Genomic DNA, 51,147 nt, shown 5'->3' with positions numbered 1-51,147 from the left:
GCCGAAGTTGAGGTAGCGCTCCAGATACAGCGCCGTCATGTCGATGTTCGCAGGATTGTCGAACCACGCCCGGCTGCGCAGCGCCGGCGGTGTAGTGCTCTCAGTCATCGCTCGCTCCGGGTCAGCGCGCCGTCGAGACGCGGAAGACCATGATATGATGGTAGGGCTTGCCCGGATCGACGCGCGCCGAGCCGAACGCCGGCTGGTTGGGGGTGTCCGGGAATTTCTGCGGCTCCAGCGCGATGCCGTCGCCCATGCGATAGACGTGGCCCGACTTGCCGATCAGCGAGCCGTCGAGGAAGTTGCCCGAGTAGAATTGCACGCCCGGCTCGGTGGTGAGCACCTCGAGCACGCGGCCGGACACCGGATCCTCCAGCCGCGCGGCGAGCTGCGGCTCCTTGGTGGCGCCCTTGTCGAGCGCGAAATTATGGTCGTAGCCGCGGCCGATCACGATCTGCGGGTCGCGCCCGTCGCGCACGCCCTCGCCGACGATACGCCCTTGGGTGAAGTCGAACACCGTGCCCGCCACCGGCTTGAGCTCGCCGGTCGGGATCAGCGTGGGGTCGACCGGCGTGTAGCGCTTCGCCGGGATCGTCAGCTTCTGCGCGTAGATGCCGCCGACCGAGCCCTCGCCCGCCATGTCGAAGAGCGCGTGGTTGGTGAGGTTCACGATCGTCGGCGCGTCGGTCTTGGCGCCGAGGTCGATCGTCAGCGAACCGGCGTCGTCGAGGCTGTAGGTCGCGGTGACCTGGAGCGTGCCGGGATAGCCCTGGTCGCCCGCCGGGCTGGTCATCACCATGGTGACGCTCGCCCTGGGTCCGGACTTCACCTCGGTGATCTTCCAGATCACCTTGTCGAAGCCCTTGGTGCCGCCGTGGAGCGAGTTGGTCTTGTCGTTCAGCGGCAGCTGGTAGTTCTTGCCGTCGAGCGCGAACTTGCCGCCGCGGATGCGGTTGGCATAGCGTCCGACGGTCTGGCCCCAGAAATTGGGCTTGGTCACGTAGCTGGCGGCGTCGTCGTAGCCGAGCGTGATGTCGGCCACCTTGCCGTCGCGCCCGGGCACGTTGAGCGACTGGAGCGTCGCGCCGAGCGTCATCACGCGCGCGCTGACGCCGTTGCTGCCGCTGAGCACCACCGCCTCGATCGCGGTGCCGTCGGGCAATTGGCCGAACGCCTCGCGCTTCGCGGTCGCGGCGTCAGCGCCCACTGCCGCCAACAGGCTGCCGGCCGCCATCGTCCACCCGCTCCACGCAGCCCATCTCACCATTGCCGACCTCTCCCGAACGTCCTAGCGCACGCGCCTCAACACCGCCGTTCTGCGGCGTTTCCGCATTGACCCGGCGACCACCCGGAATATAGTCAGACATATCGAGCACGCGCAACCCAGTTCCGCGCGTCACAAGGAGAGGATGATGGCCGGACCACCGATTTCCAGCGGCGCTGTCGCGACGGGGGGCGGAGGGGCCGTCTCGTATCGCCCCGCGCTCGCGCTGCTGGCCTCGCTGTTCTTCATGTGGGGTTTCATCACCGTCCTCAACGACATCCTGATCCCGCACCTGAAAGCGGTGTTCGACCTCAACTACACCCAGTCGCTGCTGATCCAGTTCGTCTGGTTCATCGCCTACGGTGTGGCCTCCTTTCCCGCCGCCAAGCTGATCGAGCGGATCGGCTACAAGAAGTCGATGGTCGTCGGCCTGCTGATCATGGCGGTGGGTGCGCTGGGCTTCGTGCCGGCGTCGCAGCTCGCCTCCTACGGCTTCTTCCTCACCGCCCTGTTCGTGCTCGCCACCGGCATCACGCTGCTCCAGGTCGCCGCCAACCCCTATGTTGCGGTGATCGGCCCGCCCGAGAGCGCCTCCTTCCGGCTCAACCTGGTGCAGGCGTTCAACTCGCTTGGCACCTTCGTGGCGCCCACCTTCGGCGCCATGCTGATCCTGTCACGCTCCGCCTCGGGCACGAGCGAGGGCGGCACGACGCAGCTGAGCGCGGCGCAGCGGCTCGCCGACGCGCAGTCGGTGCAGATGCCCTATATCCTGATCGCCGGCGTACTGGTGGTGATCGCGGTGACGATCGCGCTGTTCAAGCTGCCCCAGCTCGGCTCGGCCACCAACCGCATCGCCGCCGACGAGCGCCGCCGCCACTCGCTGTTCCAGCACCGCAACCTGGTGTTCGGCGTGCCCGCGATCGGCCTGTACGTACTGGCCGAGATCTGCGTCGGCTCGCTGCTGATCAGCTTCATCCAGCAGCCGCAGATCGCCAACCTCAGCGCCGCCGATGCCAGCGGCTATCTCACCCTCCTGTGGGGCGGGATGATGGTGGGTCGCTTCGTCGGCGCCGCGATCATGCGTTATATCGCGCCGGAGAAGCTGCTGGCGTTCAACGCTTTGGTCGCCTTCGTGCTGGTGATGACCGCGGTGCTGTTCACCGGCCATATCGCGATGTGGGCGCTGGTGCTGGTCGGGCTGTTCCACTCGATCATGTTCCCGACGATCTTCACGCTGGGGATCAAGGGCTTGGGTCCGCTCACCGAGGAGGGCTCGGGCCTGCTGATCATGGCGATCGCGGGCGGCGCGCTGGCGACGGTGCAGGCGTGGATCGCCGACCATCACGGGCTGAGCATCTCGTTCCTCGTTCCCGCGGCGTGCGAGTTGTACGTACTGTTCTATGCGGTGTGGGGCTCGCGCCCGACCAACGCCTTCCCGGACAGCGCGGCACAGGAGACCGCCGCCTGAGGGTGGCGGCACGACACCGATGGTTTCGTGGGCGGCCGGCGTTCCCTCGGGGGAGCGCCGGCCGTTCGATTTGGGTCACGCACGAGGATGCGTCACCATCTGTCTGTGCTGAGGAGAGGCCGAGCGTGTCGAAGCCTTGTCTCGAAGCGGCGCCGCGCCGGACGGTGCTTCGAGACGCCGCTTCGGCGGGCTCAGCGGCTCCTCGGCGCGAACGGGGCGCCCCTTAGCACGAGCGGGGTGACATAGCGGACGCACGTTATCGCGCCCCGTTCACCCGTTCGCGCGCGCTGGTGGCAGCGGCTGGCCCGGCACCTCGACCGCGAAGCTGAACAGCCCGCCTGCCTCGGGCTGCGCGGCACGCTGGGCGTCGTCGAGGCCGATGCTCGCGGTCGTGACATAGGCCGTGCGCAGGTCAGGCCCGCCCAGCGCGACCTTGGTCACGTTGGACGCCGGGATCCGCACCTCGCGCAGGATCGCGCCCGCAGGCGAATAGAGCCGCGCGCGCCACCCGCCCCACAGGCCGACCCAGACGTTGCCCAACGAATCGACCGTGACGCCGTCGGGGTGGCCGTCGATCGGGTCGATCCGCGCGAAGTCGCGCATCGTGCCCGTCGTGCCGTCGGGCGCCAGCTCGACCGCGTGGATCACCCCGCCGACCGTGTCGACGTGATACAGCGTCCGCCCGTCGGGCGCGATGCCGGGGCCGTTGGTGATCGCCACCGCGGGGATCGCGGTCGCCACCGCCGCGCTGCCGTCCCAGCGGTGGACGCGCCCGGTCGGGCCGCTCTCGCTGTCGTCCATCGAGCCGAAATAGATCGAGCCGTCGGGCGCCACCGTGGCGTCGTTGAGGCGGTTGCCGGGCAGTTCGGGCTCGACCTCGGCGAGATGCGTGAAGTCGCCGGTGTCGGGATCGAAGCGCGCCAGTCCGGTCTGCAATCCCGCGATCAGCGCGCCGTCGTCGGCGGGCAGCACCCAGCCGACCTGCGCCGGCGCGTCCCACTGTGTCACGTCGCCGCTCGCGGGATCGTAGCGATGGACCCGGCGCCGCTTGATGTCGGTGAACCACAATACGCCCCTCGCGGGATCCCACGCCGGCCCCTCGCCCAGCAGTGCGCCGCCGCGCCACAGCGTCGTCACCTCGTCCGCCATCGTCCGCTCTCCTTCTGTTCTGTCGCCGGTCAGCACCGGCACCGGCTTGACCTGATCGCACAGCGGTTTATGTCTTACAAATAGATTAGGAGGGATGCGTGGCGGGCGACTATATCGCCATCGACTGGGGCACGACCAACCGCCGCGCGTGGCGCGTGGCGGCGGACGGGACGTTCGGCGAGGCGCTGCGCGACTCGCGCGGGGTGCTCGCGCTCACCGCCGACGATTATCCCGCGGAATTGGCGACGCTGCGCGCGCGGCTCGGCGACCTGCCCGTGATCGCCGCCGGCATGGTCGGCTCGAACCGCGGCTGGCGCGAGGTGCCCTATGTCGACGCCCCCGCCGACCTCACCGCGCTCGCCGCTGGCGCGCTGCACCTCCCTGACGCCGGCGCCTTGCTGCTGCCCGGCGTCGCGCTGCGCGGCGGCGAGCGCGCCGACGTGATGCGCGGCGAGGAGGTGCAGGTGCTCGGCGCGCTCGCCGCCGGTCTCGCCCCCGCCGACGCGCTGTTCTGCCAGCCCGGCACACACAACAAGTGGATCGCCACCACCGCCGGTCAGATCACCGACGTCGCCACCGCCCTGACCGGCGAGCTGTTCGCGCTGCTGCGCGGCCACGGTATCCTCAGCGCGATGCTCGACGGGCCGGTCGCCGACGGCGCTGCCTTCCGCGCCGGCGTGGCGCGCGGTGCGGGCGCGCGCGACCTCACCGTCGCGCTGTTCGAGGTGCGCGCGCGCGTGCTGCTCGACCGGCTCGACGCGGTCGACGCTGCCAGCTTCGCCAGCGGCGTGCTGATCGGCGCCGACGTCGGCGCGCGCAGCGACCTCAAGGGCCGCCCGGTTCAGCTGCTCGCCAGCGGCGACCTCGCCACGCTCTACGCCGCCGCGATCGACTCGTGCGGCGGCACCGCTCTGGCGCTCGACAACGAGCGCGCCTTCGCCGCCGGGATCCACCGGCTGTGGGAGATGACCCGATGACCGACCCTCTCGCGGCCTTCGACGCCGCCTTCCGTCAGGCGCCGCTGGTGGCGATCCTGCGCGGCCTTACCCCGGCCGAGGCGCCCGCGGTGGGCGACGCGCTGGTCGAGGCGGGCTTCACCCTGCTGGAGGTACCGCTCAACTCGCCCGAGCCGATCGAGAGCATCCGACTGCTCGCCGAGCGGCTCGCCGGGCGCGCGATGGTCGGTGCCGGCACCGTGCTCACCACCGACGACGTCGCGCGCGTGCAGGATGCGGGCGGCACGCTGATCGTCTCGCCCAACACCAACCCCGAGGTGATCCGCGCCAGCGTCGCCGCCGGGCTGGTGTCGCTGCCCGGCTATTTCACGCCGAGCGAGGGCTTCGCCGCGCTCGCCGCCGGCGCCACCGCGCTCAAGCTCTTCCCCGCGGACGGCACCACCCCCGCCTTCCTCAAGGCGCAGCGCGCGGTGCTGCCCAAGACGACGCGGATGCTCGCGGTCGGCGGCATCACCCCGCAGAACATGGCCGAGTGGCGCGCCGCGGGCGCCGACGGCTTCGGGCTCGGCTCCAACCTCTACCGCCCCGGCAAGTCGGCCGAGGCGGTGAGCGAGGACGCACGCCAGTATATTACCGCGCTCAAGGACCTCGCATGAGCTTCACCCGCCTGCTCCAGCACCGCGGCGACGACGGTCGCCGTCGCGTCATCCTCGCCGAGGGCGACGCCGCCTACTTCCTCGACGGCGTCGCCACGACGCGTGAGCTGGCGCTGGACGCGATCGCGCGTGGCACCACGCTCGCCGCGGCCGCGGCGGCGCGCCGCACCGACGAGGCGGTCGATCTCGCCGCCGAGCTCGACGCCAGGCGCCTGCTCCCCGCGATCGACCATGAGGACGGCGCGCGGCTGCTGCTCGCGGGCACCGGGCTGACCCATCTCGGTTCGGCCGAGGGGCGCGACAAGATGCACAAGGCGGCGGCCGACGCCGCGCACCAGACCGACTCGATGCGGATGTTCCTGGAAGGTGTCGAGGGCGGCAAGCCCGCCGCGGGCGCGGTCGGGCAGCAGCCCGAGTGGTTCTACAAGGGCGACGGCCAGTCGCTGGTGGCACCCGAGGCGCCGCTCGCCTCGCCCGCCTTCGCGCAGGACGGCGGCGAGGAGCCCGAGCTCGCCGGCATCTACCTGATCGGTGACGACGGCACGCCCTATCGCCTCGGCGTCGCGCTCGCCAACGAGTTCAGCGACCATGTCACCGAGAGGCACAACTACCTGTGGCTCGCGCATTCCAAGCTGCGCCAGGCCGCGCTCGGCCCCGAGCTGCTGCTCGGCACGCCGCCTGCGGACATCCGCGGCACCAGCCGCATCGTCCGCGATGGCGCGACTTTGTGGGAGAAGCCGTTCCTAACGGGCGAGGACAATATGTCGCACCACCTCGCCAACCTCGAGCACCACCACTTCAAATATGCCGGCTTCCGCCGCCCCGGCGACGTCCACGTCCACTTCTTCGGCACCGCGACCTTGTCGGTGGCGGATGGCGTAAAGACCCAGCCCGGCGACGTGTTCGAGATCAGCGCCGCGCCCTTCGCGCTGCCGCTGCGCAACCCGCTGACCGACGCGCCCGACGCGCCGGTGCAGGTGCGCGCGCTGTGAGCGCCCGCATCCGCCTCGCGCTGGTCGGCATGGGCAAGATCGCGCACGACCAGCACCTGCCCGCGATCGCGGGCAACGACGACATCGAGTTGGTCGCGACGGTCAGCCGCCACGGCGAACCGGTGGGTGGCCTGCCCTTCTTCCCCAACGTCGAGGCGCTCGCCGCGAGCGGCGTCGCGGTCGACGCGGTCGCGCTCTGCACCCCGCCGCAGGTGCGCCGCGCCATCGCGCAGTTCGCGATCGAGCAGGGCTGGCACGTCTTCCTGGAGAAGCCGCCCGGCGCGACGCTGGCCGAGGTCACCGCGCTGCGCGACGCGGCGACGACGCGCGGCGTCAGCCTGTTCGCCAGCTGGCACTCGCGCTACGCCGACGGGGTCGAGCCCGCGCGCAGCTGGCTATCCGGTCGCGAGGTGAAGCGTGCGACGATCACCTGGCGCGAGGACGTGCGCGTCTGGCATCCGGGACAGGACTGGATCTGGGAGCCCGGCGGCTTCGGCGTGTTCGATCCCGGCATCAACGCGCTGTCGATCGCTACACGGATCCTGCCACGCCCCTTCTTCGTCGAGACCGCCGAGCTGGACGTGCCGTCGAACCGCGCCGCACCGATCGCCGCGCGAGTCGCCTTCCGCGACACCGCGGGCAGCGCGATCGCGATGGATCTCGACTTCCGCCAGGAAGGTCCGCAGCACTGGGACATCGAGGTCGAGACCGACGCGGGCACGCTGCTGCTCGCCAAGGGCGGTTCGGTGCTGACGATCGACGGCAAGGAGGCGGTGGCGCACGACGCCGAGCTGCACGGCGAATATCCGGGCCTGTACCGCCGTTTCGCCGAGATCGTCCGCGCCGGCGAGTCCGACGTCGACGTCGCGCCGCTGCGGTTGGTCGCGGACGCGTTCCTGCGCGGGCGCCATATCGCCGTCGAGCCCTTCGTGGAGTGAAGGGCGGCGCGGACTGCCCGCGGACTGCCTCGCCCTGTTCTCCCGCACAGGCGGGAGCGCGGGGGCCGAGGGCGGCGCGGGCCTTTTTCCGTTTGCCTCCGGGTTCCCGCGTTCGTGGGTAAGCAGGGGAGTTCCAGCCTCTCCCTTGGTTCACGCGGCAACGCGTGCCTGATCCCGTCACCCCACCAGCTGCGCCACGTCGATGGGTATGCCGCGACGCCGCAGCTCGACCGTGACGCGCGCCTCGCCGCGCTCGGGTGCATGACCGAGCGCGGCGCCGGCAGCGACCGTCGCACCACGCCGCACCGACGGCACCGCGATACCGGTGACCAGCGTCTGCCAGCCCGCGCCGTGATCGATGATCACGATCGTGCCGTAGCTGCGGAAGGCGCCGACGTAGCGTACCACGCCGCCCGCGGGCGCGATCACCTCTGCGCCACGCGGCACCGCCAGCGTCAGCCCACGCGAGCGCACGCCGTTGTCCGACAGCTCGCCCAGCCCGGTGACGAGCCGACCGCCCGCGGGCAGACGATAGGCCGGCGGGAGCGAGCGACGCGCGGTGATGCCCCCAGGTGGACCCGGCAGCGCGATGAGGTCGCCCAGCACCGCCTGCGCGCCGCCCAGCGCGGCGATGCGGTCGGCGGTGTCCCGTGCGGTTTCCTCCAGCGCGAGGGCGCGCTCGTCGTCGTCGCTCAGCGCGGCGAGCCGCTCGCGCGCCTCGATCAGCCGCGCCCGCTCGGCGGCGAGCGCGCGTTCGGTCGCCGCCGCACTCGTCGCGAGCGCGCGCGTCCGCGCCAGTGCGCCGCGCAGTGCGGCGGTGCGGCGTCGCAGCCGCGGCGTCGCGGCGGCGAGTACCGCCTCGACGTGGACGAGATCGGCGACGCTGCCGGGGCGCACCAGCAGCGCGGCGCGCGGCCGTCGCGCCACCGCCGCCACCGCGGCGACGAGCCGCACGATCGGTCCCTGCTCGGCGGCGAGCGCGGCGCGCTGCCGCGCCAGCTGCGCCGCGATCGCGTCGGCGCGGGTGCGCTCGGCGGCGATCTCGGCCTCGGCACCGGCGAGCTGCACGCCCGCGCGCCGCGCCGGCACGTCGGGCAGTGCCGCGGCGGACGGCGCCAGCAGCGCGAGCGCGAGCGCCGCGCCGGCGCGGGACACGCGCACCGGCTCAGCCCTCGCGATGATAGGGGTGGTTGGCGAGGATGCTGGTGGCGCGGAACAATTGCTCCGCCAGCATCGCGCGCGCGAGCAGGTGCGGCCAGGTGGCGCGGCCGAAGGAGAGCAGCAGGTCGGCTTCCGCCCGCTCGGCATCGCCGAAACCGTCCGCCGCGCCGATCAGGAAGCGCGCCTCGCGCACGCCGTCGTCGCGCCAGCGCCCGAGCGTCGCGGCGAAGGCGGCGGACCCGAGCGTCTCGCCCTTCTCGTCGAGCAGCACGCGGCGGCCCTGCGCCGGCCGGTCGGGCTCGCGCCCGCCGCGGTCGGGCAGCTCGCTCAGCCGCGTCGGCCAGGCGATCCGCTTGAGGTACCGGTCGACCAGCTCGGCCTCGGGCGAGCGCCCGATCCGTCCGCGCGCGACGATGTGGAGCAGCATGGCGCGAGGTTAGCCGCTATGCGTCGCGGCGTCATCCGATGTGTGTGGCGAAGGATCGATCCTTCCCTCGCAGGGGAGGACGAAGGGCAGTCCTATGCCATTCCGGCAGCGGGCGGCGCGTCGCCGAACGACCACATCCGCTCGAGATTGTAGAAGCTGCGCACCTCGGGGCGGAAGAGGTGGACGATCACGTCACCGGCGTCGATCAGCACCCAGTCGGCGCTGGGCAGCCCCTCGATCCGCGCCGAGCGGCCGGTCTCGCCCTTGATCTTCTCGGCCAGCTTCGACGCCATCGAGGCGACCTGGCGGGTCGAGCGCCCGCTGGCGATCACCATATGGTCCGCGATCGACGACTTGCCCGCGAGCGGGATCGAGATCGTGTCCACCGCCTGGTCGTCGTCGAGCGATTGCAGGACGAGCTGGTGCAGCGCCGCGGCCTGGTCGGCGTCGGCGGTGCGATGAACGGGGTCAGTGGCGGACAAGGTGGCTCCTCAAGATGCCGCGGACGCTGCGGCGGGCGTGTCGACTGTGGATATGGGATCGGCGAAACGAACGTGCCAGGCAGGGTCGGCGGCGCGAAGCTGCGTCGCGGACGTCGGGTCAGGGCGGAAACGTAGCAGCACCAGGGCTGGCACACTCCACTCGGTCCACTTCCTCGCCTGGCGTGCGGGCCGCCGAAAGCGCCGCAGCCAACCCATCGCGGGGGCCGCGAGGGCGGGCGCATCATAACCCGGACGCGCCACGACCGCAATCGGCATCGTCCGCGCGATCGTGCGCCAGCGCTGCCACTCGTGGAACTGCGCGAGATTGTCCGATCCCATGATCCACACGAAGCGGGTCCGCGGGTAGCGGCGTGACAGCTTGGACAAAGTGTCGGCGGTGTAGCGCGTGCGCAGTCGCGCCTCGATGTCGGTGGCGCGGATCGGGGCACGCCGCGCCATCGCGCGGGCCGAGGCGAGCCGCGCCGCCAGCGGTGCCATGCCGCGGCGCGGCTTGAGCGGATTGCCCGGCGACACCAGCCACCACATCTCGTCGAGCTCGAGCGCGCGGATCGCCGCCAACGTGAGGTGGCGGTGGCCGCGGTGCGCCGGGTTGAACGAGCCGCCGAGCAGCCCGATGCGGCGGCTCACGTCAGCCCCGCCTGGTCGCCGCGCGCCGGCGCGGAGCGAGCGCCCGCGTCGTCCTCGCGCCAATCCTCGCGCTCATGGTACACGCGCAGCACCTCGCAGCGCTGCGCGGCCAGTCGGTAGTGGATCAGATACGGCGTCCCGAGCACGCGCAGCACGCGTGTGTCGCGGCGGTGGCGCCGGCCACCGTGAGGGAAGTCGCGCAGGAAGTCGGCACGCCGTCGGATCGCGGTCACCATCGCCAGCGCGGTGGCGGGGGAGACATGCTCGTCGAGCCAGGCGTCGATCGCGATCAGATCGTCGAGAGCGACGCGCGCCCACACCACGGGCACCGTACTCGGGGCGAGCGCACTGGCGCGGCGACGGGCAGGCGGTCCGCTCCACCAGTTCCTCACGCGGCCGACGTCGTCGCGCGCGGCGTGGCCGCGACCGGCGCTAGCCGCATCGCGCGCGATGCCGCGCGATCATCGCCTCCAGCGCGCGCATCACCTCGTCGTGGTTGACCGTCTCGCCGCGCTCGACCTGATCGATCCCGAGCTGGACGAAACCGTCGACCGCCGCCTCACGCGCCACCGCGTCGCGGATCGCCGAGGCAGCGAAGGCCGCGCTGGTGATCCCGCGCGCTGCCGCGATCGAGTCGACCAGCGCCACGGTCACGTCGTCGAGCTCGGCGGTGATCGCGCGCGAGTTCACCCGCGCACCTGGCCGGTGCCGCGCCCCAGCCACTTGTAGGTCGTCAGCCCTTCGAGCGCGACCGGGCCGCGCGCGTGCAGCCGACCCGTGGCGATACCGATCTCGGCGCCGAGCCCGAACTCCGCGCCGTCGGCGAACTGGGTCGAGGCGTTCCACAGCACGATCGCGGAATCGACTGCGGCGAGGAACCGCTCCGCCACGCGCTCGTCCGCGGCGACGATCGCGTCGGTATGATGCGAGCCATGTCGCGCGATATGCGCGAGCGCACCGTCGAGCCCGTCGACCACCGCCACCGCGGCGATGGCGTCGAGATATTCGGCGTCCCAGTCGCTCGCCTCGGCGGGCGCTACCGCCGGCAGCAGCGCCCTCGCCGCCGCATCGCCGCGCAGCGCGCAACCGGCGTCCGCCAGCGCGGCGAGCAGCGCGGCGGCGTGCGGCCAGGCGCGATCGATCAGCAGCGTCTCCATCGCGCCGCACACGCCGGTGCGGCGCAGCTTGGCGTCGATCACCACCGCGCGCGCCATGGCGGGATCGGCCGAGGCATGGACGAAGACGTGGTTGACCCCGTCGAGATGCGCCAGCACCGGCACGCGCGCCTCGGCCTGGACGCGCGCGACCAGGCTCTTGCCGCCGCGCGGGATGATCAGGTCGATCGCCCCCTCGGCCGCGAGCATCGCGCCGACCGCCGCACGGTCGGTAGTGGGGACGAGCTGGACCGCGTCGGCGGGCAGACCGCCCGCCACCAGCCCCTCGACCAAAGCGGCGTGGAGCGCGCGGTTGCTCGCCACCGCCTCGGAGCCGCCGCGCAGGATCACCGCGTTGCCCGAGCGGACGCATAGCGCCGCGGCGTCGGCGGTCACATTGGGGCGGCTCTCATAGACGATGCCGATCACGCCGATCGGCACCCGGACGCGGCTGAGCGCGAGGCCGTTGGGGCGCGTGGTGCGGTCGATCACCTGCCCGACCGGGTCGGTCAGCGCGGCGACGGCGGCGACCCCCGCCGCGGTCGCCTCGAGCCGCGCGGGATCGAGACGGAGCCGATCGATCAGCGCGGGCGAGAGCGCGTTGTCGCGCGCGCGCGCCACGTCCTCGGCGTTAGCGTCGAGGATCACCGACGCCTGGTCGCGCAGCGCGGTCGAGGCGGCGTGCAGCGCGCGTGCCTTGACCGCGTCCTCGGCCGCGGCCAGCGCGTGCGCGGTGGCGCGGGCGCGCGCCGTCATCGTGTTGATCAGGACGGGGATGGACTGCGGATCGAGCATCGCACGCGGCGTAGCACGAGGGCGCCGCCGCGCCCAGCCGGTGCGTCGAACTACAAGGCGGCCGCGGTGAGCGGCACCTCGGGGACACAGGCACCGTCGCGCGCCGCGGCGACGGCGGGGGGCTTGGCACGACCCATCGTCCAGTTCGCCTGCAGGCGGACGCGCGGGTTGGGCGCGCACCAGATCTCACCCGTCTCGTTGAGAGCGGTGACCCAGATGAGGTTATGTTCCTGGCCGTAGTCGATCACCGCGAAGGCGTAGCCGGCGCCGCGATCGAGCACATGGACCGGGAGCGGCGGATCGAGTTGCTGGAAAGACATGGGAAAAAGCGCTCCGTTGCCGCATCTTAACCCATGCAAGCTTTTCCTGGTTCCGCACCCTGGCGGCCCGCCCGCGCGATCTTATATCGCGCGGCATGGCCGACATCCCGCTCCACCGCCGCCGCTTTCTCGCGCTCGCCTCGCTCGGCACCGCCGGCGTCGCGCTGGTAGGATGCGGGCGCCAGGCCGAGGCCGCCCCCGAACGCTTCGCGGTGAGCAAGACCGACGCGCAGTGGCGCCAGCAGCTCGGCCCCGCTGCCTATGACGTGCTGCGCCACGAGGGCACCGAGCGGCCGTTCACCAGCCCGCTCAACGACGAGCATCGCGCCGGCACGTTCGCGTGCAAGGGCTGCACCGCGCCCCTGTTCTCGTCCAAGACGAAGTTCGACAGCGGCACCGGCTGGCCCAGCTTCTACGCGCCGCTGCGTGACGCGGTGGCGACGCGGACCGATCGCAGCCTCGGCATGGCGCGTGTCGAGGTGCATTGCCGGCGCTGCGGCGGCCATCTCGGCCACGTCTTCGACGACGGCCCGCCACCGACGGGCAAGCGCTATTGCATGAACGGCGTGGCGATGACCTTTCGGGCGGCCTGAACCGAGCGCGTCGCGCTGCCGGCCGCCGACCGCGCGATCCGCTCAGTCCCCGACGACCGGCAACGCGCCCGCGACCGGCGCGGCGGCGGTGGTCGCGATCGTCATCGGCGCGAGCGGTGCCTCAGTGTCGGGCACCGGCGCCTTGTCCGGATAGATGAAGCCGGCGAGCGGGTAGCTGCTCGTGCCGAGATCGCCGTTGCCGGCATACCAGACGCGCACCGCACTCCAGTCACCCGCCGGCGAGACGTCGATCGCGCGGACGTCGCGTTCGATCCCGCCGCGGCGCGACCAATTGGCGTGGGTGAGCAGCACCTCGCGGTCGCTCACGACCCGGCTCACCATGGCGACGTGGCCGATCGGCATACCGCGGGTCGCCTTGAAGGCCATGACCGCGCCTTCGACCGGCACGTGGCCGCGCTCGTAGCGGCCGGCGGCCTGGCCCCACCAGGTGTTGGCGTTACCGCGGATCTCGATGCCCGAGACCTCGCGCGCGAAGGGGACGCACTGCAGGTAGCGTGCCTGCGCCGGCGCCACCGTCATCAGTGCGCACGATACCACCAGCGCGAATCGCGCCGTCAGAGCCTTTGATTTCACGGGTGACCCCCCGGTCTCTCGAAACTGATGAGTTTCTGCTAGGCGGCCAATCCCGACCGAACAAACGCTGCCGGAACCTTTCCGGACGAGTCGAGTTGCCGCGGCGGTGAGCCGAACGCGACCGTCCCGAAAAGGACAGCAGCGCTGTCCCGCAGTGTGAATCGACGGTTAAAATCACCCTCTTACTGCCGCCGAATCGCCGCATTCGCCGATCGTCGCAAGCGCGCGAATGCCTCTGAGCCTCACGTCTGCACCATATTCCTCGGGACAGTATGTGCCGTCATCGGTCTCGGCACGGCATTTTAGAAGATCGGGTCTGCCGCGCCGCTTGTGGGATGCCGAAGGCCTGCGTAGGATCAGCGTACCCGCAACAGTCGATTGCCTCCTCATGGCCCTGGATCCCGATACCGTCGCCGCGCTGATCGACACCGTTCGCCGCTACGTCGCGGAGCGGCTCCGCCCGCTCGAGGCGCAGGTCGAGGCCGACGACGCCGTGCCCGACGCCGTCGTCGCGGAGATGCGCGACATGGGCCTGTTCGGCCTGTCGATCGCCGAGGATTATGGCGGCCTCGGCCTCACGATGGCGGAGGAGGCGCGCGTCGCGATCGAGATGGGGCGCACCACGCCGGCGTTCCGCTCCACCTTCGGGACCAACGTCGGGATCGGGAGCCAGGGACTGGTGCTCGCCGGCACGCCCGAGCAGAAGGCCGAGTGGTTGCCGCGCATCGCCACGGGCGAGATCGTCACCAGCTTCGCGCTGACCGAGCCCGGCGTCGGCAGCGACTCCGGCGCGGTAGCGACGCGCGCGGTGCGCGACGGCGACGTCTACCGGCTCTCGGGCACCAAGCGCTACATCACCAACGCCGACCGTGCCGACCTCTTCACCGTGATGGCGCGCACCGGCGACGCCCCCGGCGGCCGCGGCGTCTCGGCCTTCCTTGTCCCGCGCACGCTGCCGGGCGTCTCGGTCGGCGAGCCAGAGAAGAAGATGGGCCAGAAGGGCGCCAAGGTCGCGGACCTCCACCTCGACGACGTCGCCGCGCCCGTCGCCAACCGGCTCGGTTCGGAGGGAGAAGGCTTCAAGATCGCGATGCGCGTGCTCGACCGCGGGCGGCTCCATATCGCCGCGGTATGCGTCGGCGTCGCCGAGCGGCTGATCGCCGACTGCGTCGCTTATGCCAGCGAGCGGCGCCAGTTCGGCAAGGCCATCGCCGAGCACCAGCTGATCCAGGCGATGATCGCCGACAGCAAGACCGAGGCGCTCGCCGCGCGCGCGCTGGTGCTCGAGACCGCCGCGTCGAAGGACGCCGGCATCGACGTGGTGCTGGAGAGCGCGGCCGCGAAATATTACGCCAGCGAGATGGTCGGCCGTGTCGCCGACCGTGCGGTGCAGATCTACGGCGGCGCGGGCTATATCGCCGACTACGGGATCGAGCGGCTGTACCGCGACGTGCGGCTGTTCCGGATCTACGAGGGGACCAGCCAGATTCAGCAGCTGATCATCGCGCGCGAGACGCTGAAGCGCGGCGGGTGAAGAGGGTTTTCTACGTAGAACGTCGGCGGCGAGAGGATATCGTAAGCGTCCGCCCCCTCTCTCCGTCATTCCCGCGAAGGCGGGAATCCAGACGCGCAGGTTCCCGATGGAGCCGCGACGTTAGCGCGTCTGGATCCCCGCCTCCGCGGGGCTGACGATGGTGGGACGCGGCACGGCGGACGACCGTGGCCGAAGCTCGGCGACGACCAAAGAGGAAGAACTCCCTATCCCCTACGAAGGAGAGGCACATGAACACCGACCATCTGTTCCGGCTCGACGGCCGGGTCGCGCTCGTCACGGGAGGGAGTCGCGGTATCGGGCGCATGATCGCCGCGGGCTTCGTGGCGCAGGGCGCGACCGTCTATGTCTCGAGCCGCAAGGCCGAGGCGTGCGAGGAGACCGCCGCCGCGCTCGGCGAGCGCTGCCATGCGCTGCCGATGGACGTGTCGACCGTGGCGGGCTGCCGCGCGCTCGCCGCGGCGCTGGGTGAGCGCGAGCAGCGGCTCGACATCCTCGTCAACAACGCGGGCGCGGCCTGGGGCGTGCCCTTCACCGACTTTCCCGAGAGCGGCTGGGACAAGGTGATGGACCTCAACGTCAAGTCGCCCTTCTTCCTGACCCAGGCGCTGCACGCGCTGCTCCGCGCCGGCGCGGCGGCGCACCCGCCGGCCAAGGTGATCAACATCACGTCGGTCGACGGGCTGCGGCTCAACCCGTGGGAGACGTACAGCTACCAGGCGTCGAAGGCGGCGCTGATCCATCTCACCCGCCGCCTCGCGGCGCGGCTGGTCGAGGACGGCATCCACGTCAGCTCGATCGCGCCAGGCGCGTTCGCCAGCGAGATGAACCGCGCCGCGCGCGACCACGGCGACGCGGTGGCGAAGCGTATCCCGGCGCGGCGCATCGGCGAGGCCGAGGACATGGCGGGCACCGCGATCTTCCTCGCCTCGCGCGCGGGCGACTATGTGGTGGGCGAGACGATCGCGGTCGACGGCGGGCTGGTCAACGCCTCGCTGGGGGGCGGCATCGACGCCTGAGCGGGGCAGCGCGGAGCACGACCTCGCGCACTAACCCATCCGTCCGGCTCGCGAAGCGATCGAGCCTGTCGAGATCGCGTCTGGAGAACGCGCCGCTCGGGGCGCCTTCTCGATCGGCCGTCTCGACAGGCTCGACGGCTGTTCGAAGCGAACGGGAAAGTGGAGGCGGCGGGCAGAGACGTTGTCACGGCAGACCGTCCGGAACGCGCCCGCCCCCCCACCCGTTTTCGCGACGAAGGAGACGGTGCATGGACGAGGACGACACAAAGCCGACCGAGCTGACCGAACGGCCCAATCTCTCCACCGAGCACCAGCGCGAGGGCGACGCGCGTCGCCCCAGCGACACGCTCGACAAGGGCCAAGCGGAAGGCGAGACGATCCCGCGAAAGTCGTCGCTCCTGGGCGACAACTGATCCGACGAGGATCGATCGCCATGGCAAGCCGCGAAGGAACGTCCTTCCGCTGCGTGGCAGCTAGGCGGAGGGTAGAGGCGAGCCGCGGGCGCGAGCTCCTGCCGACCCTCCCAGCGTTCTGATCCCTGCACACGTGCTCCGTCGAAGGCCGGAGCGCAGGGACATCATCACCACCGCCAGCCGCTCCGGGCGCCTGGATGCGGGGGTGCTCGGATAGGCGAAGGGGGCAGGCGCTAGCGCCAGCCATCACAAACGTCGCCGATGTCGTGAGTGGGAGGCTTCTGTTGCCCGGTGCCTCCCGTACCGCTGGAATCCCCTTCTGTTGCCCGGTGGGGTCCGACCGCGCTTTCTTGGTGTAACGTCAGGCCGTTAGGCCGTCAGTTACGCCGCAATCGCGAGTGCTTCGTTGTCGTTGGCACTTGTGTAATGGGCCGTTGCGGTGGTCCCATTCCGAGCGAAAACAGCGCTTTTCAACACACGTCGATCCTGGTTCGGCCCCGTCAGCGCGGCTGCGTGCAGCCGCGGTGGTGGAGCCGCCGGGTACTGCCCCCGGGTCCGCTGCGCCTATTGTACGCCGCAGTTTATCGCCATAGCCGGGTAGAACCCGACACGAGTCATATAGGCGGACGCGGATCGCGGGAAAAGCCCCGGATGGCCATTTGCCCGCCACAATATCCCTGTATATACTGCGTTATGCTCACCCAGCGGTCCCGTTACGCCCTTCGCTCCATGCTGTTCCTGGCGGGCGCGCCGGCCGGATCGCCGCCGATCCCGATGACCCGGATCGCCGCCGAGGCCAACGTCCCGCGCAAGTTCCTCGAGCTGATCCTCGCCGACCTGCGCGACGCCGGGCTGCTTCACAGCCATCGCGGCAAGATGGGCGGCTACGTGCTGTCGCGGCCGGCGCATCTGATCTCGCTCGGCGAGGTGATCCGCGTGATCGAGGGGCCGCTCGCGCTGGTGCCCTGCGTCAGCCGCACCGCCTATCGCTCGTGCAAGGACTGCAAGAGCGAGGCCGAGTGCGCGATCCGCCACGCGATGATGCGCGTGCGCGACGAGACCGCGCGCATTCTCGACGGCACCAGCCTGGCGGACGCCACCGCGAACCAGCTCGCCGCGGCCTGAGGCCGGCGCGCGCGCGTGCCCCTATTCCGTCATCCCCGCGCAGGCGGAAATCCAGAAGCGCTGACGTCGCTCCTCTTGCCGCATCGTCCGCGAGTCTAGATTCCCGCCTGCGCGGGCATGACGAAGTGTGGGTAACCGGGCTGCGGTGCGGCGCCGCCCGCCTCCCCACTAGACCCACCGCCACACCCCGCTTACCCAATCGGTCATGACCGACGCGCCGCTGCCCAGCACCGAGACCGACGCCGCCGCCGAGCTGGAACGGCTCGCGCGCGAGATCGCGCACCACAACGTTCGCTACCATACCGACGACGCCCCCGAGATCAGCGACGCCGCCTATGATGCGCTGGTCCGCCGCAACGCCGCGATCGAGGCGGCCTTCCCCGCGCTGGTCCGCGCCGACTCGCCCAGCCGCCAAATCGGCGCCGCGCCCGCCGCGCACCTCGCCAAGGTCGCGCACGCGCGGCCGATGATGAGCCTCGACAACGCCTTCGCCGACGAGGAGGTGGAGGAGTTCGTCCGCCGCGTGCGCCGCTTCCTGCGCCTCGGCGACGATGAGCCGGTCGCGCTCACCGCCGAGCCCAAGATCGACGGCCTGTCCTGCTCGCTGCGCTACGAGGAGCGCCGGCTGGTCCAGGCGCTGACCCGCGGTGACGGCACCACCGGCGAGGACGTGACCGCCAACGTGCTGACGATCGACGACATTCCGCGCACGCTCCCCGACGGTGCGCCCGCCGTCTTCGAAGTGCGCGGCGAGGTCTATATGGAGAAAGCCGCCTTCGCCGCGCTCAACCAGCGGCTCGCCGCCGAGGCCGAGGCGAGCGGCAAGGAGGCGCGGCGCTTCGCCAACCCGCGCAACGCCGCCGCGGGCTCGCTGCGCCAGAAGGACGCCGCGGTCACCCAGGCGCGACCGCTGCGATTCCTCGCGCACGGCTGGGGCGAGGCCAGCGCGGTGCCCTGCGACACGCAGGAGGCGATCGTCGCCGCGCTGCGCGCCTGGGGCTTCCCCATCGCCGGCGCCTTCGCGCGCTGCGACGACGCCGCGGCCGCGCTCGCGGTGTATCGCGCGATCGAGCACCAGCGCGCCGACCTCCCGTTCGACATCGACGGCGTGGTCTACAAGGTCGACCGGCTCGACTATCAGCAGCGGCTCGGCAGCGTCGGGCGCGCGCCGCGCTGGGCGATCGCGCACAAATTCCCTGCCGAGCGCGCCGAGACCGTGCTCGAGGCGATCGACATCCAGGTCGGCCGCACCGGCAAGCTCACTCCCGTCGCGCGGCTTACCCCCGTGACGGTCGGCGGCGTGGTCGTCACCAACGCCACGCTGCACAACCGCGACGAGATCGCGCGGCTCGACGCGCGTGTCGGCGACCGCGTGCTCCTCCAGCGCGCCGGCGACGTGATCCCGCAGGTGGTCGAGGTGCTGCCGCGCGACGCCGAGCGCGCGCCCTATGTCTTTCCCGACCATTGCCCAATTTGCCACAGCGAGGCGGTCGCCGAGGAGGGCGAGGTCGACGTGCGCTGCACCGGCGGGCTGATCTGCCCGGCGCAGCGGCTCGAACGGCTCAAGCATTTCGTCGGCCGCGGCGCGCTCGACATCGACGGGTTGGGCGAGAAGACGCTGGTGGAGTTCGTCGACCTCGGCTGGATCGCCGAGCCCGCCGACATCTTCCGCCTCGCCGCGCATCGCGAGGAGCTGGTCGGGCGCGAGGGTTGGCAGGCCAAGTCGGTCGACGCCCTGCTCGCCGCGATCGAGGCGCGGCGCCAGCCCGACGCGGCGCGGCTGCTGTTCGGGCTGGGCATCCGCCATATCGGGATCGTCACCGCTCGCGACCTGCTCAAACATTACGTCACGCTGCCCAAGGTCGCCGCGCTGGCGGACGAGCTGATCGCGCTGCGCGAGCGCACGACGGCCGCGCTCGGCGAAGAGGAGGGCCGGCTCCGGACCCGGCTCGACAAGGCGATCGCCGAGCTGATCGGGGTGGACAATATCGGCGCCGCGGTCGGCCATGCACTCGCCGACTTCTTCCACGAGCCGCACAATCGCGCGGTGTGGGACGACCTGCTCGCCGAAGTGGCGCCGCCCGACTTCCGCGTCGAGACCGTCGCCTCTGAGGTGTCGGGCAAGACCGTGGTGTTCACCGGCACGCTGGAGACGCTCAGCCGCGACGAGGCCAAGGCGCAGGCGGAGTCGCTGGGCGCACACGTCTCGGGCTCGGTGTCGAAGAAGACCGACCTGTTGGTGGCGGGGCCGGGCGCGGGATCGAAGGCGAAGAAGGCGGCCGAGCTCGGCATTCGCGTCGTCGACGAGGCGGGATGGATCGCGATCGTCGCCGCCTCGGGGTGAGGGATCAAGGGCGCGGGGGCGGGTCACCGCTGTCGTGCTCCTGCGGACCCAGGAGCCGAGGGCCACGGACGCTATCACTCGGCGCTATGGGCTCCCGCGTGCGCAGGAGCACGGTGAGAAGCGGCGGTCGCGACAGACCCGACCCATCGCCCGACCACCGTTTTGCCGCTTGCCCTATCCCCTACCCCCTGCCGTCATCCCGGACTTGGTCCGGGATCCACTCGTCCGCGTGCCCGCCGGCCGGAGAGTATGCGGCCCGGTGAATCCCGGACCAAGTCCGGGATGAAGAATTGTGGGGAACGCAGGGCCCACTCAACCCAAGAAAAAAGGGCGACCCGCAGGCCGCCCCTCCCTCATCTCATCCCATCGTTCGACACCTCACGCCCCGGCGGGCGACGCGCTCCCGAACGGGCCCGACGGACGCTTGGTCTTCGGGATCGACGTCCCCGCCGCCGGCACCGCGGGCGCCTTGGGCCCCTGGTCGGCGCGGCCGATGTCGTCGCCGGCGATCAGGCGCTTGATCTCCTCGCCCGTCAGCGTCTCATATTCGAGCAGCGCGCCGGCGAGCGAGTGGAGCTGGTCGAGATGGTCGGTCAGCACCTGCTTGGCGCGGTGCAGACCACCCTCGACGATCGCCTTGATCTCGTCGTCGATCAGCTGCGCGGTGGAGTTGGACATCCGCACCGGCTGGCTCGACGAATAGCCGAGGAAGCTCTCGCCCTCCGGCTGGGCATATTCGACCGGCCCGACCTTGTCGGACATGCCCCACTTCGTGACCATGTCGCGCGCCAGGCCGGTGGCATATTGGATGTCGCCGCTCGCGCCGCTCGACACCTTGTCGTAGCCGAAGATCACTTCCTCGGCGACGCGGCCGCCCATCGCCACCGCCAGGTTCGCGTACATCTTGTCGCGATGGTAGCTGTAGCTGTCGCGCTCGGGCAGGCGCATCACCATGCCCAAGGCGCGGCCGCGCGGGATGATCGTCGCCTTGTGGATCGGATCGGACGCCGGCTCGTGCAGCGCGACGATCGCGTGGCCCGCCTCGTGATAGGCGGTCATGCGCTTCTCGTCCTCGGTCATGACCATCGAGCGGCGCTCGGCGCCCATCATGACCTTGTCCTTGGCCTCCTCGAACTCGGCCATCGCGACCAGGCGCTTGCCCTTGCGCGCCGCCATCAGCGCGGCCTCGTTGACGAGATTGGCGAGGTCGGCGCCCGAGAAGCCCGGCGTACCGCGCGCGATCACCCGCGCGTCGACGTCGGGCGCCAGCGGCACCTTCTTCATATGGACCTCGAGGATCTTCACGCGGCCGTCGATATCGGGGCGCGGCACCACCACCTGGCGATCGAACCGACCCGGGCGCAGCAGCGCAGGGTCGAGCACGTCGGGGCGGTTGGTGGCCGCGACGATGATGATCCCCTCGTTGGCCTCGAAACCGTCCATCTCGACCAGCAGCTGGTTGAGCGTCTGCTCGCGCTCGTCGTTGCCGTTGCCCAGACCCGCGCCGCGGTGGCGACCCACCGCGTCGATCTCGTCGATGAAGACGATGCACGGGGCCGACTTCTTGGCCTGCTCGAACATGTCGCGGACGCGGCTGGCGCCGACGCCGACGAACATCTCGACGAAGTCCGAGCCCGAGATGGTGAAGAAGGGCACGCCCGCCTCGCCCGCGATCGCGCGCGCCAGCAACGTCTTGCCGGTGCCCGGCGAGCCGACCAGCAGCGCCCCCTTGGGGATCTTGCCGCCGAGGCGCGCGAACTTGGTGGGATCCTTGAGGAAGTCGACGATCTCGGTGAGTTCGGCGCGCGCCTCGTCGATGCCGGCGACATCGTCGAAGGTGACCTTGCCTTCCTTCTGCGTCAGCATGCGCGCGCGGCTCTTGCCGAAGCCCATCGCGCCGCCCGCGCCGCCGCCCTTCTGCATCTGACGCAGCACGAAGAAGGCGATGCCCAGGAACAGCAGGAACGGCAGCGACTGGTAGAGCAGCACCATCCAGATCGACGGGCCCTCCTCCGGCTTGCCCGCCACCTCGACGCCCGCCTTGCGCAACCGCTCGATCAACCCCGAGTCCTGCACCGGATAGGTGCGGAACTTGTCGCCGTTCGAGAAGCTGCCGGTGATGATGTCGCGGCTGACGTTGACGTCCTTCACCGTGCCCTCGTCGACCTTGTCGAGGAAGGTGGAGTAGGCCACGGTATTGCCCTGCGCCGTGGTCGTGCGACCGTCGAACAGCGTCACCACCACCGCCAGCGAGAGCAGCACGCCGACCCAGATCAGCAGGCTCTTCATCCAGGGGTTAGGGTTGCCGCCGCCGCCATTGTCGCCGCCGCCGTTCCCGCGCTGCCTGTCGTTGTCGTTCATCGGGTACCTTTCCAACGACAGCAATGTAAGCCACGACGGGTTAATGGCAATGGAACAGCGTCGGTCAGAGTGATCGGCGCGGCGGTGCTACGCGAAAAATCCAGCCTTCCTCGTGCACTTCTACCTTCACGCCGGCGTGGGTCGCGCCGCGCCGTGCCGCCAGCGCGTCGAGCAGTGGCTCGATATTGGACGAATCGGTGAAGGCGGGCAGACCGATCGCGTGCTGCGCCCGAGTCGCGTGGAGCGCGCGGCGGAGGAGCCGACGGCGCAGCTCGCGCGGCTCGCCGGCGACCGCGAAGGGGCGGTCAGGCCCGCGCCAAAGCTCACTCCACAGCCGCTCGGTCAGCCGCGCGATCGCCTCCTCCGCCTCGGCGAGAAAGCCGACCGAGGCGGCGAGCGCGGCCGGATCGAGCGCGGGCATGGCGGCGAGCGCGGCGCGGACGCGGGTGCGATCGTGCCGCGGGTCCGCGTTGGACGGGTCGTCGACGAAGGGCGCCCCGGCCGCCTCCACCAGCGCGCGCAGCTCAGCGCGGCGCCACGCCAGCAGCGGGCGCAGCAGCAGCGTCCCGCCCTCCCGACGCGCCGCGCGGATCGCGCTCAGCCCGGCCAGCCCCGAGGCACGGTTGAGCCGCATCAACAACGTCTCGGCCTGGTCGTCGGCATGGTGCGCGGTGAGCAATGCGTCGACCCGCTGGCGCGCGGCCCAGTCGGTCAGCAGCGCGTAGCGCGCCTCGCGCGCGCGGCGCTGGAGCGAGCTGCCGGTGATCGGCGTCGCGGGGGCGAGCGTGGCGTGCGGCACGCCGAGCCGCTCGCACAGGCCTGCGACCATCGCCGCCTCATCGGCGCCCGCAGCGCGAAGCCGATGGTCGACCGTCGCCGCGACCACCTCGCCTGGCAAGGCCGCGGCGGCGAGCAGCAGCAGCGCGACCGAGTCCGGCCCGCCCGACACCGCCACGCCGACCCGATCGACCGCCGCCACGTCGTGCGCGCGCGCGAACCCGCGGCGCAGATCGTCGATGAAGCGCGCCACCGCCGCCGCGGGCAGCGGCGCCACGCTCAGCTCACTTGCACTTGGCCGCGGCGCGCGCCTTGGCGACGTCGGCCTTGAGCCCGGGCGAGATCTTGCTGCCGTAGACGTCGGTCAGCTCGCCGTAGACCTTGCAGGCGTCCGCCGGCTTGTCGAGCTTGAGCAGCGCGGTGCCGAGGTAATAGAGGCTGTCGGGCGCGCGCTCGCCGTCGGGAAACTTCTTGTAATTGTCGTAGAAGGCGATCGACGCCAAGCTCGGCTTGCCCTCGTCGAGATAGGAGCGGCCCAGCAGGTTCTGCGCGAAGCTGGCGCGACGGTGCTTGGGATAGGTGGCGACCACCTTCTTCAGCTGCGCCTCGGCGGCGGGATAGTCGCGCGCCTGCCACAGGCGGTAGCCGGCGAGATAGGCGTCCTCGGCGGGATCGCCGCTGCTGGGCGCCGCGATCGCGTCCGACGCGCCGCTCACCGGCTCCGGTGCCTGCGGCACGGTCACACCGGAGCCGCCGACCGCGTCGCCCCCCGCCGCCGGCGCGGGCGCGACCGGCTGCGTCAGCTTGGCGTCGGTCGCCTTGCGATAGTCTTCGAACTGCTGCTCGAGCTGGCGCAGCTTATATTGGGTCTGCTCGATCTGCCCGGTCATGCTCGCCATCTGCTGCTCGAGCGAGGTGACCCGCGCGGTGATGTCGGTCAGCGCGCTGGTGGCCGGCACGCCAGCGGCGTCGACCGGGGCGGTCGAGGGCGCGATCTGCGGCTCCACCATCGCGCCGGCGCCGCCGGGGAACACCTTGCGCTGCACCGCGCGCATCTCCGCCTCGAGCTTGCCGACGCGGCCCTCGATCTGCGCCGCCGCCGGCGTCGCGGCCGATCCCGCCATCACCAGCGCCAGCGCGCTGCCCGCCATCCACTTCGTCATCATGTTCCGTCCCCGGTGCGCACCTGTCGCACCCCTCTATAGAAGCGAGCTGTCGCCACGGTGAAGCGCGGCGTGGTCGACGCCTGCCTGACGTCGGGCCGATCTACCTTATCGCGTTCACCGCCCGCGCATCACCCTACCCGTCATCCCGGACTCGATCCGGGATCCATCCTTCCGCGCACGGAACAGTCGCGGTGTCCGCGACATCGACCCCGGATCAAGTCCGGGGTGACGAACGGACAACGGAGCTGTCACTCGACTCGCTCAGGCCACCCTGGCGCCGCACCGAGCAACCCGCCCTCACCGCGCCACGTCACGGAACGCCGCGAGCTGCCTCGCGTCCCCCGGCGGCGCCGCCGCGGTCGCCGGCGGCGTGGCACTCGCGCTCGGCGCCGGCGCCGGCAGCCCGCGTGCGGCGAGCGCCTCGGCGCTGATGCCGACGTCCCTGATTGCGCGCTTGCCGTCGCCCAGCGGTGCCACCTCGCGGCCGTCGACCGTCACGGTGAGCTGGTCGGGGCGGCCGACGTTGATCATCGGCCGGTCGGTGCCGGCAGGCACCTCGAACGACTGGCCCGGCTGCATCGTGCCCTCGAAGAGCCGCTGCTTGGCGCCGTCGTAGACGCGCATCCACACCTCGGTGCGCGCGGTCAGCACCACCTTGCCGGTGCCGGCCGGGGTCGGCGCGGGCGGTGGCACCTCCTTGCTGGAGGCGACCTGCGCGCTCGGCGTCGCCTCGGGCGCCTGCTCGGCGGTGCCGCGGAACATGCCGGTGGAGAGCCACAGCACGCCCAGCACCAGCACCGCCAGCGCGAGCCCGGCGGCGACGATCACCAGCCCGCGCGAGGGCGCGCGCGACGGGTCGGCGATCTCCTCGATATGATGCTGGCGCAGCGGCATCGCCCCGCGCGCGAGCTCGCCGCGGATGGCGCGGCCGACGTCGGCCTGGTCGATCCCGACCGCGCGAGCATAGGCACGCGCGAAGCCGGAGGCATAGGTCGGCGAGGGCAGCAGGTCGAGCCGGTCCATCTCGAGCGCCTCGAGGAAGCGCTGCGTCACGCGCGTGCGCGCCGCGACCTCGGCCAGCGACAGCCCCTGCGCCTCGCGCGCCGCGCGCAGCCGCGCGCCGACCGAGCCGGGCGTCGGTGCCTGTGCGGGTAGCTCGCCGTCGCTCATTCTTCTCTCCGCCCCACGCCCACAGCGTTCATGCGGGCGTGCGTTCGTGTTTCAAACACGAGCAACAGTGTCAACAGAGGGGCTTCACCCGATCCGACTCGGTTCGTCGCGACCTCACGCCAGCTCGACCCCGCGCTCGGTCGCCCAGGCGGCGAGCGCGCCGCGCATGTCGCGCGGCGGGCGGACCAGCAGCTCGTCCATGAAAGCGGTCAGCGCGGCGCGATCGAGCGTGCGGATCATCGCCTTCACCGGCCCCACCGCCGCCGGCGTGATCGATAGCCGGTCGAGCCCGATCCCGATCAGCGCCATCGCCTCCAGCGGCCGCCCGCCCATCTCGCCGCACACCGCCACCGGCACCCCGGCCTCGCGCGCGGGCACGATCACGCGGCGCAGGAAGCGCAGGATAGAACCCGACAGCCAGTCGTAGCGGTCCGCCAGCTTGGGATTGGCGCGGTCGGCGGCGAAGAGGAACTGGGTGAGGTCGTTGGTGCCGATCGAGAGGAAGTCGATGTTGGGCAGCAGCACGTCGAGCTGATAGGCGAGCGCGGGCACCTCCAGCATCGCACCGTAGCGCACCTCCAGCGGCAGGCGCTTGTTGCGCTGGTGAAGGAAGGCGCGCTGCGCCTCGAACAGCGCCTTGGCCTCGTCGAACTCCCACGGCTCGGACACCATCGGGAACATCACGTTGAGGGTGCGCCCCGCGCCCGCCTCCAGCAGCGCGCGCGCCTGCGCCTTCATCAGCCCGTCGCGCTCCAGCGCGAGCCGCAGCGCGCGCCAGCCCATCGCCGGATTCTCCTCCTCGCCGGTGTGGGTCAGATAGGGCAAAGCCTTGTCGCCGCCGATATCGACGGTGCGGAAGATCACCGGGCGCGATCCCGAGGCGTCGAGCACCTCGCGGTACAGCCGCTGCTGGCGCTCGCGCTGCGGCAGCGTCGCCGAGACGAGGAACTGGAACTCGGTGCGGAACAGACCGATCCCGTCCGCGCCGGTGAGGTCGAGCACAGCGACGTCGTCGCGCAGCCCGGCGTTGACCATCACGGTCACGCGGTGGCCATCACGCGTCTCGGGCGCGAGGTCGCGCAGCGCGGCATAGGCGGCCTTGCGCTTCTGCCGCGCCGCAACCTTGGCCTCGAAAGCCTCCTCCATCGCCGCGGTCGGTCGCACCGTCAGCGTGCCCTCGGTGACGTCGAGCAGCAGCGCGTCGCCCTCGGCGATCAGCCGGCGGACGTCGCGCACGCGCCCGAGCACGGGCACCCCCATCGCACGCGCCACGATCGTGACGTGCGCGGTGAGCGAGCCCTCTTCCAGCACCACGCCCTTGAGCCGGCGCCGATCATATTCGAGCAGCTCGGCCGGCCCTAGATTGCGGGCGATCAGGATCGTGTCCTGCCGCAATCCGAGCTGCGCCGCGGTCCCCATCTGCCCCGACACGATGCGCAGCAGCCGGTTGGACAGGTCCTCCAGGTCGTGCATGCGATCGGCGAGCAGCGGATCGTCGATCTCGCGCATGCGCTGGCGGGTACGCTGCTGCACCCGCTCGATCGCCGCCTCGGCGGTGAGCCCGCTGTCGATCGCCTCGTTGATGCGGCGTGCCCAGCCCTCGTCATAGGCGAACATCTTGTAGGTCTCGATGACCTCCTGATGCTCGTCGCCGACGCCGAACTCGGCCTCGCGCGCGATGCGGTCGATCTGCTCGCGCATCTTGTCGAACGCGGCATAGACGCGGTGGCGCTCGGCCTCGGTATCCTCCGCGACGGTATGCTCGATATGGATGCGCGGCTGGTGGAACACCGCGCAGCCCACCGCCATGCCGTCGACCAGTTTCTGCCCGCCGATCCGCGTCGACCCGGTCGACTGCGGGCGGTCGCTCGGGCCGCCCTGGTCGATCAGCCCGGCGTTGGCGATCAGCTCGGACAGCACCATCGCCACCGTCTGCAGCGCCTCGATCTCGACGTCCTCGTACTTGCGCGGATCGGCGTGCTGCACCGCGAGCACGCCGACCGCGCGCTCGCGGCGGATGATCGGGACGCCGGCGAAGCTGTGGTAGCGATCCTCGCCGGTCTCGGGCTTGTAGGCGAAGTCGGGGTGGCTGGCCGCCTCGTCGAGGTTGAGCACCTCGTTGTTCTTGGCGATCGTGCCGACGAGGCCCTCGCCCAGCGCCAGCTTGGTGACGTGCACCGCCTCGGGCGCGAGACCGCGCGTGGCGAACAGCTCCAGCACGCCCTCGCGTAGCAGGTAGATCGAGCACACTTCGCTATCCAGCGCCTCGCCGATGATCTCCACCACCGAGTTGAGCTTGGCCTGCGCGTTCGACCGAGCCGCCATCACATCGTGCAGGTTGACCAGGATCTCGCGGGCGGAGCGGGCGGCAGAGACGGGCATGCCGAGGGGCTAACAGACCGACGGCCTGGGTGCCACGCAGCATTTTCTTGGGTGCGGCGCAGCGCGCCCAAGCCCCGCTCGCCCGATTGAAACGGAAAGTTGCTGGCGAAGCGCGGTCAGCGATCGCACCTCGGCGCGATGAAGACTCCCTCCTTCACCGCGCAGGTGTTCGCCGGCATGGCGATCGGCGTCGCGCTCGGCTTCGCGGCGCGCGATCTGCCCGCGCTGGCGGAGGCGCTGCGCCTCACCGGCGACAGCTTCGTCCAGCTGCTCAAGGCTTTGGTCGTGCCGCTCGTGTTCACCGCCATCGTCGCCTCGATCGCGGCATTGCGCGACCTCGGCAATGCCGCCCGGCTTGCCGGGCAGACGCTGCTGTGGTTCGCGGTCACCGCGCTGATCGCGGTAACGATCGGGCTCACGCTCGGCACATTGCTCGAGCCGGGCGTGCGCAGTGGAGTCGATCCGTCCGCCGCCGCGCTGCCCGCCACCACTGGCTCGTGGCTCGACTTCCTGCGCGGGCTGATCCCCGGCAATTTCCTCGGGATCGAGGCGAGCACCAAGCTCGCCGACGGCGGCGCCACGACCAAGCTCGGGTTCAACGTCCTCCAGCTGATCGTCGTCGCCATCGCGGTCGGCGCGGCGGCGGTCAACGTCGGCGAGGCGGGGAGCGCCTTCCTCGCCGCGAACGCCTCGCTGCTCGCGATCTTCCGCCGGCTGCTGCGCTGGGTGGTGAAGCTGACCCCGATCGGTACCGCCGGACTGATCGGTACCGCGATCGTGCGCTACGGCTGGTCCTCGCTCGCGGCGCTCGGCAGCTTCGCCGGGGCGGTGTATCTCGGGCTCGCGCTGGTGTTGTTCCTCGTCTACCCCGCGCTGCTCGCGCTCAACCGGCTGTCCGTAGCGCGCTTCTTCGCCACCGCCTGGCCCGCGATCCAGCTCGGCTTCGTGTCGCGTTCGTCGATCGCGACTCTGCCCGTCACCGAGGAGGCGGCCGAGCGCGCCGGCGTGCCGCGCGACTATGCCGCCTTCGCCGTCCCCTTCGCCGCGACCACCAAGATGGACGGCTGCGCGGCAGTCTACCCCGCGGTGGCGGCGCTGTTCGTCGCGCAATATTACGGCATCGCGCTGCACGCCTCGGACTATGTGCTGGTCGCGCTGGTCTCGGTGATCGGGTCGGCCGCGACCGCGGGGCTGACCGGCGCATTGGTGATGCTGACGTTGACGCTCACCACGCTGGGGTTGCCGCTGGAGGGCGCCGGGCTGCTGCTCGCCGTCGACCCGATCATCGACATGGGCCGCACCGCGGTGAACGTCGCAGGGCAGCTGCTGGTGCCGCTGATCGTCGCCAAGCGCGAGAACTTGCTCGTGCCCGACGGCACGATGTCGCCGCTGCCCCGACACGAAACGGTACCGGCTTGATCAAAGTGAACTCCTCGCCGCCTGCGACGTTCGTGGGCGGCAGAAGGAGACACATGCCATGAACAAGGCCCTGCTCGCCGCGCTGGCGCTCGCCACCGCCACCACCCCGATGCTCGCCCCCGCCGCGCAGGCGCAGCGCAGCGACCGCAATCGCGACTATCGCTGGCATGGTGACGACCAGAACTGGGATCCGTCGCGCGACTATCGCCGCGGCAGCAGCCGGCGCGAGCGGGCGCTCGGGCGCGACGACCAGATCTACCGCGGGCGTGACGGTCGCGCTTATTGCAAGCGCAACGATGGCACGACGGGTCTGGTGATCGGCGGCGTCGGCGGCGGCGTGCTGGGTAACCTGGTCGGCGGTGGCACGCTCGGCACGCTGCTGGGCGCGGGCGGCGGCGCGCTTCTCGGCCGCTCGATCGATCGTGGCAAGGTGAAGTGCCGCTGAGGTGAGGGTGCTGCTTCGCTGAATCGACACCTTTCGCCTCTCCCCTCCCCTTTAGAGGAGGGGCCGGGGATAGGGGGTTCCACGAGCGTGTCGCCCGTGAAAAGGCCACACCCCAACCCCTCCCCTGCGGGGAGGGGTCATCTCGGGTAGGCGCGCTGTCGCACTCCGATGCTGCCCCGGCGGGGTCGCTTGCTCAGATCCCGCCCTCCTCCAGGCTCAGCAGCGTCGCATTGCCGCCCGCGCTGGTGGTGTCGACCGACACCGCCCGCTCGGCGCAGAAGCGGTAGAGGTACAGCGGCCCACCCGCCTTGGGCCCCGTCCCCGACAGCCCCTCGCCGCCGAACGGCTGCGACCCCACCACCGCGCCGATCATCGAGCGATTGATATAGAGGTTGCCCACCGCCGCCGCCGCCTCGGTCACCTCGGCCGCGCGCGCGATGCGGCTGTGCAGGCCCATCGTCAGCCCATAGCCCTTGGCGTTGACCCGCGCGATCGTCTCCTCCAGCGCGCCCGCCTTCCACGTCGCGACGTGGAGCAGCGGCCCGAACCACTCGCGGTCGAGCGCCTCGACCGAGTCGAGCCGGATCAGCGTCGGCGGCACGAACAGCCCCTCCGCTGGCGCCGCCACCGTCTTCACCCAGCGCGCGCGCGCCTGTTCGCGATAGGCCATCAGCCGGTCATAGGCGGCGCGGTCGATCACCGGGCCAACGTCGGTGCGCGGGTCGCCCGCCTCGCCGAGCGTCAGCAGGTCCATCGCGCCAGCGAGCATCTCGATCAGCCCCTCGGCGATGTCCTCCTGCACCAGCAGCAGCCGCAGCGCCGAGCAGCGCTGCCCGGCCGAGCGGAACGCGCTGGTGACGACGTCCGCCACCACCTGCTCGGGCAGAGCGGTCGAGTCGACGATCATCGCGTTGATCCCGCCGGTCTCGGCGATCAGCGGCACGATCGGGCGGTCGTCGTCCGCCAGCAGCGCGCGCGCGATCGACCGCGCGGTCGCGGTCGAGCCGGTGAAGGCGACGCCCTGGACGCGCGCGTCACCCACCAGCGCGGCGCCCACCTCGGGTCCGCCCGGCACCAGCACGAGCGCGTCGCGCGGTACGCCCGCCTCATGCGCCAGCGCCACCGCCGCGGCGGCAATGCGCGGCGTCTGCGGCGCGGGCTTGGCGACCACGGTGTTCCCCGTCACCAGCGCGGCAACGGTCTGGCCGAGGAAGATCGCGAGCGGGAAATTCCACGGCGCGATCGTCGCCCACACGCCGCGCCCCTCGAGGTGGAGCGTGTTGCGCTCGCCGGTCGGCCCGGGCAGCTCGACCGAGCCCAGCGTCGCACGCGCCCGCGCCGCATAATAGCGGCAGAAATCGGCGGCCTCGCGCACCTCGCCGATCGCGTCGGGGATGGTCTTGAATGCCTCCTGCACGCAGATCGCCATCAGCCGGTCGCGGTCGCGCTCGAGCAGGTCGGCGAGCCGGTCGAGGCAGGCGGCGCGCCCCTCGACCGAAGTCGTCTGCCACGCCGGGAAGGCCGCGCGCGCCCGCGCCACCGCGGCGGCGACGTCGACGGTCGGCGCGGGCGCCGGCTCGGTCATCGGCCGGTTCACCGCGGCGCGCGTGTCCTCCAGCACGACGCGGTCGCCCAGGTCGAGCCCGCGCGAGTTGCGCCGCTCGGCGCCGAACAGCTCGGCCGGCAGCGGGATGCTGGGGTGGCGCGTGCCGCCGGCCGACTCGATCTTGGCGACGGGATCGGCGAGGATGTCGGCCTCGCTCAGCCTTGCGTCGGCGAGCTGGTGGACGAAGCTGGAGTTGGCGCCGTTCTCGAGCAGCCGCCGGACGAGATAGGCGAGCAGGTCGCGGTGGCCGCCGACCGGCGCGTAGATGCGGCAATGGTAGCCCTGGTCGCGCACCAGCCGCTCGTACAGGCCGTCGCCCATGCCGTGGAGGCGCTGGAACTCGAAGTCGCGGCCGTTGCCCGCCCATTCGACGATCGTCGCCACCGTCAGCGCGTTGTGGCTGGCGAAGGCGGGGCGGATGTAGCGCGCGTCGAGCATGTCGCGCGCCACCGCGAGGTAACTCACGTCGGTCGCGGCCTTGCGCGTGAACAGCGGGTAATCGTCGAGCCCCTCGACCTGGGTGCGCTTGATCTCGCTGTCCCAATAGGCGCCCTTCACGAGCCGGACGTTCATCAACCGGCCGAGCGAGTCGGCCCAGGCCACCACCGGGCGCGCGCGCTTGCCATAGGCCTGCACCGCCATGCCGAACCCGTCCCAGTCGCGCAGCTGCGGGAGAGCGGCGACCGCGCCGATGATGTCGAGGCTCATCTCGAGCCGCTCGCTCTCCTCGGCGTCGACGGTGAGCGCGATGCCACGCGCCGCCGCCTGGAGCGCGAGCGCCTCCAGCATCTCGGTCAGCGCAGGCACGCACTCGTCCCAGCGCGCCACTTCGTAGCGCGGGTGGAGCGCGGAGAGCTTGACCGAGACCGAGTGGCCCGCCTTGGGGTCACTGCCGACCGCGTCGATCGCGTCGACATAGGCTTGGAAGTAGCGCTCGGCGTCGGCGCTGGTGCGCGCCGCCTCGCCCAGCATGTCGAAGCTGGCGGTGAAGCCGCGATGCTCGGGGCGGCGCATCCGCCTCATCGCCTCGTCGATGGTGCGCCCCATCACGAAGATCTCGCCCATCATCCGCATCGCCGCGCCTACCGCCTGGCGCACGAACGGCTCGCCGGCGCGGCTCAGCAGCCGCTTGAGCGGCCCGGTCTCGCCCTCGCCCACCAGCGCGCGGCCGACCACCAGACCCCAGGTGGCGGTGTTGACCAGCCGCGAGTTGGACTGGCCGGCGTGCGCGCGCCAGTCGGCGTCGCCGAGCTTGTCCGCGATCAGCAGGTCGGCGGTCTCGGGGTCGGGCACGCGCAGGAACGCCTCGGCGAGGCTGAGCAGCGCGACGCCCTCGGACGAGTTGAGGCGATATTCCTGGAGGAACTGGTTGACCCAGCCGCGCGCCTGCGCCGCGCGGAGGTCGGCGAGCAGCCCCGAGGCGGTGTCGACGATGCGGGCGCGCGAATCGGCGCCCGCCGCGGCGCGCTCCAGCAGCGGCTTTAGAACATCGGGTTCGCTCGCGCGATGGAGCGCGCGGAGCTGGGCGAGAGTGGATGACGGTACGGCAGCGGCCATCTTCGTGCTTTCGGTTCGTTGTGTCTTGCGGGCACGGCGGCGCCGCGCCTAGACAGATGCGCGCGCTGTAGCGCGTCGCATGGCGGAGGGGAATCGCGGTGACGGCCGAGGAGATGAGCCAGGCGGTCGGGCGCGAGAGCGTCTCCGACTGGGTCGAGGTGACCCAGGCGATGATCGACCGTTTCGCCGAGGCGACCGGCGACCACCAGTTCATCCACGTCGATCCCGAGCGCGCCGCCGCGACGCCGTTCGGCGGGACGATCGCGCATGGTTTTCTGACGCTGTCGCTGCTGCCGCTGCTGGCGGCGCGCACCCCCGACGCGCCGCGGCTCGAGAGCGTGACGATGGGGGTGAATTACGGGGGCAACAAGGTGCGCTTTCTCGCGCCGGTGCCGTCCGGGTCACGGGTCCGCGCGCGGTCGGTGCTGGCCGACTTCGCCGCGAAGCGGCCCGGGGTGTATCAGTACACCACCGCCACCACGGTCGAGATCGAGGGGCACGACAAGCCCGCGATGGTGGCGGAGTGGATCACGCAGGTGTTCGTGTGAGGGGCGCCGCTCCCCTCTCCCCTTCCGTCATCCCGGACTTGGTCCGGGATCCACCGTGCCGCTTACTCATCCGCCGTTTGGCGCGCGGACGGGTGGATCCCGGACCAAGTCCGGGATGACGGCAGTGAGTGCAACGGCTGCCTCGAACCTCACCCACTCTCCGACCCTCACCAAAGGACCCTGCCCATGCGCTCCGCCGTCATCGTCTCCACCGCCCGCACGCCGATCGGCCGTGCCTATCGCGGCGCGTTCAACAACACGCCCTCGCCCACACTCGCGCATCACGCGATCGCCGCCGCGGTCGAGCGCGCCGGAATCGACCGCGCCGAGATAGAGGACGTGATCCTCGGCGCCGCGCTCCAGCAGGGGCATCAGGCGAGCAACATCGCGCGCACCAGCCTGCTGCGCGCCGGGCTGCCCACCAGCGTGCCCGGCATGTCGGTCGACCGCCAATGCGCCAGCGGGCTGATGGCGATTGCGATCGCGGCCAAGCAGATCGTCGTCGACGGGATGGACGTAACGATCGGCGGCGGGGTCGAGAGCATCAGCCTCGTCCAGACTCCCGAGATGCGCGTCGCGCCCGACAAGGAACTGCTGGCGATGCACAATGACATCTACATGCCGATGCTCCAGACCGCCGAGATCGTCGCGGACCGCTACGGCATCGATCGCGAGGCGCAGGATCAGTACGGGCTCCAGTCGCAGCAGCGCACCGCGGCGGCGCAGGCGGCGGGCCGGTTCGACGACGAGATCGTCGCGGTCACCGCCACCAAGGCCAATGTGAACAAGGAGACCAAGGAGGTCAGCCACGAGGAGGTGACGCTGTCGCGCGACGAGGGCAACCGCGCCGACACCACGATCGAGGGGCTGCGCGCGCTCAAGCCAGTGGTCGGGCCGGACCGACACGTTACCGCGGGCAACGCCTCGCAGCTGTCCGACGGCGCCTCCGCCAGCGTGCTGATGGAGGAGCGGCTCGCCGAGCGGCGCGGGCTCACCCCGCTCGGCCGCTATGTCGGCATGGCGGTGGCGGGCACCAAGCCGGACGAGATGGGGATCGGCCCGGTCTATGCGATCCCCAAGCTGCTCGAGAAGAACGGGCTGACGATGGACGACATCGGCCTGTGGGAGCTCAACGAGGCGTTCGCGGTGCAGGTGCTCTACTGCCGCGACAAACTGGGCATCCCCAACGAGCTGCTCAACGTCAACGGCGGCGCGATCTCGATCGGTCATCCCTATGGCATGTCGGGCGCGCGCATGACCGGCCACGCGCTGATCGAGGGCAAGTGTCGCGGCGCCAAGTACGTCGTGGTGACGATGTGCGTCGGCGGCGGCATGGGCGCGGCGGGACTGTTCGAGGTGCTGTGAGGTCGCTGGCGTCGCTGAATGAATATCCTCCCCTGCAAGGGGAGTGCGGGCTTTGGCTTGCCCCCGGCAAGCCAAGATGGTGTCCGGTGGACACCATCTCGCCCGCACTGGCAGCGCGCCAGCACTGACGGAGGGGTGACCCGGCCGGTGAGCGGCGCCGGACTCACCAGCGGTGACACCCCTCCGTCAGCCCTGCGGGCTGCCACCTCCCCTGCAAGGGGAGGATCGGTCGTGCATCACTATCAGCGCCGGGCCCAGCAACGGCTGCGGTTGTCACTGCCCCGAATACGGGTACGCAGGAGCAAGGCTCAATCAAGCTCCTGCAAGCAGCTCCGCCACCGCCATCACTTTCCCGCGAAGGCCGCGCGCAGGAAGCCGTCGCTCTTGCGCAGCATCTCGGCGCGCGCGCGGTCGTCGTCGAGCTGGTGGTCCAGCCCCTCGTACACCACCAGCGTCGAGGCCTTGCCCGCCCCGCGCAGTCGTTTGTCCATCAGCTTGGACTGGCCCACCCCGACGTTGAGGTCGCGGTCGCCGTGGAACAGCAGCACCGGCGCCTTGAAGCGGTCGGCGTGGCGCGCCGGCGAGCCCTTGCCGATATTCTCGCCCGAGCCGATCTGGCGCTCGACCATGGCGTGGTTGCTGAAGCCCTCGCTCTCCTGCTTGGTGCGGCCCAGGTCGGTTACGGGCGCGATCGCCACCACCGCCTTGAACAGGTCGGGGTCGACGACGTTGCTCTGCAACGCGGCATAGCCGCCGTAGGACCAGCCCAGGATGCCGAGCCTGGCCGGATCGGCGATGCCCTGCTTGACCAGCCAGCGCCCGGCGTCGCTGACGTCGCCGATCGCCAGCTCCCACGAGCGGAAGCCGTTGTTGGCAAACCAGGCGTCACCGTAGCCGGTCGAGCCGCGGAACTGCGGCTGCAGCACCGCATAGCCCGAGGCGGCGAAGAACTGGACGAGCCAGTCGAAGCCCCATTCGTCGCGATAGGCCGGGCCGCCGTGCGGCATCACGATCGCGGGCAGCCCCTTGGTCGCGCCGCCCGGCGGCAGCGTGAGATAGCCGGGCACCATCGTGCCGTCCGCCGCGGGGAACTTGACCGAGGTCATCTGGCCGAGCGGCACCCCCTCCAGCTCGGGGCGCGCCGCGATCAGCGGGTCGAGCGTGCGCTTGGCCTTGGTGTAGAGGTAATACATGCCGGGATCGACGTCGCTGCCGGCATAGACCAGCAGCCGGCTCTCGTCCGCGGTGGCGCCGACCAGGCCGATCAGCGGCGACTTCGGCAACGCCTTCGCCAGCTTGGCGGCGAGCGTCTTGTACTCCGGATCGAAATAGTCGGTCTGGCGGCGATCGGTCACGTAGGTGGCGCCGATCACGCGCCCGTGCCGCCCGATCCGCGCGATCCCGCCGACATCGACCTCGGGATTGCTCCACACCAGGTCCGCCTTCATCGAGCCGTCGAGCGCCACGCTGTACAGCGCGAGCCGCCCGTCGAGCCGTCGGGTCGCGAACGCCACGTCACGCGTGCCGTCGACCGCGAGCGGCTCGAGCACGCTCGGACCGTCCTGGCGCGAGGTGCTGAACGGCTTCCACGCGTCCTGGCCGGTCGGGCGGTAGCTGTAGACGGTGTCGCCCTTGAGCTCGCCGTCCTCGCGCCGCGGCATCGTCTCGCGGACGCGGATATGGCCCTGCCCGTCCGCGAGCCAGTCCTCGGCGTCGGACACCGGGCGCTCGATCAGCTGCGCCTTGCCCGTGCTGCTGTCGACCAGCTCGACGCCGAGCCCGTCGCGCGACACCGAGCTGGCGTTGAAGCCGTCACCCCGCTCGGGGATGAAGTCGCGCTGCATCAGCACCCAGCCGTCGCCCGCGCGCCAGTCGATCACGTCACCGTCGAACTGGTTGAGGCGGGTCGCGCCTAGCCGGCTCTTGCGGCCGAGGTACAGCGGGTGGCCACCGTCGGCGTCGAAGGCGAACAGCCGCGAATAGCCCACCTGCTTGTCGTAATAATCGGCGACGCCGCGGAACTTGCAGACCAGCCGCGCGGAGGAGGCCCAGCCGCACATCGACGGGGTCAGTCGCTCGCCGTTGCCGAGATCGACCATCTCCTCGCGCTGCTTCGCGACGTCGATCAGCCGCACCGCGCTACCGCGCCCCTGCGTCGCGCTGATATAGGCGATGTGCGCGCCGTCGGGCGCCAGGCTGACCTGCCCGACATGCTCGCGCGCACCGAAGCGGCTGGCCAAGTCGCCCGCCGCCGGAGCGGCCGGTACCGCCGGTGCAGCCGACGCGCCGTCCGTCGCCGCCGGCGCCGCGATCGCGGCCTGGCCGGCGAGCCCCGCGAGCAGCGCACACAGCGCCGCCCCCGTCTTCCCCCTCATCTCATCTTCCCCCGTTTCCCCGTCACAAATCTATCCGGCGCCGCGCGCGCCGCAAGGCCCGCGTGGACAGCGCTGACCCAGCTTGGCATGAGGCGCCGGTATCCCCCCGGAGTACGACCATGCGTCTGCGTCTCTCGTCCTTGTCCCTGCTCGCGCTGGCCGCGGCGAGCGCCGTCGCGGCACAGACCGTGCCGACCGCGTCGATCGCGGAGCAGACACTCAAAGAGGTGACGAAAGAGTTATCCTCGGATGCTTATGAGGGACGCGCGCCCGGTACCGCGGGCGAGGAGAAGACGGTCGCCTATCTGGCGAAGCGCTTCGCCGCGGCGGGGCTGACGCCGGGCAACAAGGGCAGCTGGTTCCAGGACGTGCCGCTGGTCGAGCTGACCGCGCGCAACGTCTCGCCGCTCGTCTTCAAGGGCGCGGGCGCGCCGCTCAGCCTGCAGTACGGGCCGCAGATGGTGGTGGGCAGCCACCGCATCGCCCCGCACGAGGAGGTGAAGGACAGCGACGTCGTCTTCGTCGGCTATGGCGTCAACGCGCCCGAGAAGGGGTGGAACGACTATGCCGGGGTCGACGTGCGCGGCAAGACGGTGCTGATCCTGATCAACGATCCAGACTGGCGAACGCCCACGGTCGGCGGTACCTTCAACGGCCGCGCGATGACCTATTACGGCCGCTGGACCTACAAATTCGAGGAGGCGGCGCGGCAGGGTGCTGCGGCCGCGCTGATCGTCCACCAGACCGAGCCCGCGGCCTATGGCTGGAACGTGGTCCAGTCGAGCTGGACCGGCGCGCAGCAGGTGGCCGACGCCGCCGACGGCCATGCCGACCAGAGCGCGGCGATCGGCTGGATCCAGTACGACCAGGCGAAGGCGCTGTTCGCGCGCGAGAAGCTCGACTTCGACGCGCTCGCCGCCGCGGCCGCGCGCGAGGGCTTCCGCGCGGTGCCGCTCAAGGGTGTGACGGCCTCGGTCTCGTTCGACGAGACGGTGCGCAAGCACATGTCGCGCAACGTCGTCGGCGTGCTGCCGGGCAAGACCCGCCCCGACGATTACGTCCTCTACAGCGCACACTGGGACCATCTCGGCCGGTGCGAGGCGGCACCCGACGGGGACGACATCTGCAACGGCGCGATCGACAATGCCAGCGGCACCGCCGCGCTGGTCGCGCTCGCCGAGGCCAATGCCAAGGTCGGGCCGGCGGCGCGCAGTCAGGTCTTCGTCGCGGTCACGGGCGAGGAATCGGGGCTCCTCGGCTCCGAATATTACGCCGCCAACCCGATCTACCCGCTCGCGCGCACGGTCGGCGGGGTCAACATGGACGCGCTGTCGCTCGCCGGGCCGGCGAAGAACGTGGTGGTGGTCGGCAAGGGCAAGTCCGAGCTCGATGCCTACCTCGACGCCGCGCTCAAGGCGCAGGGGCGCTACGCCTCGGACGAGCCGACCCCGGAGAAGGGCTTCTACTATCGCTCGGACCATTTCAGCCTCGCCAAGCGCGGCGTGCCGATGATCTATTTCGACGCGGGCGACGATCTGGTGGCGGGCGGCAAGGCCGCGGGCGCCGCGGCGGCGAAGGACTATGAGGAGCACCGCTACCACGGCCCCAAGGACGAATATGACCCGAACTGGAACTGGGCGGGAACGGTGCGCGACGTGCAGCTCTATTACTCGATCGGGCGCGCGCTGGCCGAGAGCGACGCCTGGCCCAACTGGGTCGCGGGCGACGAGTTCCGCGCGATCCGCGACCGCAGCCGCGCCACCGCGCGCTGAACAGGAGTGACCCACGTGTCCCGTACCCCGCTGCCCGAATGGGCGCCGCACCAAGCGGTGTGGATCGGTTTCCCGAGCCATCCCGAGCTTTGGCAGGACGATCTCGATCAGGCGCGCGACGAGGTCGCCGCCTTCGCGCGCGCGGTCCATGCCGAGGGGCGCGGCGAGCAGGTGCTGCTCGTCGCCGCCGACGCCGAGGCGGCCGCGGCGGCGCGCGCGCTCGCGCCCTTCGCCGAGGTGCTGGTCCAACCCTTCGGCGACATCTGGCTGCGCGACACCGCGCCGATCGTCGACGGTGACGGGCGCGCGCGCGACTTCCAGTTCAACGGCTGGGGCGGCAAATACGACCTGCCCGGTGACGACGACATCGGCGCCCGGCTGGCGCGCGCGCGCGGGCTGATCGTGCTGCCGTGCGAGTGGGTGCTCGAGGGCGGCGCGATCGACGGCGACGGCACTGGGTTGGTCGTCACCACCGAGCAGTGCCTGCTCAACCCCAACCGCAACCCCGCGCTGACCAAGGAAGCGGTGGAGCGCCGGCTCGCCGCGGACCTGGGCTATACGCGCGTGCTGTGGCTCGGCGACGGGCTGCTCAACGACCATACCGACGGCCATGTCGACAATCTGGCGCGCTTCGTCGGGCCGAACCGGCTGGCGCTGCCGGTCGGCGCGGAGAACGACCCCAATTGGCGCGTCTACCAGGACGCCGCCGCGCGCGCTCGTGCCGCTGGCGTGGAGGTGGTCGAGATCCCCTCGCCCGGCCGCGTGCTGCGCGACGAGGAGGTGGTGCCGGCGAGCTACATGAACTTCTACATCGGCAACGCCGCGGTGGTGGTGCCGGTGTACGGCACGCCGCAGGACGAAGCGGGCGTCGCCGCGGTGCGCGCGCTCTTCCCCGACCGCGAGGTGATCGGGCTGCGCGCCGACGCGATCCTGACGGGAGGCGGCAGCTTCCACTGCATCTCGCAGCAGATACCGGCGTAAGAGTGGAGCGGGCGGCGCGCGGGGAAATGGCACGGAGCCGTGTCGCCGCTGACAGCAAGCCAGCGGCCCTTCGCCCAGCGTCCTGTACCTCTCCTCCTGTCCCTCCCGCCCTTGCCTCTCCGCCCTGCCTCTCTGCCCTTCCGCCCCCCCACACCCGCATCGTCATCCCCGCGAGAGTGGGGATCCATAGGCGCTGACGTGCCGGCTCTTGCACGAGCGTCGGCGTGTCTGGATTCCCGCCTCCGCGGGGATGACGATGCCGGTGTGGGGATCGAGAGGACGGTGACGAGGAAGTGGGGGCGGGGCATGACAAGGCGGGCGCGGATCAGGCGTCGCCTCCCTCACTCAAACCACCCCCGTGACGAACGCCGCGCCGCAGCCTAGCCTTGCCCCACAACAACAGGGGGCAACATGCTGAGAACACTCGCCGTCACGCTCGCACTCGCGCTCGCCGCGGGGGCCAGTGCGCAACAACCGGCACCCGCCGCGGCGTCCGCCACGCCCGCGTCGGCGCCCGCGCTGGTCTACGTCCACGCCGGCCAGCTGCTCGACCGCCCCGGCGAGCGCCCGCGCGGCCCCAGCACCGTGATCGTGCGCGACGGCGTGATCGCCGAGGTGCGCGACGGGCTCGTCCCGCCGCCCGCGGGCGCGCGCCTGGTCGACCTGTCGCGTGAGTTCGTCCTGCCCGGGCTGATCGACATGCACGTCCACCTCTGGGGAATCGGCGGCGACCCGCTGCGCGAGCGGCTCACCCGGCTCAATACCGATTCGGCCGACGACCTGATGACGGCGGTGGTCAACGCGCGCCGCACGCTCGAGGCGGGCTTCACCACCGTGCGCGACCTCGGCGGCGACCCGCGCGGCATCCGCGCGCTGCGCGACGCGGTCGAGCGCGGCGACGTCTCAGGGCCGACGATCGTCAACGCCGGCTCGATGATCTCGGTCACCGGCGGGCACGGGGACGGCGGCAACGGCCTCGCCGAGGAATGGGCCGACGCGGTCCACGCGCACCAGATCAACGTCTGCGACGGGCCGGACGACTGCCGCCGCGCGGTGCGCGCGCAGGTCGGGCTGGGCGCGCAGGTGATCAAGTTCGCCGCGACCGGCGGCGTGCTGTCGAACGTCGCCGGTGGCCTCGGTCGCGCGATGACGCCCGAGGAGATGCGCGCCATCGTCGAGACCGCGCACGCGCTCGGTCGCAAGGCCACGGCGCACAGCCACGCCGCCGAAGGCACCAAAGCGGCGCTCGAGGCAGGCGTCGACTCGGTCGAGCACGCCAGCTATCTCGACGACGAGACGATCCGGCTGTTCAAGGCGCATAATGCCTATCTGGTACCGACCGAGATCGCCCCGCTCGCCGCGCTCGCGCAGGCGCGCGCCGGGGCGCTGCCGCCCGCCACCATCCCGAAGGCCGAGGCGGCCGCGGCGGCGCTCCACGCCAACCACAAGAAGGCCTGGGCGGCGGGGGTGAAGTTCGCCTTCGGCACGGACAGCGGCGTGTCGCGCCACGGCGACAATGCGACCGAGTTCGCGCACCTCGTCGACCTCGGCATGACCCCGGCGCAGGCGATCCGCAGCGCCACCGTCGCGGCCGCCGACCTGCTCGGCCGCGACGACCTGGGCGTGATCGCACCGGGCAAGCGCGCCGATCTGATCGCGGTCACCGGCTCGCCGCTCGACGACGTGCGGCGTCTGGAGGCGGTCGACTTCGTCATGCACCGCGGGGTGGTGGCGAAGGGGGGTGAGCGGAGCGGTGCACCCCCGCAGCGTTGATCCGTGCTCCGGCGGACGCCGGAGCCCAGGATCACGGACGGTATCGCTTATGACTCTGGGCTCCTGCGTGCGCAGGAGCACGCTGATCCTTCGAGGCAGACGGATCATGCCCGGGCCGCTCGTGCTGAGGAGGCACTGAGCTTGGCGAAGGGCCGTCTCGAAGCACCTGATGCCGCAGACGGTAGAGGCGCTTCGAGACGCGACTTCGACGGGCTCAGCCGCTCCTCCGCGCGAACGGAGCGCCCCTCCCTCACTGCGTCCGCACCGCCACACTTGAGCCGGCGCGCGCACCCGGATAGACGCGCCCCCTCACCCGATCAGGGTCGAACCTCGTCGTCCGCCGCAGTGCGATTCGCCTGCGCCCGCGGGCGGCGTCATCTTTTCGAGGAATACAGCGACATGGCGGAAGAGCGGGGCGAAGGCATGGGCGGCGGCGCGGTCGCGGCGGACGAACTGCGGCTGCTGATCGAGCGCGCCGAGCGGCTCGAGGAAGAGAAGAAGGGCATCGCCGACGACATCAAAGACGTCTTCGCCGAGGCCAAGAGCCGCGGCTATGACGCCAAGGCGATCCGCCAGATCATGAAGATCCGCAAGCAGAAGCGGGAGGAGTACCAGGAGGAGCAGTCGATCCTCGAGGTGTACATGCAGGCGCTCGGGATGCTCTGATCGCCGGAACGGGTCACGATCGCTGTCGCGTTAACGCCTTCTTCGCGCCGCCGGTGGCATAGCCGCCTCCTGGTTCAGCGATGAGGGAATGCGACGACGGTGCTCGCGGCGCTACAATCTGGCTTTCGCCCGCGCGAGGAGCGGATCACGGTCCTGATCCCGTCGCGGATGCGGCTGGGGGCGAAGTGGGTTGACGTCGTCATTCACAACGTCTCGTCGCGGGGGCTGATGGGCGGCTGCGACGAGCCCCCCCAGCCCGGCAGCTATATCGAGATCCGTCGCGGCACGATCGTGATCGTCGGCCGCGTGCAATGGGCCAAGGGCCGCTTCTTCGGCATCAAGTCGCAGGAGCGGCTCTCGGTAAAGGCGCTGGTGGACGAGCCGCGGCTCGCCAGCCGGCCGCAGCAGAAGGCCGAGCCGGACGCGGGCGAGCGCCGTGCCGAGCGCCGCCTCGCGCACGAGGCGCAGATGGCGCGCAAGGTGGAGCGATCGCGCGCCTTCGCCTCGGCCTTCCAGTTCATCGTGATGGCACTCGTCGGCGTGACGCTGGCGGTGATCGCGGCGCAGGGCGTCTACGGGCTGCTCTCGCGACCCGCCGACGCGATCGGCGCGGCGCTCGAGGGCAGGTAGCGACGCAGCATGCTCCTGCGCACGCGGGAGCCAAGGACTGCAATGATGCCGCCTGGGTCCTGGGTTCCCGCCCCCGCAGGAACACCGTTTCCATCGATGCCACGCCCGCGCCCGAGCCTGTCGCTCAGCTCGGCGTGATCGGTGGCGACTCCATCTCGGCGCGGATCTCCGCCACCAGATCTTTGCGGCTGAGCTTGCCGATCATCGTCTTGGGCAGCGCCGCGCGCACCACCACGCGGTCGACTCGCTCGTGCTTGCCCAGCTGTGGATTGAGCCAGTCGCGAAGCACAACGCCGTCGATCGCGCCCGCCTCCTCGGTCAGCGTGACATAGGCGCGCGGCACCTCGCCGCGATAGGTGTCCGCCATGCCGATCACCAGCGCCTCGCGCACCGCGGGATGATGATAGAGGATCGCCTCGATCTGGCTCGGAAAGACCTTGAAACCGCCGACCGCGATCATGTCCTTGAGCCGGTCGACGATGGCGATGAAGCCGTCCGAGTCGATCGTGCCGACGTCGCCAGTGCGCAGCCAGCGCCGCCCCTGCGCATCGAGCGCGAAGGTGGTCGCGTCGGCGTCGGGACGATTCCAATAGCCCGCCATGATCTGCGGCCCCAGCGCGACGATCTCGCCGGGCTCGCCCGGCGGCGCCTCGCGCGTGGCATCCTCCTTGTCGACCAGCCGAATGCGGGTGGAGGGCAAGGGCTGCCCGATCGTGCCGGGCTTCTGCGGCGGGTCATAGGGATTGGTGGTGAGCACGCCGGTGCTCTCCGACAGGCCATAGCCCTCCACCAGCGTCGAGCCGGTCGCCGCCTCCCAGCGCGCCTTGAGCTCGGCGTTGAGCGGTGCGCCGCCCGAGATGCAGACGCGCAGGCTGGTCAGGTCGGTCTTGGCCAGCGAGGGGTGATCGAGCAGCGCCTGGTACATGGTCGGCACGCCCGGCAGCGAGGTCGGGCGCGTCCGCGCGATCGCGGCGAGCGCCTGGCCGGCGTCGAAGCGCGGCAGCAGCACCATCTCGCCGCCGGTCACGATCGTGCGGTTCATCACGCAGGTGTTGGCGAAGACGTGGAACAGCGGCAGCACGCCCAGGATGCGGTCGGTCTGCTCCCGGTGCGGGTCGAGGCAGGCGACCTGGCGCGCGTTGGCGGAGACGTTGGCGTGGGTCAGCATCGCGCCCTTGGGCACGCCGGTGGTGCCGCCGGTGTACTGGATCAGCGCGACGTCGCGCTCCGGCGCGATCGCCGCGGGAGGCAGCGCGCCGTCGTTGGCGATCAGCTGCGAGAAGGCGAGCACGCGCGGGTCGGCCGGGCGCGGCGCCACCTCGCGTCGCTTGAGCAGGCGATAGGCGACCGACTTGGCAGGCGGCAGCACGCCCGCGACCGAGCCGACCACCAGCCGCTCGAGCCCGCTCTTGTCGAGCACCGCCAGCGCGTTGGGCAGCAGCGCGGTGGCGGAGAGGGTGAACAGCAGCCGCGTGCCTGAGTCCTCGACCTGATGGCAGAGCTCGTCGACGGTGTAGAGCGGCGAGAAGTTGACGACGGTGCAGCCCAGCCGCAGCGCGCCGTGATAGGCCGCGAGATAATGCGGCGTGTTGGGCAGGAACAGGCCGATACGATCGCCTTTGCCATAGCCGAGCGCGGCGAGACCGGTGGCGACCCGCCGCACGCCGTCGGCGAGCTCGTCGTAGCTATAGTGGCGCCCGAGGAAGTCGATCGCGGGGCGCTGGCCGTGCTGGCGTACCGAATCCTCGAACAGGTCGATCATCGACCGCGGCGCGAAGCCGGTGGTCCAGGGCACCGGGTGGCGATAGGCGTCCTGCCAGGCGTGCTCGTCCGTCATTGACATCGCTGTAAGCAACCGCGCCGCCAGCGACAAGCGGTCAGCGTACCAGATATTCTCCGAGCAGGACGACCGCCGCGGCGAGCGGCCGCAGCGCGGGGGCGGCGTCGGCCGTCACGCGGGGCAGATGCGCGCCGTCGGCATGGATCGTGAGCGTGCCGATCATCGGCGTCTCGCGCTGCGCCATGGCGAGCAGCAGCAGCGCCAACCCACCGATCACGGCGCGGCGGCGACGAAGGTCTGGCGGCTGGGTCATGGGGGCCTCGCTGTGGTGTGCGCGGAGCTTAGCGCGACTGTGCCGATGCGGGAAGCGGGGGTGTAAGGAAGCGTCGCGTGCGGCCGCCGGAAGAGACGTAGGTTTGCCTGGAGCCGGCATCATGCCAGTACGGCGCCCTCTTCGCCGTTGCGTCGCCGGGGTCCGTCGAGACGCTCGTCGATCACCACGCCCGATTCCTCCTCCGTCATCCCTGCAAAGGCAGGGATCCAGACGCGTCGAAGGACGTGAAAAGAACGGAACGTCAGCGTGTCTAAATCCCCGCCTGCGCGGAGATGACGGGTGGAGGGATGGGACAGCCACTTCTCGACAGGTCTTCTGTACGAGGCGCCCAGCTCGGATCAGTCAGGCTCCCGCCGTCCACGCCGCACCGCGCCACCATGGACCCAGCCCTAGCTGTCGCCAGCTCCCGACTATGCCGCCGCGGCCCAGCGCACGCGGTCGCGCCCCGCGGTCTTGGCGGCGTAGAGCGCGTCGTCGGCGCGGCGGTAGAGCCGCTTCCATTCCGCCTCGGTCGCGATGGTGCCGCGCTCGCTGCCCAGCGAGGCGGTGACCGCGAGATCGAAGGGCATCCGGGCCGCGCGCACCGCGTCGAGGATCTGGTCGGGCAGATCGTCGCGCCCGGCGCCGGTCAGCACCGCGAACTCCTCGCCGCCGACCCGGGCCACCAGCGCGTCGTCGGGCACCACCGCCAGCAGCGCGCGCGCGAAGACGCGCAGCACCTCGTCGCCGCCGTCGTGGCCGAGCGTGTCGTTGACCTGCTTGAAATGATCGATGTCGATCAGCACGAGCAGCTGCGGCTCGGCGCGCCCGATCGCCTCGCGCAGGAAGCTGCGACGGTTCATCAGACCGGTCAGCGGATCGCTGTCGGCGAGCAGCCGCGCCAGCATCTCCTGCTCGCGCGCCGCGTCGCGCTCCTCCACCACCAGCTTGATGCGCCACGCGATCACCAGCGCGCTGCACGATGCCTCCAGCGCCATCGCCAGCAAGGTCGAATTGTCGATGAAGAAGTTCCAGCGCACCAGCCCCGCCGCCTGTGCGATACGCAGCCCCGCGAACGCGAGCGGCGTGCCCCAGGCCAGCATGAACACGCGCGCGTGCGGCGTGTCGGCGCGCCACCCGCGCCACAGCAGCGGCAGCGCCAAGGCGGCCACCGCGGCGAAGCTCGCGGTCAGCGCGGCGTCGAGCCAGTGCGATGCCCATGGCATCAGCGTGCAATAGAGCGTCGCGGTCACCAGCACCGCACCGACCGACAGAGTCGCCGTGCGCCCGACCCAGCCGGCGAACACGCGCGGGTGGAAGAAGCGCCGCGCGAACAGGATCGCGAAGCTGAGCGCCAGCGCCAGCAGCGCGGTGTTGAGCCGCAACCGCAGGTTGTTGTCCATGCCGGTGAGCTGGCCCAGCAGCCCGGAGGAGCTGACGCCATAGGCGAGCAGGCACAGCACCATCGCGCAATAGGGCGGGTGGAAGCGCTGGCGCAGCGCCGCGCCGAGCGCGAGGTTGGACATCAGCAGGGCGACGCACAGTCCGGCGAAGGCGGCGTAGAAGGCGGCCATCGCCACCTCCATCCGGGTCGACTGCGCCGGCGTGGCGACGCGAGGGTCGATGACGATGCCGCGCGTGACCGGCGCACCGCGAACATGCCACAACAGCGCGACCGGCGCTGCGGCATGATCCGGCAGCGCCAGTTCGAACACCGCGCCGAGCTTGAGCCGCTGCCACGCGTTCGCGCTGGTAAAGCCGGTCGCGCGCGTCGCACCGTCGGCGTAGCGGACGTGGAGCGTCGCGGCGTCCTGCCAGACGCTGGCGAAGCGGATCAGCGAGCCGCGCGCGATCGAAGGAAGGCGCGGCGCGAGCACCCAGTAATCGCCCGGTCCGGCGCTCCGCTGGTCGCTGGTGCAATCGAAGCCGCGCGGGTCGTCGAGCACCGCCGCGGCGCGTTCATCGGGCAGCGCGCGGCGGAAACAGGTGGCGAGCGGCGTCCCCGCCAGCGCCGCGGCCGGGGGCGCGAGCGCGACCCAGGCGGCGAGCAGCGCGAGCGCGCGCGCGATCCAGCGGATGACCTTCCCCCCGTCCATGACGACCGGCGTAACAGGCCGAACCCGAAGGGAAGGTTAACGGCGCGATCATATGTTGCGCGCTTCGGGGCGACGGAGCGTGCACCGCTGCCGCACCTGTCCCGGCGATGTCAGACTATGTCGCTTCACTCGAGCGACAGGCAACGCGAGGCAACGCAGCCGCCGCCACAAAGGCTGTGCCCCGGCGGAGGCCGGGGCACAGTTGGGGGAACGATCATGGCTCTCACCACCACCTTCCTACCTGGGCCCCGGCCTCCACCGGGGAACGATGTTGCGCGTGAGGAGAGCTTAACCCGCACGACGGCGGCGGAGAACGCTCGTCCCCCGCCCCTCGTCCGCCGACCCTCAGCCCGCCTCGACCGGCGCGGCCTTGCCGCCCTTCTTCTTGCCCGGCTTCTTCGGCGCGGCGGGCTCGATCGCGAAGGAGAGCGCGCCCTCCTTGAGCCGCACCGTCACCTCGCCGCCGTGGACCAGCTTGCCGAACAGCAGCTCCTCGGCGAGCGGCTGCTTGATCTTCTCCTGGATCAGGCGACCCATCGGGCGCGCGCCGTAGAGCTTGTCATAGCCCTTGTCGGTGAGCCATTTCTTGGCCTCGTCGTCGAGCTTGATGTGGACGTCGCGGTCGGCCAGCTGGAGTTCCAGCTGGAGGATGAACTTGTCCACCACGCGCGCCACCACCTCGGGCGGCAGATAGCCGAACGGCACGATCGCATCGAGCCGGTTGCGGAACTCGGGCGTGAACATCTTCTGCACCGCCTGCTCGTCCTCCCCCTCGCGGGTTAGGTTGCCGAAGCCGACCGTCTCGCGCGCCATGTCCGCCGCGCCCGCGTTGGTCGTCATGATCAGGATGACGTTGCGGAAGTCGACGGTCTTGCCGTGCTGGTCGGTGAGCCGCCCGTTGTCCATCACCTGCAACAGGATGTTGAACAAATCGGGGTGCGCCTTCTCGATCTCGTCCAGCAGCAGCACGCAGTGCGGGTTCTGGTCGACCGCGTCGGTCAACAGGCCGCCCTGGTCGAAGCCGACATAGCCCGGGGGCGCACCGATCAGCCGGCTGACCGAGTGGCGCTCCATATATTCGCTCATGTCGAAGCGCTGGAGCGGGATGCCCAGGATCGTCGAGAGCTGCTTGGCCACCTCGGTCTTGCCGACGCCCGTCGGGCCGGTGAAGAGGTAGTTGCCGATCGGCTTCTCCGGCTCGCGCAGCCCGGCGCGCGCCAGCTTGATCGCCGACGACAGTTTCTCGATCGCGGCATTCTGGCCGAACACCACGCGCTTCAGGTCGGTCTCGAGCGTCTCGAGCTGCTTCTTGTCGTCGGTCGACACGCTCTTCGGCGGGATCCGCGCCATGGTCGCGATGACCGCCTCGATCTCCTTGGCGGTGATCGTCTTCTTGCGCTTGGACGGGGGCACCAGCATCTGCATCGCGCCGACCTCGTCGATCACGTCGATCGCCTTGTCGGGCAGCTTACGATCGTTGATGTAGCGCGCGCTGAGCTCCACCGCCGACTTGATCGCGTCGGGCGTGTACTTGACCGAGTGATGGTCCTCGAACGCCGAGCGCAGCCCGGCGAGGATCTTGATCGTGTCCTCGATCGAGGGCTCGTTGACGTCGATCTTCTGGAAGCGCCGCAGCAGCGCGCGGTCCTTCTCGAAGTGGTTGCGGAACTCCTTGTAGGTGGTCGAGCCGATGCATCGGATCGTGCCGCCCGACAGCGCCGGCTTGAGCAGGTTGGACGCGTCCATCGCGCCGCCGCTGGTCGCGCCCGCGCCGATCACGGTGTGTATCTCGTCGATGAAGAGCACCGCGTGCGGCAGCTTCTCCAGCTCGTTGACGACCGCCTTGAGCCGCTCCTCGAAGTCGCCGCGATAGCGCGTGCCCGCGAGCAACGCGCCCATGTCGAGCGAGTAGATCACCGCGGGCTTGAGCACCTCGGGCACATCGCCCTCGACGATCTTGCGCGCCAGACCTTCCGCGATCGCGGTCTTGCCCACGCCGGGATCGCCGACATAGAGCGGGTTGTTCTTCGAGCGCCGGCACAGGATCTGCACGGTGCGGTCCACCTCCGCCATGCGGCCGATCAGCGGGTCGACCTTGCCGGTCTTCGCCTTCTCGTTGAGGTCGACGGTGAACTGCTTGAGCGCGCTCTCGCCCTTCTTGCCCGACGTGTCCGCCTTCTCCTTCTTCTCCTCCTCGGCCGCGCCCTTCACGCTGGTCGCCTCGGGGGTGGCGGCGCCCTTGCCGACGCCGTGGCTGATATAGCTGACCGCGTCGAGGCGGCTCATGTCCTGCTGCTGCAGGAAGTAGACCGCATAGCTCTCGCGCTCGGAGAAGAGCGCGACCAGCACGTTGGCGCCGGTCACCTCGTCGCGACCCGACGACTGGACGTGCAGGATCGCGCGCTGGACGACGCGCTGGAAGCCCGAGGTGGGCGAGGGATCGGTGGCGGCGTCGACGCGCAGCGCGCCGAGCTCGGTGTCGAGATAGTGCGCAACCGTGGTCTTGAGCTCGCCGAGGTCGACGCCGCACGCGGACATCACCTGGCTGGCGTGCTCGTCATCGATCAGCGCGAGCAGCAGGTGCTCGAGCGTGGCATATTCGTGACGGCGCGAGGAAGCGGCCTCGAGCGCCTTGTGCAGCGTGGTCTCGAGAGCGCTGGCGAATGAGGGCATCAGATTACTCCTAGCGGGCCGCGTGAGGACACGCGGCCCATCGTCACGAATGTCGTGATTGAGTGGCCCCGCATCAAGCGCTGGCCGTCCGCACCGGGAGCGATCGTTCGCCAGCCCAGTGCGCCAGCGTTCATCGCTTGAATAGCGCATCCGCGCTTGCACGATGGTTAACGGCGCCATCTATTTTGCGCCGGATCCGCGCGATCTCGCCTTCCAGCGCGGCGGCGCGCGCCTCCAGCTCGGCGACGGAGAGCCGATCGAGATCCTCGCGCAGCAGGGCGGCGAGCGGGTCGTCGCGCTGCGGGCCGAGGATGTCGTCTAGGTCCATGCGCGGATCGTCCTACCGGGGCGGCGCGGAGTCAAGTCGCGGCGAACCCGCGCGGCGGCGCGCGCGTTGACGCCCGCGCCGCCCCGGCCATAAGGCGGGGAAGACGCCAGAATGAAAGGGTTGCCCGAGCGATGACCGACCTGCCCGAGGTGATGCTGGCGATCGATCCCGCGGAGTCCGGCGGCCCGGAGGTGCTGGTGCCGGTCGAGCGCGCGGTGCCGCGGCCGGGTGCGGGCGAGCTGCTGGTGCGAGTCGCCGCGGCGGGGGTCAACCGGCCCGACGTGATGCAGCGCGAGGGGAAGTACCCGCCGCCCCCCGGCGCGCCGAGCGTGCTCGGGCTCGAGCTGGCGGGCGAGGTGGTGGCGCTCGGCGACGGGGTCGAGCCGGCGCTGCTCGGTCAGCCGGTCTGCGCGCTCGTCGCCGGCGGCGCCTATGCCGAATACGCGCTCGTGCCCGCGGGCCAGGTGCTGCCCGTGCCCGCGGCGCTGTCGCTGGTCGAGGCGGCGGCGCTGCCCGAGACGCTCTTCACGGTGTGGACCAATCTGTTCGAGCGCGCCTTCGCGATGGAGGGCGACACGGTGCTGGTCCACGGCGGCACCAGCGGGATCGGCACGATGGCGATCGCGCTCGCCAATCTGTTCGGACTGGAGATCATCGTCACCGTCGGTTCGGACGAGAAGGCCGCGGCAGCGAAGCGGCTCGGCGCCGACCACGCGATCAACTATCGTAGCGAGGATTTCGTCGCGCGCGTCCGCGACATCACCGAGGGGCGCGGCTGCGCGGCGGTGCTCGACATGGTCGGCGGCGACTATGTGCCGCGCAACCTCCAGTGCCTCGCCGAGGACGGCCGCCACGTCTCGATCGCAGTCCAGCGCGGCGCCAGTGCGACCGTGCCGCTGTTCGAGATCATGCGG

General features: G+C 71.0%; 44 protein-coding genes and 1 other RNA gene (1 of these 45 cut by a window edge). 21 read left to right on the top strand and 24 right to left on the bottom strand.

Annotated elements, in window-relative coordinates:
* Window positions 1–121: 121 nt before the first annotated feature.
* Complete coding sequence (locus tag KZ820_RS16325; protein WP_444547592.1) at window positions 122–1,234, bottom strand: aldose epimerase family protein; 1,113 nt, start codon at window positions 1,232–1,234, stop codon at window positions 122–124.
* A 178-nt stretch (window positions 1,235–1,412) separates the two neighbouring features.
* On the opposite strand from KZ820_RS16325, the gene KZ820_RS16320 reads away from it, so the two are divergent.
* Window positions 1,413–2,732, top strand: coding sequence for a sugar MFS transporter (locus KZ820_RS16320; protein WP_219749654.1), 1,320 nt, complete (start codon window positions 1,413–1,415; stop codon window positions 2,730–2,732).
* Window positions 2,733–3,002: 270 nt separating this feature from the next.
* Here KZ820_RS16320 and KZ820_RS16315 read toward each other — a convergent pair whose 3' ends face one another.
* Window positions 3,003–3,881 (bottom strand): SMP-30/gluconolactonase/LRE family protein, encoded by an 879-nt coding sequence (locus KZ820_RS16315; RefSeq protein ID WP_219749653.1) that lies wholly within the window; start codon window positions 3,879–3,881, stop codon window positions 3,003–3,005.
* Between the two features lie 98 nt (window positions 3,882–3,979).
* Between KZ820_RS16315 and KZ820_RS16310 the strand changes: the two genes are divergently transcribed.
* Genes KZ820_RS16310 through KZ820_RS16295 form a run of 4 tightly spaced genes read left to right on the top strand, consistent with a single transcriptional unit; the run spans window position 3,980 to window position 7,423 of the window.
* Entirely contained in the window at window positions 3,980–4,858 is an 879-nt protein-coding gene (locus KZ820_RS16310) for a 2-dehydro-3-deoxygalactonokinase (RefSeq protein WP_219749651.1), read from the top strand.
* Entirely contained in the window at window positions 4,855–5,493 is a 639-nt protein-coding gene (locus tag KZ820_RS16305; protein ID WP_219749649.1) for a 2-dehydro-3-deoxy-6-phosphogalactonate aldolase, read from the top strand. Before KZ820_RS16310 ends, KZ820_RS16305 begins: the two co-directional genes overlap by 4 nt.
* Entirely contained in the window at window positions 5,490–6,485 is a 996-nt protein-coding gene (gene araD1, locus KZ820_RS16300) for an AraD1 family protein (RefSeq protein WP_219749647.1), read from the top strand. Before KZ820_RS16305 ends, araD1 begins: the two co-directional genes overlap by 4 nt.
* Window positions 6,482–7,423 (top strand): Gfo/Idh/MocA family protein, encoded by a 942-nt coding sequence (locus KZ820_RS16295; protein ID WP_219749646.1) that lies wholly within the window; start codon window positions 6,482–6,484, stop codon window positions 7,421–7,423. The genes araD1 and KZ820_RS16295 overlap by 4 nt, the downstream gene beginning before the upstream one ends.
* 177 nt (window positions 7,424–7,600) lie before the next feature.
* Here the strand turns inward: KZ820_RS16295 and KZ820_RS22255 are convergent, their stop codons facing one another.
* From KZ820_RS22255 to KZ820_RS16255, 8 genes are all read right to left on the bottom strand, one after another.
* Window positions 7,601–8,584, bottom strand: a complete 984-nt coding sequence (locus tag KZ820_RS22255; RefSeq protein WP_219749644.1) for a murein hydrolase activator EnvC family protein — start codon at window positions 8,582–8,584, stop codon at window positions 7,601–7,603.
* A 4-nt stretch (window positions 8,585–8,588) separates the two neighbouring features.
* Entirely contained in the window at window positions 8,589–9,011 is a 423-nt protein-coding gene (locus tag KZ820_RS16285; protein ID WP_219749643.1) for a 23S rRNA (pseudouridine(1915)-N(3))-methyltransferase RlmH, read from the bottom strand.
* Window positions 9,012–9,103: 92 nt separating this feature from the next.
* Window positions 9,104–9,493: a ribosome silencing factor gene (gene rsfS / locus KZ820_RS16280; RefSeq protein ID WP_219749642.1), complete on the bottom strand. Its 390-nt coding sequence runs from the start codon at window positions 9,491–9,493 to the stop codon at window positions 9,104–9,106.
* A gap of 9 nt (window positions 9,494–9,502) precedes the next feature.
* Window positions 9,503–10,141 carry a nicotinate-nucleotide adenylyltransferase gene (locus KZ820_RS16275; RefSeq protein ID WP_219749640.1) on the bottom strand — a complete coding sequence of 213 codons (639 nt, stop codon included), beginning with the start codon at window positions 10,139–10,141 and terminating at the stop codon, window positions 9,503–9,505.
* Window positions 10,138–10,464, bottom strand: a complete 327-nt coding sequence (locus tag KZ820_RS16270; protein ID WP_219749638.1) for a type II toxin-antitoxin system RelE/ParE family toxin — start codon at window positions 10,462–10,464, stop codon at window positions 10,138–10,140. The genes KZ820_RS16275 and KZ820_RS16270 overlap by 4 nt, the downstream gene beginning before the upstream one ends.
* A 109-nt stretch (window positions 10,465–10,573) precedes the next feature.
* Window positions 10,574–10,831, bottom strand: coding sequence for a CopG family ribbon-helix-helix protein (locus KZ820_RS16265; RefSeq protein WP_219749637.1), 258 nt, complete (start codon window positions 10,829–10,831; stop codon window positions 10,574–10,576).
* Window positions 10,828–12,090, bottom strand: coding sequence for a glutamate-5-semialdehyde dehydrogenase (locus KZ820_RS16260; protein ID WP_219749636.1), 1,263 nt, complete (start codon window positions 12,088–12,090; stop codon window positions 10,828–10,830). Before KZ820_RS16260 ends, KZ820_RS16265 begins: the two co-directional genes overlap by 4 nt.
* A 50-nt stretch (window positions 12,091–12,140) precedes the next feature.
* Entirely contained in the window at window positions 12,141–12,410 is a 270-nt protein-coding gene (locus tag KZ820_RS16255) for a hypothetical protein (RefSeq protein WP_219749635.1), read from the bottom strand.
* A 95-nt stretch (window positions 12,411–12,505) separates the two neighbouring features.
* Between KZ820_RS16255 and msrB the strand changes: the two genes are divergently transcribed.
* The gene (gene msrB, locus KZ820_RS16250; RefSeq protein WP_219749634.1) at window positions 12,506–13,003 is read left to right on the top strand and encodes a peptide-methionine (R)-S-oxide reductase MsrB; all 498 of its coding nucleotides are present in this window, start codon (window positions 12,506–12,508) and stop codon (window positions 13,001–13,003) included.
* 42 nt (window positions 13,004–13,045) lie between these two features.
* Here msrB and KZ820_RS16245 read toward each other — a convergent pair whose 3' ends face one another.
* Window positions 13,046–13,543, bottom strand: coding sequence for a CHAP domain-containing protein (locus KZ820_RS16245; RefSeq protein WP_219749633.1), 498 nt, complete (start codon window positions 13,541–13,543; stop codon window positions 13,046–13,048).
* A gap of 442 nt (window positions 13,544–13,985) precedes the next feature.
* On the opposite strand from KZ820_RS16245, the gene KZ820_RS16240 reads away from it, so the two are divergent.
* From KZ820_RS16240 to KZ820_RS16230, 3 genes are all read left to right on the top strand, one after another.
* Window positions 13,986–15,131 carry an acyl-CoA dehydrogenase family protein gene (locus KZ820_RS16240; protein ID WP_219749632.1) on the top strand — a complete coding sequence of 382 codons (1,146 nt, stop codon included), beginning with the start codon at window positions 13,986–13,988 and terminating at the stop codon, window positions 15,129–15,131.
* Between the two features lie 248 nt (window positions 15,132–15,379).
* On the top strand, window positions 15,380–16,168 hold the full coding sequence (locus KZ820_RS16235; protein WP_219749631.1) for an SDR family oxidoreductase: 789 nt from the start codon (window positions 15,380–15,382) through the stop codon (window positions 16,166–16,168).
* A gap of 248 nt (window positions 16,169–16,416) precedes the next feature.
* Window positions 16,417–16,581 (top strand): hypothetical protein, encoded by a 165-nt coding sequence (locus KZ820_RS16230; protein ID WP_219749630.1) that lies wholly within the window; start codon window positions 16,417–16,419, stop codon window positions 16,579–16,581.
* Between the two features lie 307 nt (window positions 16,582–16,888).
* Here KZ820_RS16230 and ssrA read toward each other — a convergent pair.
* Window positions 16,889–17,229, bottom strand: a transfer-messenger RNA (tmRNA) gene (ssrA, locus tag KZ820_RS16225).
* A gap of 45 nt (window positions 17,230–17,274) precedes the next feature.
* Between ssrA and KZ820_RS16220 the strand changes: the two genes are divergently transcribed.
* Window positions 17,275–17,706, top strand: a complete 432-nt coding sequence (locus KZ820_RS16220; protein ID WP_132908900.1) for an RrF2 family transcriptional regulator — start codon at window positions 17,275–17,277, stop codon at window positions 17,704–17,706.
* Between the two features lie 205 nt (window positions 17,707–17,911).
* Window positions 17,912–20,050, top strand: a complete 2,139-nt coding sequence (gene ligA, locus KZ820_RS16215; RefSeq protein ID WP_219749629.1) for an NAD-dependent DNA ligase LigA — start codon at window positions 17,912–17,914, stop codon at window positions 20,048–20,050.
* A gap of 378 nt (window positions 20,051–20,428) precedes the next feature.
* Here the strand turns inward: ligA and ftsH are convergent, their stop codons facing one another.
* The 5 genes from ftsH to ptsP form a co-directional block, all read right to left on the bottom strand.
* Window positions 20,429–22,411 (bottom strand): ATP-dependent zinc metalloprotease FtsH, encoded by a 1,983-nt coding sequence (ftsH, locus tag KZ820_RS16210; protein ID WP_308462256.1) that lies wholly within the window; start codon window positions 22,409–22,411, stop codon window positions 20,429–20,431.
* A gap of 64 nt (window positions 22,412–22,475) precedes the next feature.
* The gene (gene tilS / locus KZ820_RS16205) at window positions 22,476–23,465 is read right to left on the bottom strand and encodes a tRNA lysidine(34) synthetase TilS (RefSeq protein ID WP_308462255.1); all 990 of its coding nucleotides are present in this window, start codon (window positions 23,463–23,465) and stop codon (window positions 22,476–22,478) included.
* Between the two features lie 7 nt (window positions 23,466–23,472).
* Window positions 23,473–24,351, bottom strand: a complete 879-nt coding sequence (locus tag KZ820_RS16200) for a YbgF trimerization domain-containing protein (RefSeq protein WP_219749676.1) — start codon at window positions 24,349–24,351, stop codon at window positions 23,473–23,475.
* Between the two features lie 300 nt (window positions 24,352–24,651).
* Window positions 24,652–25,524, bottom strand: a complete 873-nt coding sequence (locus tag KZ820_RS16195; RefSeq protein ID WP_219749628.1) for a helix-turn-helix domain-containing protein — start codon at window positions 25,522–25,524, stop codon at window positions 24,652–24,654.
* A gap of 114 nt (window positions 25,525–25,638) precedes the next feature.
* Window positions 25,639–27,906, bottom strand: coding sequence for a phosphoenolpyruvate--protein phosphotransferase (gene ptsP, locus KZ820_RS16190; protein ID WP_219749627.1), 2,268 nt, complete (start codon window positions 27,904–27,906; stop codon window positions 25,639–25,641).
* 138 nt (window positions 27,907–28,044) lie between these two features.
* On the opposite strand from ptsP, the gene KZ820_RS16185 reads away from it, so the two are divergent.
* The gene (locus tag KZ820_RS16185) at window positions 28,045–29,325 is read left to right on the top strand and encodes a dicarboxylate/amino acid:cation symporter (RefSeq protein WP_219749626.1); all 1,281 of its coding nucleotides are present in this window, start codon (window positions 28,045–28,047) and stop codon (window positions 29,323–29,325) included.
* Window positions 29,326–29,383: 58 nt separating this feature from the next.
* Entirely contained in the window at window positions 29,384–29,770 is a 387-nt protein-coding gene (locus KZ820_RS16180; protein ID WP_219749625.1) for a glycine zipper 2TM domain-containing protein, read from the top strand.
* A gap of 193 nt (window positions 29,771–29,963) precedes the next feature.
* On the opposite strand, the gene KZ820_RS16175 is transcribed toward KZ820_RS16180, so the two are convergent.
* A complete protein-coding gene (locus KZ820_RS16175; protein WP_219749624.1) occupies window positions 29,964–32,933 on the bottom strand; it encodes an L-glutamate gamma-semialdehyde dehydrogenase in 2,970 nt (989 codons plus the stop codon).
* Between the two features lie 113 nt (window positions 32,934–33,046).
* Here KZ820_RS16175 and KZ820_RS16170 point away from each other — a divergent pair, with 113 nt between their 5' ends.
* Window positions 33,047–33,481: a MaoC family dehydratase gene (locus KZ820_RS16170; protein ID WP_219749672.1), complete on the top strand. Its 435-nt coding sequence runs from the start codon at window positions 33,047–33,049 to the stop codon at window positions 33,479–33,481.
* Between the two features lie 186 nt (window positions 33,482–33,667).
* Window positions 33,668–34,846 carry an acetyl-CoA C-acyltransferase gene (locus KZ820_RS16165; RefSeq protein ID WP_219749623.1) on the top strand — a complete coding sequence of 393 codons (1,179 nt, stop codon included), beginning with the start codon at window positions 33,668–33,670 and terminating at the stop codon, window positions 34,844–34,846.
* Window positions 34,847–35,190: 344 nt separating this feature from the next.
* On the opposite strand, the gene KZ820_RS16160 is transcribed toward KZ820_RS16165, so the two are convergent.
* Window positions 35,191–37,221: an alpha/beta hydrolase family protein gene (locus KZ820_RS16160; protein ID WP_219749622.1), complete on the bottom strand. Its 2,031-nt coding sequence runs from the start codon at window positions 37,219–37,221 to the stop codon at window positions 35,191–35,193.
* Between the two features lie 119 nt (window positions 37,222–37,340).
* On the opposite strand from KZ820_RS16160, the gene KZ820_RS16155 reads away from it, so the two are divergent.
* The 5 genes from KZ820_RS16155 to KZ820_RS16135 all read left to right on the top strand — a co-directional run bounded on the left by KZ820_RS16155 (window position 37,341) and on the right by KZ820_RS16135 (window position 43,043).
* On the top strand, window positions 37,341–38,993 hold the full coding sequence (locus KZ820_RS16155) for a M28 family peptidase (protein ID WP_219749621.1): 1,653 nt from the start codon (window positions 37,341–37,343) through the stop codon (window positions 38,991–38,993).
* Between the two features lie 15 nt (window positions 38,994–39,008).
* The gene (locus KZ820_RS16150) at window positions 39,009–39,974 is read left to right on the top strand and encodes an agmatine deiminase family protein (RefSeq protein WP_219749620.1); all 966 of its coding nucleotides are present in this window, start codon (window positions 39,009–39,011) and stop codon (window positions 39,972–39,974) included.
* Window positions 39,975–40,385: 411 nt separating this feature from the next.
* Window positions 40,386–41,747 carry a metal-dependent hydrolase family protein gene (locus KZ820_RS16145; protein ID WP_219749619.1) on the top strand — a complete coding sequence of 454 codons (1,362 nt, stop codon included), beginning with the start codon at window positions 40,386–40,388 and terminating at the stop codon, window positions 41,745–41,747.
* Window positions 41,748–42,146: 399 nt separating this feature from the next.
* Window positions 42,147–42,413, top strand: coding sequence for a DUF2312 domain-containing protein (locus tag KZ820_RS16140; RefSeq protein ID WP_132909494.1), 267 nt, complete (start codon window positions 42,147–42,149; stop codon window positions 42,411–42,413).
* A 99-nt stretch (window positions 42,414–42,512) separates the two neighbouring features.
* Entirely contained in the window at window positions 42,513–43,043 is a 531-nt protein-coding gene (locus KZ820_RS16135) for a PilZ domain-containing protein (RefSeq protein WP_219749618.1), read from the top strand.
* A gap of 124 nt (window positions 43,044–43,167) precedes the next feature.
* On the opposite strand, the gene KZ820_RS16130 is transcribed toward KZ820_RS16135, so the two are convergent.
* The 5 genes from KZ820_RS16130 to KZ820_RS16110 form a co-directional block, all read right to left on the bottom strand.
* On the bottom strand, window positions 43,168–44,880 hold the full coding sequence (locus tag KZ820_RS16130) for a long-chain-fatty-acid--CoA ligase (protein WP_219749617.1): 1,713 nt from the start codon (window positions 44,878–44,880) through the stop codon (window positions 43,168–43,170).
* 40 nt (window positions 44,881–44,920) lie between these two features.
* Window positions 44,921–45,136: a hypothetical protein gene (locus tag KZ820_RS16125; RefSeq protein ID WP_219749616.1), complete on the bottom strand. Its 216-nt coding sequence runs from the start codon at window positions 45,134–45,136 to the stop codon at window positions 44,921–44,923.
* Window positions 45,137–45,567: 431 nt separating this feature from the next.
* On the bottom strand, window positions 45,568–47,232 hold the full coding sequence (locus KZ820_RS16120; RefSeq protein ID WP_219749615.1) for a GGDEF domain-containing protein: 1,665 nt from the start codon (window positions 47,230–47,232) through the stop codon (window positions 45,568–45,570).
* Window positions 47,233–47,577: 345 nt separating this feature from the next.
* A complete protein-coding gene (clpA, locus tag KZ820_RS16115) occupies window positions 47,578–49,905 on the bottom strand; it encodes an ATP-dependent Clp protease ATP-binding subunit ClpA (protein ID WP_219749614.1) in 2,328 nt (775 codons plus the stop codon).
* 130 nt (window positions 49,906–50,035) lie between these two features.
* The gene (locus KZ820_RS16110) at window positions 50,036–50,233 is read right to left on the bottom strand and encodes a DUF1192 family protein (RefSeq protein WP_183944976.1); all 198 of its coding nucleotides are present in this window, start codon (window positions 50,231–50,233) and stop codon (window positions 50,036–50,038) included.
* A 131-nt stretch (window positions 50,234–50,364) separates the two neighbouring features.
* Here KZ820_RS16110 and KZ820_RS16105 point away from each other — a divergent pair, with 131 nt between their 5' ends.
* Window positions 50,365–51,147, top strand: the 5' portion of a protein-coding gene (locus tag KZ820_RS16105) for an NAD(P)H-quinone oxidoreductase (protein WP_219749613.1). 219 nt of this gene lie beyond the right edge of the window; only the first 783 of its 1,002 coding nucleotides appear in the window; it begins with the start codon at window positions 50,365–50,367; the stop codon falls past the right edge of the window.

The sequence above is a fragment of the Sphingomonas citri genome (assembly GCF_019429485.1).
In the GTDB taxonomy this organism is placed as follows: domain Bacteria; phylum Pseudomonadota; class Alphaproteobacteria; order Sphingomonadales; family Sphingomonadaceae; genus Sphingomonas; species Sphingomonas citri.
This window is presented reverse-complemented; position numbering and strand designations above follow the sequence as displayed.

What these genes read in the sequence shown, in the direction of transcription:
- KZ820_RS16325 (WP_444547592.1), bottom strand. Translation starts at nt 1,234, where the DNA reads ATGGCGGCCGGCAGCCTGTTGGCGGCAGTGGGCGCTGACGCCGCGACC.
- KZ820_RS16320 (WP_219749654.1), top strand. Translation starts at nt 1,413, where the DNA reads ATGGCCGGACCACCGATTTCCAGCGGCGCTGTCGCGACGGGGGGCGGA.
- KZ820_RS16315 (WP_219749653.1), bottom strand. Translation starts at nt 3,881, where the DNA reads ATGGCGGACGAGGTGACGACGCTGTGGCGCGGCGGCGCACTGCTGGGC.
- KZ820_RS16305 (WP_219749649.1), top strand. Translation starts at nt 4,855, where the DNA reads ATGACCGACCCTCTCGCGGCCTTCGACGCCGCCTTCCGTCAGGCGCCG.
- araD1 (WP_219749647.1), top strand. Translation starts at nt 5,490, where the DNA reads ATGAGCTTCACCCGCCTGCTCCAGCACCGCGGCGACGACGGTCGCCGT.
- KZ820_RS16285 (WP_219749643.1), bottom strand. Translation starts at nt 9,011, where the DNA reads ATGCTGCTCCACATCGTCGCGCGCGGACGGATCGGGCGCTCGCCCGAG.
- KZ820_RS16260 (WP_219749636.1), bottom strand. Translation starts at nt 12,090, where the DNA reads ATGCTCGATCCGCAGTCCATCCCCGTCCTGATCAACACGATGACGGCG.
- KZ820_RS16255 (WP_219749635.1), bottom strand. Translation starts at nt 12,410, where the DNA reads ATGTCTTTCCAGCAACTCGATCCGCCGCTCCCGGTCCATGTGCTCGAT.
- msrB (WP_219749634.1), top strand. Translation starts at nt 12,506, where the DNA reads ATGGCCGACATCCCGCTCCACCGCCGCCGCTTTCTCGCGCTCGCCTCG.
- KZ820_RS16245 (WP_219749633.1), bottom strand. Translation starts at nt 13,543, where the DNA reads ATGACGGTGGCGCCGGCGCAGGCACGCTACCTGCAGTGCGTCCCCTTC.
- KZ820_RS16240 (WP_219749632.1), top strand. Translation starts at nt 13,986, where the DNA reads ATGGCCCTGGATCCCGATACCGTCGCCGCGCTGATCGACACCGTTCGC.
- KZ820_RS16235 (WP_219749631.1), top strand. Translation starts at nt 15,380, where the DNA reads ATGAACACCGACCATCTGTTCCGGCTCGACGGCCGGGTCGCGCTCGTC.
- KZ820_RS16230 (WP_219749630.1), top strand. Translation starts at nt 16,417, where the DNA reads ATGGACGAGGACGACACAAAGCCGACCGAGCTGACCGAACGGCCCAAT.
- KZ820_RS16220 (WP_132908900.1), top strand. Translation starts at nt 17,275, where the DNA reads ATGCTCACCCAGCGGTCCCGTTACGCCCTTCGCTCCATGCTGTTCCTG.
- ligA (WP_219749629.1), top strand. Translation starts at nt 17,912, where the DNA reads ATGACCGACGCGCCGCTGCCCAGCACCGAGACCGACGCCGCCGCCGAG.
- ftsH (WP_308462256.1), bottom strand. Translation starts at nt 22,411, where the DNA reads ATGAACGACAACGACAGGCAGCGCGGGAACGGCGGCGGCGACAATGGC.
- KZ820_RS16200 (WP_219749676.1), bottom strand. Translation starts at nt 24,351, where the DNA reads ATGACGAAGTGGATGGCGGGCAGCGCGCTGGCGCTGGTGATGGCGGGA.
- KZ820_RS16195 (WP_219749628.1), bottom strand. Translation starts at nt 25,524, where the DNA reads ATGAGCGACGGCGAGCTACCCGCACAGGCACCGACGCCCGGCTCGGTC.
- ptsP (WP_219749627.1), bottom strand. Translation starts at nt 27,906, where the DNA reads ATGCCCGTCTCTGCCGCCCGCTCCGCCCGCGAGATCCTGGTCAACCTG.
- KZ820_RS16185 (WP_219749626.1), top strand. Translation starts at nt 28,045, where the DNA reads ATGAAGACTCCCTCCTTCACCGCGCAGGTGTTCGCCGGCATGGCGATC.
- KZ820_RS16180 (WP_219749625.1), top strand. Translation starts at nt 29,384, where the DNA reads ATGAACAAGGCCCTGCTCGCCGCGCTGGCGCTCGCCACCGCCACCACC.
- KZ820_RS16175 (WP_219749624.1), bottom strand. Translation starts at nt 32,933, where the DNA reads ATGGCCGCTGCCGTACCGTCATCCACTCTCGCCCAGCTCCGCGCGCTC.
- KZ820_RS16170 (WP_219749672.1), top strand. Translation starts at nt 33,047, where the DNA reads ATGAGCCAGGCGGTCGGGCGCGAGAGCGTCTCCGACTGGGTCGAGGTG.
- KZ820_RS16165 (WP_219749623.1), top strand. Translation starts at nt 33,668, where the DNA reads ATGCGCTCCGCCGTCATCGTCTCCACCGCCCGCACGCCGATCGGCCGT.
- KZ820_RS16160 (WP_219749622.1), bottom strand. Translation starts at nt 37,221, where the DNA reads ATGAGGGGGAAGACGGGGGCGGCGCTGTGTGCGCTGCTCGCGGGGCTC.
- KZ820_RS16155 (WP_219749621.1), top strand. Translation starts at nt 37,341, where the DNA reads ATGCGTCTGCGTCTCTCGTCCTTGTCCCTGCTCGCGCTGGCCGCGGCG.
- KZ820_RS16145 (WP_219749619.1), top strand. Translation starts at nt 40,386, where the DNA reads ATGCTGAGAACACTCGCCGTCACGCTCGCACTCGCGCTCGCCGCGGGG.
- KZ820_RS16140 (WP_132909494.1), top strand. Translation starts at nt 42,147, where the DNA reads ATGGCGGAAGAGCGGGGCGAAGGCATGGGCGGCGGCGCGGTCGCGGCG.
- KZ820_RS16130 (WP_219749617.1), bottom strand. Translation starts at nt 44,880, where the DNA reads ATGACGGACGAGCACGCCTGGCAGGACGCCTATCGCCACCCGGTGCCC.
- KZ820_RS16125 (WP_219749616.1), bottom strand. Translation starts at nt 45,136, where the DNA reads ATGACCCAGCCGCCAGACCTTCGTCGCCGCCGCGCCGTGATCGGTGGG.
- KZ820_RS16120 (WP_219749615.1), bottom strand. Translation starts at nt 47,232, where the DNA reads ATGGACGGGGGGAAGGTCATCCGCTGGATCGCGCGCGCGCTCGCGCTG.
- clpA (WP_219749614.1), bottom strand. Translation starts at nt 49,905, where the DNA reads ATGCCCTCATTCGCCAGCGCTCTCGAGACCACGCTGCACAAGGCGCTC.
- KZ820_RS16110 (WP_183944976.1), bottom strand. Translation starts at nt 50,233, where the DNA reads ATGGACCTAGACGACATCCTCGGCCCGCAGCGCGACGACCCGCTCGCC.